Origin of the sequence: Nocardiopsis sp. NPDC050513 (assembly GCF_044457925.1) — a bacterium.
Taxonomy (GTDB): domain Bacteria; phylum Actinomycetota; class Actinomycetes; order Streptosporangiales; family Streptosporangiaceae; genus Nocardiopsis.
The window spans coordinates 114216-171072 of sequence record NZ_JBITHK010000003.1; the positions used below are offsets into that span (position 1 = coordinate 114216).

The 56857-nt window shown below is 69.6% G+C and carries 52 protein-coding genes and 2 pseudogenes (2 of these 54 only partly in view); 23 read left to right on the plus strand and 31 right to left on the minus strand.

Features of this window, described 5'->3' with window-relative positions:
* Positions 1-61: the start of a GrpB family protein gene (locus tag ACIBFB_RS05715; RefSeq protein ID WP_397226652.1), read on the minus strand. Its footprint begins 536 nt before the window's first position; the window shows 61 of its 597 coding nt (coding positions 1-61); the start codon lies at positions 59-61; its stop codon lies beyond the left edge, outside the window.
* A gap of 240 nt (positions 62-301) precedes the next feature.
* A complete protein-coding gene (locus ACIBFB_RS05720) occupies positions 302-1549 on the minus strand; it encodes a S8 family serine peptidase (protein WP_397226654.1) in 1248 nt (415 codons plus the stop codon).
* 229 nt (positions 1550-1778) lie between these two features.
* On the opposite strand from ACIBFB_RS05720, the gene ACIBFB_RS05725 reads away from it, so the two are divergent.
* Together ACIBFB_RS05725 and otsB are read left to right on the plus strand one after the other, a co-directional pair.
* On the plus strand, positions 1779-2063 hold the full coding sequence (locus tag ACIBFB_RS05725; protein ID WP_358562142.1) for a DUF3263 domain-containing protein: 285 nt from the start codon (positions 1779-1781) through the stop codon (positions 2061-2063).
* 217 nt (positions 2064-2280) lie between these two features.
* Positions 2281-3108 (plus strand): trehalose-phosphatase, encoded by an 828-nt coding sequence (gene otsB, locus ACIBFB_RS05730; RefSeq protein ID WP_397226657.1) that lies wholly within the window; start codon positions 2281-2283, stop codon positions 3106-3108.
* On the opposite strand, the gene ACIBFB_RS05735 is transcribed toward otsB, so the two are convergent.
* Positions 3077-4111 carry a serine hydrolase domain-containing protein gene (locus ACIBFB_RS05735; RefSeq protein ID WP_397226659.1) on the minus strand — a complete coding sequence of 345 codons (1035 nt, stop codon included), beginning with the start codon at positions 4109-4111 and terminating at the stop codon, positions 3077-3079. The genes otsB and ACIBFB_RS05735 overlap by 32 nt on opposite strands.
* Before the next feature lie 167 nt (positions 4112-4278).
* Here ACIBFB_RS05735 and argJ point away from each other — a divergent pair, with 167 nt between their 5' ends.
* From argJ to ACIBFB_RS05750, 3 genes are all read left to right on the plus strand, one after another.
* Positions 4279-5436 carry a bifunctional glutamate N-acetyltransferase/amino-acid acetyltransferase ArgJ gene (gene argJ / locus ACIBFB_RS05740; protein WP_397226661.1) on the plus strand — a complete coding sequence of 386 codons (1158 nt, stop codon included), beginning with the start codon at positions 4279-4281 and terminating at the stop codon, positions 5434-5436.
* 59 nt (positions 5437-5495) lie between these two features.
* Complete coding sequence (locus ACIBFB_RS05745; RefSeq protein WP_397226663.1) at positions 5496-6485, plus strand: RNA polymerase subunit sigma-70; 990 nt, start codon at positions 5496-5498, stop codon at positions 6483-6485.
* A 113-nt stretch (positions 6486-6598) separates the two neighbouring features.
* Entirely contained in the window at positions 6599-7039 is a 441-nt protein-coding gene (locus tag ACIBFB_RS05750) for a hypothetical protein (protein ID WP_397226665.1), read from the plus strand.
* 112 nt (positions 7040-7151) lie between these two features.
* Here ACIBFB_RS05750 and ACIBFB_RS05755 read toward each other — a convergent pair whose 3' ends face one another.
* The 4 genes from ACIBFB_RS05755 to ACIBFB_RS05770 all read right to left on the minus strand — a co-directional run bounded on the left by ACIBFB_RS05755 (position 7152) and on the right by ACIBFB_RS05770 (position 11171).
* On the minus strand, positions 7152-7634 hold the full coding sequence (locus tag ACIBFB_RS05755) for a nitroreductase family deazaflavin-dependent oxidoreductase (protein ID WP_397226667.1): 483 nt from the start codon (positions 7632-7634) through the stop codon (positions 7152-7154).
* 11 nt (positions 7635-7645) lie between these two features.
* On the minus strand, positions 7646-8809 hold the full coding sequence (locus ACIBFB_RS05760) for an FAD-dependent monooxygenase (protein WP_397226669.1): 1164 nt from the start codon (positions 8807-8809) through the stop codon (positions 7646-7648).
* Positions 8806-9339 (minus strand): TetR/AcrR family transcriptional regulator, encoded by a 534-nt coding sequence (locus ACIBFB_RS05765; RefSeq protein WP_397226671.1) that lies wholly within the window; start codon positions 9337-9339, stop codon positions 8806-8808. The genes ACIBFB_RS05760 and ACIBFB_RS05765 overlap by 4 nt, the downstream gene beginning before the upstream one ends.
* A gap of 227 nt (positions 9340-9566) precedes the next feature.
* Entirely contained in the window at positions 9567-11171 is a 1605-nt protein-coding gene (locus tag ACIBFB_RS05770; protein WP_397226673.1) for an MFS transporter, read from the minus strand.
* Between the two features lie 143 nt (positions 11172-11314).
* Here ACIBFB_RS05770 and ACIBFB_RS05775 point away from each other — a divergent pair, with 143 nt between their 5' ends.
* Together ACIBFB_RS05775 and ACIBFB_RS05780 are read left to right on the plus strand one after the other, a co-directional pair.
* Positions 11315-11956: a TetR/AcrR family transcriptional regulator gene (locus tag ACIBFB_RS05775; RefSeq protein ID WP_397226675.1), complete on the plus strand. Its 642-nt coding sequence runs from the start codon at positions 11315-11317 to the stop codon at positions 11954-11956.
* A gap of 133 nt (positions 11957-12089) precedes the next feature.
* Complete coding sequence (locus tag ACIBFB_RS05780; protein ID WP_397226677.1) at positions 12090-13340, plus strand: low temperature requirement protein A; 1251 nt, start codon at positions 12090-12092, stop codon at positions 13338-13340.
* Positions 13341-13472: 132 nt separating this feature from the next.
* On the opposite strand, the gene ptsP is transcribed toward ACIBFB_RS05780, so the two are convergent.
* The 6 genes from ptsP to ACIBFB_RS05810 form a co-directional block, all read right to left on the minus strand.
* Positions 13473-15131 carry a phosphoenolpyruvate--protein phosphotransferase gene (ptsP, locus tag ACIBFB_RS05785; RefSeq protein ID WP_397227504.1) on the minus strand — a complete coding sequence of 553 codons (1659 nt, stop codon included), beginning with the start codon at positions 15129-15131 and terminating at the stop codon, positions 13473-13475.
* Positions 15132-15396: 265 nt separating this feature from the next.
* The gene (locus tag ACIBFB_RS05790) at positions 15397-16437 is read right to left on the minus strand and encodes a zinc-dependent dehydrogenase (RefSeq protein ID WP_397226679.1); all 1041 of its coding nucleotides are present in this window, start codon (positions 16435-16437) and stop codon (positions 15397-15399) included.
* A gap of 148 nt (positions 16438-16585) precedes the next feature.
* Positions 16586-17029 (minus strand): PTS sugar transporter subunit IIA, encoded by a 444-nt coding sequence (locus ACIBFB_RS05795; protein ID WP_397226681.1) that lies wholly within the window; start codon positions 17027-17029, stop codon positions 16586-16588.
* Entirely contained in the window at positions 17019-17327 is a 309-nt protein-coding gene (locus tag ACIBFB_RS05800) for a PTS lactose transporter subunit IIB (protein WP_397226683.1), read from the minus strand. The genes ACIBFB_RS05795 and ACIBFB_RS05800 overlap by 11 nt, the downstream gene beginning before the upstream one ends.
* Positions 17324-18442: a mannitol-specific PTS transporter subunit IIC gene (gene mtlA / locus ACIBFB_RS05805; RefSeq protein ID WP_397226685.1), complete on the minus strand. Its 1119-nt coding sequence runs from the start codon at positions 18440-18442 to the stop codon at positions 17324-17326. Before mtlA ends, ACIBFB_RS05800 begins: the two co-directional genes overlap by 4 nt.
* Before the next feature lie 66 nt (positions 18443-18508).
* Positions 18509-19270, minus strand: a complete 762-nt coding sequence (locus tag ACIBFB_RS05810) for a DeoR/GlpR family DNA-binding transcription regulator (RefSeq protein ID WP_397226687.1) — start codon at positions 19268-19270, stop codon at positions 18509-18511.
* Positions 19271-19587: 317 nt separating this feature from the next.
* Here ACIBFB_RS05810 and pfkB point away from each other — a divergent pair, with 317 nt between their 5' ends.
* Both pfkB and ACIBFB_RS05820 read left to right on the plus strand, forming a co-directional pair.
* Positions 19588-20529 (plus strand): 1-phosphofructokinase, encoded by a 942-nt coding sequence (pfkB, locus tag ACIBFB_RS05815; protein WP_397226689.1) that lies wholly within the window; start codon positions 19588-19590, stop codon positions 20527-20529.
* A 36-nt stretch (positions 20530-20565) separates the two neighbouring features.
* The gene (locus ACIBFB_RS05820; protein ID WP_397226691.1) at positions 20566-20847 is read left to right on the plus strand and encodes an HPr family phosphocarrier protein; all 282 of its coding nucleotides are present in this window, start codon (positions 20566-20568) and stop codon (positions 20845-20847) included.
* 105 nt (positions 20848-20952) lie between these two features.
* On the opposite strand, the pseudogene ACIBFB_RS05825 reads toward ACIBFB_RS05820, so the two are convergent.
* Positions 20953-21567: pseudogene (locus tag ACIBFB_RS05825) on the minus strand (AMP-binding protein); the annotation flags it as partial.
* 90 nt (positions 21568-21657) lie between these two features.
* Here ACIBFB_RS05825 and ACIBFB_RS05830 point away from each other — a divergent pair.
* A complete protein-coding gene (locus ACIBFB_RS05830; RefSeq protein ID WP_397227506.1) occupies positions 21658-23241 on the plus strand; it encodes a recombinase family protein in 1584 nt (527 codons plus the stop codon).
* Between the two features lie 280 nt (positions 23242-23521).
* Here the strand turns inward: ACIBFB_RS05830 and ACIBFB_RS05835 are convergent.
* From ACIBFB_RS05835 to ACIBFB_RS05850, 4 genes and pseudogenes are all read right to left on the minus strand, one after another.
* Positions 23522-24061 (minus strand): annotated as a pseudogene (locus ACIBFB_RS05835) (AMP-binding protein); the annotation flags it as partial.
* A gap of 91 nt (positions 24062-24152) precedes the next feature.
* Entirely contained in the window at positions 24153-24929 is a 777-nt protein-coding gene (locus ACIBFB_RS05840) for a MerR family transcriptional regulator (protein ID WP_397226693.1), read from the minus strand.
* Positions 24930-24994: 65 nt separating this feature from the next.
* The gene (locus tag ACIBFB_RS05845; protein ID WP_397226695.1) at positions 24995-25486 is read right to left on the minus strand and encodes a VOC family protein; all 492 of its coding nucleotides are present in this window, start codon (positions 25484-25486) and stop codon (positions 24995-24997) included.
* Positions 25487-25527: 41 nt separating this feature from the next.
* Positions 25528-26283, minus strand: coding sequence for an SDR family NAD(P)-dependent oxidoreductase (locus ACIBFB_RS05850; RefSeq protein ID WP_397226697.1), 756 nt, complete (start codon positions 26281-26283; stop codon positions 25528-25530).
* A gap of 183 nt (positions 26284-26466) precedes the next feature.
* Between ACIBFB_RS05850 and ACIBFB_RS05855 the strand changes: the two genes are divergently transcribed.
* From ACIBFB_RS05855 to ACIBFB_RS05875, 5 genes are all read left to right on the plus strand, one after another.
* Positions 26467-27318: an MBL fold metallo-hydrolase gene (locus tag ACIBFB_RS05855; protein ID WP_397226699.1), complete on the plus strand. Its 852-nt coding sequence runs from the start codon at positions 26467-26469 to the stop codon at positions 27316-27318.
* Between the two features lie 310 nt (positions 27319-27628).
* Positions 27629-29122 carry an MFS transporter gene (locus ACIBFB_RS05860; protein ID WP_397226701.1) on the plus strand — a complete coding sequence of 498 codons (1494 nt, stop codon included), beginning with the start codon at positions 27629-27631 and terminating at the stop codon, positions 29120-29122.
* Positions 29119-31608, plus strand: coding sequence for a PEP/pyruvate-binding domain-containing protein (locus ACIBFB_RS05865; protein ID WP_397226703.1), 2490 nt, complete (start codon positions 29119-29121; stop codon positions 31606-31608). Before ACIBFB_RS05860 ends, ACIBFB_RS05865 begins: the two co-directional genes overlap by 4 nt.
* 10 nt (positions 31609-31618) lie before the next feature.
* On the plus strand, positions 31619-32233 hold the full coding sequence (locus ACIBFB_RS05870) for a TetR/AcrR family transcriptional regulator (RefSeq protein ID WP_397226705.1): 615 nt from the start codon (positions 31619-31621) through the stop codon (positions 32231-32233).
* Positions 32234-32305: 72 nt separating this feature from the next.
* Positions 32306-33334: an NAD(P)H-dependent flavin oxidoreductase gene (locus ACIBFB_RS05875; RefSeq protein ID WP_397226706.1), complete on the plus strand. Its 1029-nt coding sequence runs from the start codon at positions 32306-32308 to the stop codon at positions 33332-33334.
* A gap of 147 nt (positions 33335-33481) precedes the next feature.
* Here the strand turns inward: ACIBFB_RS05875 and ACIBFB_RS05880 are convergent, their stop codons facing one another.
* Together ACIBFB_RS05880 and ACIBFB_RS05885 are read right to left on the minus strand one after the other, a co-directional pair.
* Positions 33482-34492 carry a DUF4928 family protein gene (locus ACIBFB_RS05880; protein ID WP_397226708.1) on the minus strand — a complete coding sequence of 337 codons (1011 nt, stop codon included), beginning with the start codon at positions 34490-34492 and terminating at the stop codon, positions 33482-33484.
* Positions 34493-34585: 93 nt separating this feature from the next.
* A complete protein-coding gene (locus tag ACIBFB_RS05885) occupies positions 34586-35791 on the minus strand; it encodes a DNA cytosine methyltransferase (RefSeq protein WP_397226710.1) in 1206 nt (401 codons plus the stop codon).
* Positions 35792-36001: 210 nt separating this feature from the next.
* Between ACIBFB_RS05885 and ACIBFB_RS05890 the strand changes: the two genes are divergently transcribed.
* Entirely contained in the window at positions 36002-36412 is a 411-nt protein-coding gene (locus ACIBFB_RS05890; RefSeq protein ID WP_397226712.1) for a very short patch repair endonuclease, read from the plus strand.
* Positions 36413-36449: 37 nt separating this feature from the next.
* On the opposite strand, the gene ACIBFB_RS05895 is transcribed toward ACIBFB_RS05890, so the two are convergent.
* From ACIBFB_RS05895 to ACIBFB_RS05920, 6 genes are all read right to left on the minus strand, one after another.
* Complete coding sequence (locus ACIBFB_RS05895) at positions 36450-37355, minus strand: DUF3883 domain-containing protein (protein ID WP_397226714.1); 906 nt, start codon at positions 37353-37355, stop codon at positions 36450-36452.
* Positions 37352-39238, minus strand: a complete 1887-nt coding sequence (locus ACIBFB_RS05900; protein WP_397226716.1) for a DEAD/DEAH box helicase — start codon at positions 39236-39238, stop codon at positions 37352-37354. Before ACIBFB_RS05900 ends, ACIBFB_RS05895 begins: the two co-directional genes overlap by 4 nt.
* Entirely contained in the window at positions 39235-40554 is a 1320-nt protein-coding gene (locus tag ACIBFB_RS05905) for a ParB N-terminal domain-containing protein (protein ID WP_397226718.1), read from the minus strand. The genes ACIBFB_RS05900 and ACIBFB_RS05905 overlap by 4 nt, the downstream gene beginning before the upstream one ends.
* Positions 40555-40557: 3 nt before the next feature.
* On the minus strand, positions 40558-41403 hold the full coding sequence (locus tag ACIBFB_RS05910) for a hypothetical protein (protein ID WP_397226720.1): 846 nt from the start codon (positions 41401-41403) through the stop codon (positions 40558-40560).
* 666 nt (positions 41404-42069) lie between these two features.
* A complete protein-coding gene (locus ACIBFB_RS05915) occupies positions 42070-43257 on the minus strand; it encodes a damage-control phosphatase ARMT1 family protein (protein ID WP_397226723.1) in 1188 nt (395 codons plus the stop codon).
* A 34-nt stretch (positions 43258-43291) separates the two neighbouring features.
* On the minus strand, positions 43292-46819 hold the full coding sequence (locus ACIBFB_RS05920; RefSeq protein ID WP_397226725.1) for an NB-ARC domain-containing protein: 3528 nt from the start codon (positions 46817-46819) through the stop codon (positions 43292-43294).
* A gap of 267 nt (positions 46820-47086) precedes the next feature.
* Between ACIBFB_RS05920 and ACIBFB_RS05925 the strand changes: the two genes are divergently transcribed.
* The 4 genes from ACIBFB_RS05925 to ACIBFB_RS05940 are packed head-to-tail and all read left to right on the plus strand — an operon-like array spanning position 47087 to position 50407.
* Positions 47087-47443 (plus strand): hypothetical protein, encoded by a 357-nt coding sequence (locus tag ACIBFB_RS05925; protein WP_397226727.1) that lies wholly within the window; start codon positions 47087-47089, stop codon positions 47441-47443.
* Between the two features lie 4 nt (positions 47444-47447).
* Positions 47448-48749, plus strand: a complete 1302-nt coding sequence (locus ACIBFB_RS05930; protein ID WP_397226729.1) for a radical SAM protein — start codon at positions 47448-47450, stop codon at positions 48747-48749.
* Complete coding sequence (locus ACIBFB_RS05935) at positions 48746-49603, plus strand: radical SAM protein (RefSeq protein WP_397226731.1); 858 nt, start codon at positions 48746-48748, stop codon at positions 49601-49603. Before ACIBFB_RS05930 ends, ACIBFB_RS05935 begins: the two co-directional genes overlap by 4 nt.
* Positions 49604-49621: 18 nt before the next feature.
* Positions 49622-50407, plus strand: a complete 786-nt coding sequence (locus ACIBFB_RS05940) for a hypothetical protein (RefSeq protein ID WP_397226733.1) — start codon at positions 49622-49624, stop codon at positions 50405-50407.
* Between the two features lie 53 nt (positions 50408-50460).
* On the opposite strand, the gene aspS is transcribed toward ACIBFB_RS05940, so the two are convergent.
* Complete coding sequence (aspS, locus tag ACIBFB_RS05945; protein ID WP_397226735.1) at positions 50461-51783, minus strand: aspartate--tRNA(Asn) ligase; 1323 nt, start codon at positions 51781-51783, stop codon at positions 50461-50463.
* A gap of 738 nt (positions 51784-52521) precedes the next feature.
* On the opposite strand from aspS, the gene ACIBFB_RS05950 reads away from it, so the two are divergent.
* Positions 52522-53115 (plus strand): class IV adenylate cyclase, encoded by a 594-nt coding sequence (locus tag ACIBFB_RS05950; protein ID WP_397226737.1) that lies wholly within the window; start codon positions 52522-52524, stop codon positions 53113-53115.
* 290 nt (positions 53116-53405) lie between these two features.
* Here ACIBFB_RS05950 and ACIBFB_RS05955 read toward each other — a convergent pair whose 3' ends face one another.
* Positions 53406-53597 carry a DUF397 domain-containing protein gene (locus tag ACIBFB_RS05955; RefSeq protein WP_397226739.1) on the minus strand — a complete coding sequence of 64 codons (192 nt, stop codon included), beginning with the start codon at positions 53595-53597 and terminating at the stop codon, positions 53406-53408.
* 26 nt (positions 53598-53623) lie between these two features.
* Positions 53624-54466, minus strand: a complete 843-nt coding sequence (locus tag ACIBFB_RS05960; RefSeq protein ID WP_397226741.1) for a helix-turn-helix domain-containing protein — start codon at positions 54464-54466, stop codon at positions 53624-53626.
* A gap of 215 nt (positions 54467-54681) precedes the next feature.
* On the opposite strand from ACIBFB_RS05960, the gene ACIBFB_RS05965 reads away from it, so the two are divergent.
* Both ACIBFB_RS05965 and ACIBFB_RS05970 read left to right on the plus strand, forming a co-directional pair.
* Complete coding sequence (locus ACIBFB_RS05965; RefSeq protein ID WP_397226743.1) at positions 54682-55197, plus strand: ATP-binding protein; 516 nt, start codon at positions 54682-54684, stop codon at positions 55195-55197.
* Positions 55198-55353: 156 nt separating this feature from the next.
* Entirely contained in the window at positions 55354-55791 is a 438-nt protein-coding gene (locus tag ACIBFB_RS05970; RefSeq protein ID WP_397226745.1) for a hypothetical protein, read from the plus strand.
* A gap of 90 nt (positions 55792-55881) precedes the next feature.
* Here the strand turns inward: ACIBFB_RS05970 and ACIBFB_RS05975 are convergent, their stop codons facing one another.
* Together ACIBFB_RS05975 and ACIBFB_RS05980 are read right to left on the minus strand one after the other, a co-directional pair.
* Entirely contained in the window at positions 55882-56277 is a 396-nt protein-coding gene (locus ACIBFB_RS05975) for a RidA family protein (protein ID WP_397226747.1), read from the minus strand.
* Position 56278: 1 nt separating this feature from the next.
* Positions 56279-56857, minus strand: partial view of an MFS transporter gene (locus ACIBFB_RS05980; protein ID WP_397226750.1) — the end only. It continues 633 nt past the right edge of the window; only the last 579 of its 1212 coding nucleotides appear in the window; its start codon lies beyond the right edge, outside the window; its stop codon occupies positions 56279-56281.

Below are 56857 nucleotides of genomic sequence, written 5' to 3' on the forward strand. Positions count from 1 at the left end.
GACGGAGCCCGGCCACCGAATCGCCTCGCGAAGGCAACGGTGACGCTTCGAGGGGTGACATTCCACAAAGCCTTGTCCCCTCCGGTGCCCACGTCAAGACGGCCGAGCGTGCTTACATATGCACGCGCACGGAAGCCCACCCACGGTGTTCGACCTGGAACGATGGGCGATCACGTGGTGGTCGGTGGCGTTACGCCGAGGTCTCGCGCGGGCGCCGGGGAGGGCCGCCCCGGGGCGGTCGGAGCGATGTGCGGGCAGCACGAGGCGGCCGGGCCTCCCGATCGACCCGGCGGCCGACCGACTACCTCCCGCGCGGCTTGCGGCGGCGCCCGCCCCTGCGCCCGCGCCGAACGGGCTCCTCGGTCCGGTCCGCGCTCCGTTCGGCGGCGATCCCCTCTTCCTCCTCGCGGCGCCCCTCACGCACGCCGTAGGGGTCCGCGGTGGAACGGCGCACCCACACCACGGCCAGCAGGACGCCCAGCACCAGCACGGCGCCGACGCTGGCGAACCACGCCCAGACCGGCACGCGCGGGCCCTCGTCGGCCCGGTCGAGCAGGTCCTGGTCGATCAGCGGGTTCTCCTCGGCGACCCCCGCCGCCTGGGCGTTGGCCGTGGGCAGGTGGAGTGCGGGCAGTCCGTCCGGCCCCTCCTGGGAGCCGTCGACCAGGGCCTGGCGGAGCTGCTCGGCGTCCAGCTGCGGGTACTCCGAGCTCAGCAACGCGGCGGCCCCGGCGACCATGGCGGCGGCGTAGGGCGTTCCGGTCACCTGAGCCTCCCCGCCGTCGGGCGCGGTGGCGTCGAGGTCCGCGCCGGGCGCGGTGAGCTCGATCGCGTCGGGGGCGGGCGAGCCGGGGATCAGGGCGCCCTCGGCGTCGACGCCGCCGACGGAGAGCACGTTGGGGTCGTCGCCCCCGGCCGGACCCACGACCAGCACCCCGGCCTCGGCCGCCGCCGCGGTGGCTGCGCTCAGCTCGTCGTCCGCCGCGCCGGGGGTGCCGTTCCCACCGTTCGCGCCGTTCCCGTCGGTCGGCGCGGCCCCGTTCTGCGCGGGGGCCCCAGCGGCCCCGGAGACCCCGGGCAACAGGATGACCTGGACGCCCTCGTCGACCGCGCGGCGGACGGCGTCGGGCAGGGCGTCGTCGGTGGGCAGGACGAGGAGACCGGCCTCGGGCGCCACACCGAGGATGCCGCCCTCGGCGTCGCGCCCGTGTCCGTGGCTCGCGACCAGGGCCGCCAGGGCTGTTCCCTCGTCGAAGTCCCCTTCGTTGGCGCCGAACTCGGTGTCGACGCCGACGTTGTCGACGAGGTCGGGGTGGTCCTCGGGGACGGTGACGCCCGGGAGCGCGACGGTGGTGCTCATTCCCCGGGTGAGTTCCCACACCTCCTGGGCCCCGATGGAGACCAGTCCCCACTGTTCGGGGCGAAGGTCGGGCAGGCCGTCGGCCGCCGCCGGGACCGGCGCCAGCGCGAGCACGCCGACGACCGCGCAGACCCCCACGGTGCCGCAGCGACGCTTGCGTGTCCTGTTACGGTTGTTACCCCCGAGCACGACAGGCTCCCTCGAACGTTGCGGTCGGCGTTCCACGGCCCTCCCCAGGACCACCGCAATTCTGTCACGAGCACAGGATTCAGACGCGGACAAGTGGCCTGAGGGTGAGGAAACGCAACTGTATCTCCGGTGCCACTCCTCGCTTCCGCGCTCCTCAACCGGCATGTCGAGTCGCTAGCATGAGTCGCGCCGATCAGGACCATCCAATTTCCCGTCCAGGGGGTGTCCCATGCCGAATATCGGTCCGACCGAGGACGGCCAGTCGGCCCTCGCCGAACGCGAACAACGCATCCTCGCCTTCGAACGCCAGTGGTGGAAGTTCGAGGGCTCCAAGGAACAGGCGATCCGTGACGAGTTCGGGTTCTCCGCCACCCGCTACTACCAACTGCTCAACGGGCTGGTGGAACGACCCGAGGCACTCGCCTTCGACCCCATGACCGTCAAACGCCTGCGCCGGCTCCGTGCCGACCGCAGACGCCAACGCAACGCACGTCTCCTCGGCATCCAGCTCTGACCCCGCTCACGCCACCCGGTCACCCCGGCCCACCCTCCGCCGCGGGTGACCGTCTCCCCGACCGGCCGACGGTCCCGGGCGTGTCGCACGGGCGACCCCCTGGCGGCACCGCCCGCGGCCGGACGCCCTCCGGCGAGGGCACTGCCGGGCGGCGAGCGCCCCCCGGATACCCTGACGGCGCGAACGGTCCGCCCACCGCGACCCGAAAGGCACCCGCATGTCCCTGCCCCGACCGAGCACGGACGCCGGACGCGCCGCGCTCGCCTCCCTCCTCGCCGAGCCCGCCGAGGCCCTGGCCGCCTTCGACTTCGACGGCACCCTCGCCCCCATCGTCGACGACCCGCGCGCCTCCGCCCCCTTCCCCGGGATCGTGGAGCGGCTGGCCGAGCTCGCCGAGCGGATCGGCCGCGTCGCCGTGGTGACGGGACGACCCGCCGCCACCGCCGTTCGCCTGGGGAGACTCGACCGGGTGCCCGGCATCGCCGTCCTCGGTCACTACGGGGCCGAGCGCTGGACGGACGGCCGCGTGCTGTCCGCCGACCCGCCGCCCGGGGTGGAGCTGGTGCGGCGCGAACTCGCCGACCTGCTCGACCGCCTCGGCGCGCCCGAGGGCACGTGGATCGAGGACAAGGGCCGCTCCCTGGCCGTCCACACCCGCCGCGCCGCCGACCCCGACGGAGCGCTCGCCCTGCTGGCCCGACCGTTGGCGGCCCTGGCCGAGCGGGCGGAGCTGCGGGTGGAGCCCGGGCGGATGGTGCTCGAACTGCGTCCACAGGGTGTGGACAAGGGCGCGGCGCTGACCGACCTCGTCCGGTCGACGCGGGCGCGCACCGTGCTCTACGCCGGCGACGACCTGGGCGACCTGCCCGCGTTCGACGCGGTGGCCGACCTGCGCGCGCACGGCGTCGCCGGGCTGACCGTGTGCTCGTCTTCCGACGAGGTCACGGCCGTGGCCGACGCCGCCGACCTCGTGGTCCCCGGCCCCGCCGGACTGTGCGGCCTGCTCGCCGACCTCATGGCGTCGATCCGTGCGCCTGGGGCGTGAGCGCCGCCCGCGCCGCCGCCCGCAGCTCCCCCAGCCCCGTCCGGTCGCGCCCGAAGTGCACGGCGTTGGTGAGCACGCCGACGTAGCGTCCGCTGGCGGGGTGCATGAACAGGCTCGTCCCGGTGTAGCCGTTGTGGTAGACGACGCCCTCCGGGGTGATCAGCCACCCCAGCCCCCTCCACCGCCGCTGTCCGGCGTCCACGTGCGGCTGCCAGCTCTCGCGCACGAACGACGACGGCACCGGGCCGCCGCTGCCCTCCCCGAGCCGCAGGATCTCGCGGGCGAAGGCGCCCAGGTCGATCGCGGTCGTGAACGCCCCGGCGTGCCCGGCCACCCCTCCCATGAGGGCCGCCGCCTCGTCGTGCACGACCCCCCAGGTCGGGGCGGCCCCGGCGAGGCGGCACTCGGTCGGCGCCACGGAGGGCGAGCGCGGGAGCGGGCCGAAGGCCGTGGAGCGCATCCCCAGCTCGTCCCACAGGTCGTCCGCCAGGACGTCCAGGCGCACGCCGTAGCGGCGTTCCAGGAGCAGCCCGAGCAGGACGAACCCGCGGTCGATGTAGCGGTGGCGGCCGCGGTCCTCCAGCGGGTCGGCCAGGACCGCCTCCGCCAGGTCCTGTTCGGTGCCGACGTAGCGTTCCAACCAGGTCACCGGGTTGAGTCCGCTCGTGTGCGTGAGGATCTCGCGGGTGGTCACGACCCCGCCGGGGAGGTCGTCGGCGGGCAGGTATTCGGACATCGGGGCGTCGAGGTCGAGTACCCCCTCGGCGACCGCCTGACCCACCAGCGGCCAGGTGGCCATGACCTTCGTCAGGCTCGCGACGTCGTAGGACACGTCCGGCGCGGTCTCGGTCTCGCCGTCGATCCGCCCGACGGCCACGAACTCCCACATCCCCCCGGTACCGATGACCGCGGAGCCCCCCGGCAGCCACCCGGCGTCCACCATCACCTTCAGGACTCCGCGGATCCGCCCCCCGGTCTCCGTGAGCCAGTCACCGTCACGCACGACACGCCTCCCCCGTGGTGGTCACACTCTCGGCGGATACCCCGCCACCCGCGCATTGTCACACCAGACTCCGGTGACGCGCGGTACGAAACCCCCACGGGCGACGCCCGTAATGCCTCCTGGTCAGAGCACGAAGTAAGGTGTCGCCACGAGCTCGGAGGAGGACGATGAGCAGCCATACCCCCGTACCCGCCGGATTCCGTGGCGTCGCGGGCAACATCGGGATCAAGGACCCCAAGGACGACTTCTTCGCCGTGGTGTCCGAGGTCCCCGCGCACGTGTCGGCCGTGTTCACCAGATCCCGGTTCGCCGGGTCGAGCGTGGTGATCAGCCGCGAGGCGGCGGCGGACGGCCGGGCGCGCGGCGTCACGGTGATCGCCCGCAACGCCAACGTGGCCACGATGACCGGCGAGGCCAACGCCCGCGAGGTGCGCGAGCGCGTGGCGCGCGCGGCGGGCGTGGAGCCCGACGACGTCCTCATCGCCTCCACCGGAGTGATCGGCCAGCCCTACCCGATGGACAGGGTCCGGTCGTACCTGGACACGCTGCCCGCGGAGTTCCCCCCGGCCGACCTGGACCGCGCGGCGGCGGCGATGATGACCACCGACACCCACCCGAAGGCCGCCTCGGCCCGTGTCGGCGCGGCCACGCTGACCGGCATCGCCAAGGGCGTCGGCATGATCGAGCCGAACATGGCGACCATGCTGGCCTGGTTCTTCACCGACGCCGACATCGACCAGCCGGTCCTGGACGCGGTGTTCCGCCGGGTCGTGGACCGCACGTTCAACGCCCTGAGCATCGACACGGACACCTCCACCAGCGACTCGGCGGCGATCCTCGCCAACGGGCTCGCCGGTCCGGTGGACGTCGCCGGGTTCGAGGAGGCGCTGAACGGGGTGGCCCTCGAACTCGTGCGGATGATCGCCTCCGACGGCGAGGGGGCCAGCAAGCTGATCGAGGTGCGCGTCACCGGCGCGCGCGACGGCGCCCAGGCCAAGCGGATCGGCAAGGCGGTCGTGAACTCGCCGCTCGTGAAGACGGCGGTGCACGGCGCCGACCCGAACTGGGGCCGGGTGGCGATGGCGGTCGGCAAGTGCGAGGACGAGACCGACGTCGAGCCGGACCGCGTGCGGATCCTCTTCGGCGACGTGGAGACGTTCCCGACCGAGGCCACCGACGAGGTCCTGGCGCGCGCCGCCGAGCACATGAAGGGCGACGAGGTGGTGATCTCCGTGGACCTGGGGATCGCCGACGGGGCCTTCACCGTGTACGGCTGCGACCTGACCGAGGGCTACATCCGGATCAACGCCGACTACACGACCTGACCCGACACGACCGGGAGCCCTCCCCGCCGGGCGGGCTCCCGCCCAGGAGCGGAGCGAACGTGCCCGACGTCCACCTCATCGACGACGAGGCCGCCTTCGCCGACGCCGCCGAACGCCACCGCCACGAGCTGCGCGTGCACTGCTACCGCATGACGGGCTCCTTCGCCGAGGCCGAGGACATGGTGCAGGAGGCGCTGCTCCGCGCCTGGCGCAACCGCGCCACCTTCGAGGGACGGTCCACGTTCCGGGCCTGGCTGTACAAGATCGCGACCAACGTGTGCCTGGACGCCCTGAGCCGTCGGCGCCGGCACCCGGAACCCGACGCCGCGACGCCGCACGGCTCGCCCTTCCGCGAGGTCACCTGGCTCCAGCCCTACCCCGACGATCTGCTGGACCGGGCCGCCTCCGAGGAGGAGGGGCCGGAGGCGCGGGCGATCTCCCGTGAGACCGTCGAACTCGCCTTCCTCGCGACCCTCCAACACCTGCCGCCGCGCCAGCGCGCCGTGCTCGTCCTGCGCGACGTCGTCGGCTGGCCCGCCGAACAGACGGCCGCCGCGCTGGAGATGACCGTCCCCTCGGTCAAGAGCGCGCTCCAACGGGCCCGGGTCTCCCTCAGACAGGTCCTGCCGCCGCGCCGGTCGGACTGGGGCCCGGCCACCGCGCCCACCGAGGACGAGCGGCGCGTCCTGCGCCGGTTCGTGGAGGCGTCGCAGAACGCCGACCTGGACGCGTTGGCCGAACTGCTGCGCCAGGACGCGCGGCAGACCATGCCTCCGGCGTCGCTCGTCTACGACGGGCGCGAGGCGATCCTCGACCTGTGGCGTCCGGTGCTCACCGGGGACCGGGCGTGGGGCGCGTGGATCTCGGTCCCCCTGGCCGCCAACCGCCAGCCGGCCGTCGCCAACTACACGCGCGCCCCCGGCGAACGCGCGTACACGGCGGTCAACGTCGACGTGCTGCGGATCGAGGACGGCCTGGTCGCGGAGATCACCACGTTCGGCCCGGAGATCCTGCCCGCCTTCGGTCTGCCGCCGACCCGCGAGCGGTAGGGGATTTCCCGTCCGGGACCGATTCCTTTTCCCGGGACCTCCGGTCATACGGGTGACAGCGCGGCGGCGGCACCGGGCCGACGCGCGCGGAGGACCCAGGAGAGGCGACAGCCATGACCGAGTACACGACGACCGCGACCCCCGACCCCGCCCTGAGCGCCCTGGACCGCCTGGTGGGCACCTGGCGGGTCAGCGGAGGCGCCGAGGGCACCGTCACGTTCCGGTGGATGCCCGGCCGGCACTTCCTCCTCCAGGACATCAGCCTGGTCCAGTACGGCACCGACATCGTCGGGATGGAGGTCATCGGCCGGGAGAAGCCGTTCGGCGCCGAGGAGCCGAGCGCCGACGTCAGGTCGCGCTTCTACGACGACCAGGGGAACACCTTCGACTACGTCTACGAACTGGAGGGCGACACACTCACCATCTGGGCCGGGGAGAAGGGGTCGCCCGCGTTCTACAGGGGCGTGTTCAGCGCGGACGGCGACACCGTGAGCGGCCCGTGGACCTACCCGGGCGGGGGCGGCTACGAGTCCTCCATGACCCGGATCGGCTGAGGACGGCCGCGCCACGTGCCGGGCCCGCCGGGGCCCGGCACGTGCGGGGCGAGGGGCCCGTCGGCCGGGACCGCGTCAGCGGACGTGGGCGCCCCGGTCGGACGGCGGTCGTTCACGACGGGCGGGGGCTGAGTCGGACGAAGGGCAACCGTCGCCCGACCTCGCGGTAGTCCTCCTGGCTGCCGTCGACGGAGAAGCCCATGAAGCGCACGAGCCTGCGTGCCGCCGTGGGGTGGCGGGGCGCGTAGCGGGCCATGAACGCGCCGCCCTCCTCCGCCCCGAGGGGGTGGGCGGTGACGGGGACGGTGCGCAGCCCGACCCGGATGCTGCTCTCGGGTGTGGCCAGGAGGTTCTGGTACCAGGCGGCCTTCGGGCCGAATCCTGAGCAGACCACATAGCTGCCGTCCGTCCGGTCGTGTTCGACGACTTCGATGACGGCCTGGCGCCGCTTGCCCGACACGCGGCCGGTGTGGTTCAGCAGGAGGAGCCGGCCGCCGAAGAGCCAGCCCAGCCGCAGTCGGTAGAGGTGGATGGGGGCCCGGAACAGCAGGCGGCGGATGCCGGTCGGCGGTGCCGGGCGCTGGACGATCTCCATGGCGGTGCCCTTCAGACGCGGGTGAGGATGCTGGTGGTGTCGCCGTAGCCGCGGCGTAGCAGGCCGGTGAAGGCGTCGCGCAGCATGAGCCGGGTGACGGTGCTCTGGGCGGCGAGGCCGATACCGGTCTCCGGGACGAGGGAGCGGGCGAAGGCGCGGGCGCGCCGCTGGCGCCGGCGCACGGCGGGCCGCAACCGCGCTTCGTAGCTGCGCAGAGCGGCCCGGTGGTCGTCGTGCTGGTGCAGTGCCCGGGCCAGCAGGTAGCCGCCGGCCATGGCCATGGACGCGCCCTGCGCGGAAGCCAGGGTCATCGCTCCGCAGGCGTCGCCGACCAGGGCGATGCGGCCGTTGTGCCAGGACGGCATGGCGATCTGGGTGAGGCCGTCCATGAACAGGTCGTCCCGCGGCGCCTCGGCGAGCAGTCGGGACGTGAGCCAACCCATGTCCGCGAAGGCGCTGCGCAGTGCGCCGGGCCGCTCGGATCGCCGCGGGACGGACGGGTCGGCCGTGCGGTGGAGGAAGAGCGCGATCAGCTCGCCGGGCCTGCCGGTGGGATACAGGACCGTCTGACGGCCGGGCTCGCCGTAGTGGACGCGCCGGGGCCCGAGCCCGTAGACGTCCGGCACGGGATAGCAGGCCATCGCGTACCCCAGGTGCCGCGCGAACCGTTCCTCCGGTCCGAAGGCGAGCCCGCGGGTCGCCGAGTGCACCCCGTCCGCACCGACGAGCAGGTCGAAGCTCTCGTCACCGCCGTCGGCGAAGGTGACGTCGACGCCGTCGGCCCGCTGCCCGACGGCGGCGACGCGGTGTCCGTACCGGATCTCGACCTCGTCGCGCACGGCCTCGCCCAACGCCTCTTCCAGCGTGGTGTGCATCAAGGCGAGATACGGTCCGCGGATCACCTTCTCCAGCAGCCGCCGCTCGAGCCGGGCGGTGACCCGTCCCTCCCCGTCCACGTAGCAGATGCTGTCGGCCGGGAGCTGGTGCTCGGCGAGCCGATCGGCGATGCCCATACGCGCGGCCACGTCGTAGCCGGTGCCGAAGAAGTCGATGCCGTAACCGCCGAGCCGCCCGTGCGGCGCGCGCTCGACCACGACGGGGGTATGGCCCCAGTGGTGCAACCAGTAGGCCAGGGTGAGACCGGCGATCCCGCCGCCCGAGATCAGGACCTTCACGAGTCGACCCCGATCAGCTCGCCCAGCGCCGCCAGCGCGGGCTCGACGGACAGCTCCGCGTCCAGCAGGTGGTGCAGCACCATCCCGTCCAGCAACGCCGCCACCAGCATCGCCGCCCCCGCCCTTCGCTCGGCGGGCCAGTGGGGGTGCAGTGTCCCGAGCCAGTCGGCGACCTGGCCGCGCGCCTCCCGCAGCCCCTCCCGCAGCGCGTCGCCGAGCTCCGGCTGGCGTATCGCCCCCGCTATGAGCTCCACGGACAGCCGCACCACCCGCTCGTCGCCCGTGACCCGGGGCACCACGCCGCGCATCGCGTCGAGCGCGGACCGTGCGTCCGGTGCGGCCAGCAGAGCCTCGACGACGGGCGTCATCACCGTGTCGCCCGCACGCCGTGCGATCTCCAGGCGCAGGGCGGGCAGGCCGCCGAAGTGGTAGTGGATGAGCCCCACGTTGGCGCCGCCGCGCGCGGCCACGGCGCGGGTGGTGACGGCCGGCCAACCGCCCTCCGCCAGCAGGGCGAGCCCGGCTTCCACGAGTTCCTCGCGGCGGCGCCGACCACGAGCGGAATTTGCTCGATCGACTAAGTTAGTCATGTGACCAATTAACCACGCCGCACCGTGCGCGCGCAAGCGACACCGCGCCAGGAACAGCGGCGAGCGCGGCGTCATCGACGGCGTCCCCCGCCGACGGCCCGCACACGCGAGGGGCCCACCGGAGCGCGGACACCGTGTCGCGTCCCCGGTGGGCCCCTCGGCCAGCCCTACACGTGAACGGCCGGCGCCCCTCCGGCGGGCTCGCCCTCACCGGACGCGTCGCCGGTCGGACGGCCGGCCCGCATGAACAGCGCCAGCACGGCCGACGCCAGCATCAGCGCCGCGGCGATCCCGAACGCCAGGTGCAGCCCGTCCATGAACGCCAGGTGGCTGGCCTCGGTGACCGCGCGCACGGTCTCCGCCGACGCGCCCTCGGGCGGCACGGCGCCGCCCTGCGCCACAGCGCTCTGCATGCTCGTCAGCTCGGCCTCGGCCGGTTCGGCCAGCCCGGCGGCGGCGAAGTGCCCGGGCAGGGTCGCCATGATGCTCAACGACATCACCGCGCCCAGCACCGCCGTGCCCAGCGAACCGCCCAGCTGCATCGCGGCCTGCTGCACCGCCGATGCCACACCCGCGAAGCGCAGCGGCGCGTTGCCGATGATCGCGGCCGTGGCACCGGTCATGACCAGGCTCAGCCCCATGCCGACCAGGACGAACGCGACCGAGATGTAGGGGACCCCCGTCTCCCCGTCCAGCCGGGACAGCATGAACATCCCGGTCCCGGCCATCAGCAGACCGGCCGTCGTCGGCGGACGAGAGCCCACCCGGTCCAGCACCCGCCCGGCGATCGGCGAGGTCAGGCCCATGGTGGCCGTCATCGGCAGCAGCTGGAGCCCGGTCTCGGCCGGGGACATACCGCGCACGCCTTGGAGGTAGAAGGTCACGAAGAACAGCCCGCCCATGAGGCTGACCGCCATGCACGCGGTGAGCACCGCGCCGATGGCGATCGAGGGGTGGGCGAAGAGTCCCAGGGGGATGAGCGGGTCCCGGGGTCTGCGCTCCCACAGGACGAAGGCCGCGCCCACGACGAGGGCGACGGCGAGCGATCCCAGGGTGACCGGGGAGGCCCACCCCGCGGTCGGCGCCTCCACGAGGGCCCACACCAGCGCGAACATCGCCACGCTGAGCAGTGCGATGCCCGGGACGTCCATGCGGGCGCCGGGGTCGGTGGGCTGGTTCGGGCCGAGCAGCCACAGCGCCAGGACGACGGTCACCACGCCGACCGGCAGGTTGATGAAGAACACCGCCTGCCACCCGAAGACGCCCACCAGGATCCCGCCGACGATGGGGCCGCCCGCGGTCGCGGCGCCGATGAGGCTGCCGAAGACGCCGAACGCCCGGCCGAGCTTGTCCGGCGGGAAGGTGGCGCGCAGCAGGCCCATCGTGGCGGGCAGCAGCAGGGCCCCGAAGATCCCCTGGAGCATGCGGAAGGCGATGAGCATGACCACGCCGACCGACAGTCCGATCGCCACCGAGGAGAGCACGAACCCGACCACGCCCACCAGGAAGGTGCGGCGGTAGCCGAAGCGGTCGCCGAGCTTGCCCGCGGTGATGAGGAAGACCGCCAGGCCCAGCAGGTACCCGTGGGTCACCCACTGGAGTTCGGCCAGGGACGCCCCCAGGCTCTCGCCGATGGCGGGGTTGGCGACGGCGACGATCGTGCCGTCCAGGGCCACCATCATCACGCCGAACGCGATGGCGACCAGTGTCGACCACGGACTCTCCCGTAGTCGGGCCGCCCTCGACGCGGGCGGAGCATCCCCGAGTGTCATGTCTTCCCCCAGAATCTCGATCAATCGCGAGAGAGTCTGTCAGCGGCTGACAGTTTGCATCAACTGCTTTTCGACTGTGACTGACGTAATATCGCCCGTGCGGAACGCCGCGGGAGGGAGGAGCACCGGCAGTGGGAGGCGCCATGACGGACACGCACACGTCCGAGGCGGTGGGGCTGCGCGAGCGCAAGAAGGCACGGCTGCGCGAGAACCTGGTCGAGTCGGGGCTCCGCCTGTTCCTCGAACAGGGGTACCACGGGACCACGACAGAGGAGATCGCCGCCAGCGTCGGCGTCTCCCAGCGGACCTTCTTCCGCTACTTCGCCACCAAGGAGGAGCTCATCCTGGAGGCGGTGCGGGGCACCGACGCACTCCTGCTGACCGCGCTGCGCGCCCGCCCGGCCGACGAGCCCCCTCTCGTCGCGCTGCGCAACGCCGTACAGGACCACTGGTCCCTCATCGATCCGCGGACGCGCGACTTCCTGGGCCGCGCCGCCACCGTCCTCAAGGAGGATCCCGCGGTCGTCGACGCGATGATGGGCTACTGCCGCGGCCGCCAGGAGCGGCTCGCACTCGCCGTCGCCGAGCGCGCCGGGGTCGACCGCGCGACCGACCCGCGTCCGGACGTCCTCACCGCGGCCTTCCTCGCGGTGGTCGGGACCGCCCATGAGGCCTGGAGCGCGTCCGGCTCCACCGACCCCGGCGACCTGCTCGCGGCCATCCGCGACCGGCTCGACCTCGTTCCCGAGGCCGTCGGCGGCGACTGGGGCGCGCGGAGGGCCTGATCCGCACCGGGCAGGCCGCCGCCCGCGTGCCCCCGGCGGATCCTCGCCAAGGCCTGCCCAGCGGCGGGGAAAGTTCCGGCCAGGACGAACGCCGCCGCCGTTCCCCCCGGCGGGTGCGTGCCACCGTGAACGCGTGGCCGACGGAGACGACACGCACCGCCCGACCGGACCGCACCGGGCCGGAACCGGCCACGGCCGGTTCGTGGTCCCGCTGGTCGGCATGCGCCCCCGCGGCAGGGACGAGCCGCACCGCGCGGCCACGCCGCTGGAGCTGTTCTTCGACCTGTGCTTCGTGGTGGCGGTCGCCCAGGCGGGGGCCCGCCTGGTGCACGCGCTGGCCGAGGGCCATCCCGCCCTCGGCGTCGGCGGATACCTGGCCGTCTTCTTCGCGATCTGGTGGGCGTGGGTGAACTTCACCTGGTTCGCCTCCGCCTACGACTGCGACGACGTCCCCTACCGCCTGGCGACGTTCACCCAGATGGTCGGGGTGCTCGTGCTGGCCGCGGGGATCGACCGCGCCTTCGACGAGGGCGACTTCGGCGTGGTGGTGACCGGGTACATCATCATGCGGCTGGCCCTGACCTGCCAGTGGCTCCGCGCGGCCCGGGGCGAGTCCGGCGCGGGCCGCCGGACGGCGCTGCGCTACGCGGGCGGGCTGGCGGCGGTGCAGGCGGGGTGGGTGGCGCTGGTCCTCCTGCCCGACGAGGCGTGGGCGTGGGGCTTCCTGCCGCTGGTCGCCGCCGAGCTCGCGGTCCCGGCGATCGCCGAGCACCGGCAGCCCACCGGCTGGCACCCGCACCACATCGCCGAACGGTACGGCCTGTTCACCATCATCATGCTGGGCGAGTCCATCGCGGCGGCGACCGTCGGGGTGAAGTCGGGGCTGGAGGGGGAGGCCGGGTTCCCGACGCTCCTGCCGATCGTCGCGGGCGGCCTGCTCATCGTCTTCTCGGCGTTCTGGATCTACTTCGCCGTCCCCATCCACACCTACCTGGTCTCCGACCGGCAGGCGTTCGGATGGGCCTACGGGCACTACGTGATCCTCGGGGCGGCGGCGACCGTCGGCGCGGGCATCGAGGTGGCGGTCGAGCACACGACCGGGCACGCCGGCATTCCGGACTGGTGGGCGGGCGCGGCGGTGACCGTGCCCGCGGCCCTGTTCCTGGCGGCGGTGTGGCTGCTGCACGCCCGCCACTTCAAACGCGGGCCCGCCCAGCAACTGGTCCTGCCGGTCTCGGCCGTGCTCGTGCTGGCGTGCGCTCCGGCGGGCCGGTGGGGCGTCCTCCTGGCGGGCGTGGTGATGGCGTGCGCCGTGGCCCTCGGCGTGGTCCTGGCGTCGCGCCGACCGGACCCGTCGGCTCCCGGTCCCCCGGGAGGGCCCTGACCCGGGAAGGACGGGGACCGGAGACGACCGGGGGCGGCGGGTCCCTGGGCCCGCCGCCCCCGTCACCGCCCCATCGGTGGCACGCGCCTCTCCGGCTTCCTCACGGACGCCCGCCCACCGGGGGGCGGCCGGCTACCAGAGTTGGGCCTCCGTGTTCGCGGTGGCGCGCACCGCCTCCCTGGCGCGCTCGGCGCTCGACGCGGTCAGCGCGAGGTCGGCCAGAAGACGGCACTCCTCACGCGTGTGGTCGGCCAGCGCGTGGCGGACGGCCGGCAGCGCGGGCCCCGACATGGACAGGCTGCTCACACCCGCCCCCACCAGCACCAGCGCGAGCAGCGGGTCGGCGGCGGCCTCACCGCACACGCCCACCGGGCGTCCCAGCCGCTCCCCCGACCGGCCCACGGACGCCACGAGCGACAGAAGCGCCGGCTGCCACGGGTCGAGCAGGTCCGGCAGGGAGCCGAGCGTCCGGTCGGTGGCCATCGTGTACTGGGCCAGGTCGTTGGTGCCGATCGACACGAAGTCCACGTGCGGCAGCAGCCGGTCGGCCAGCAGCGCGGCGCCGGGGACCTCGATCATCACGCCCACCTCGCCGATGTCCGCCTCCCGGGCCAGCGCGGCGAAGTCCGCCGCCTCCCCGGGGGTGGACACCATGGGCGCCATCACCCGCGTCCGCGTACCCGTCGCGCGGATGGCGCGGGAGATCGCGGTGAGCTGGTCGGTCAGCAGACCGGGCTGGTCGCGCGCGGTCCGGTACCCGCGCACGCCCAGGGCGGGGTTGTCCTCGGGTCCGGTCTCCACGAACGGCAACGGCTTGTCGGACCCGGCGTCCAGGGTACGGACGGTGACCGTGCGGCCGGAGAAGGCGTTGAGCAACCGCGTGTAGACGGCGGTCTGCTCGTCGACCGTCGGCGGCTCGGCCCGGTCCAGGAACAGGAACTCGGTCCGCAGCAGCCCCACGCCCTCGCTGTCGAGCGCCGCCGCCTCGTCGGGGTCGCCCTCGCCCACGTTGAGCAGCAGAGCCACGGGAAACCCGTCGCGGGTGCGGCCCGGCCCCGTCGACTCCGCGAGCAGGGCGCGGCGGTGCTCGGCCCGGCGGCGGATCCGCTCGACCGACTCCGCGTCGGGTTCGACGTCGACGGTTCCCTTGTCCCCGTCCACGGCGACGCTGGTTCCGTCCCGGAGGCCGTCGGCTTCCCGGCACCCCACGACGGCGGGGATGCCGAGCGCGCGGGCCAGGATCACCGTGTGGCTGGTGGGGCCGCCGCGCCGGGTGACGATCGCCAGGACGCGGTCGGCGTCGAGCTGGACGGTGTCGGCGGGCGCGAGGTCGTCGGCGACCAGGACGTGGTCGCGGCCCGGGTCGGGAAGCCCCGGCATCGGCTCGTCGAGCAGGAGCGCGACGGCACGGTCGCGGATGTCGGCGAGGTCGGCGGCGCGCTCGGCCAGGTAGCCCCCGGCAGCGAGCAGCAGCTCCTGGTAGGCGCCGACGGCCGCGTGGACCGCCCAGGCCGCGGCCTCGCCCGCCTCCGCCCGCTCCCCGATCCGGCGGGCGAGTTCGGGGTCGCGGGCCATGAGCGCCTGCGCGGTGAGCACCGCCGCCCCGTCGCCGGTCAGTCCGGCGGCGCGGGCGTCGAGCCACTGGGCCACGCTCTCCAGCGCGGCGCGCGCCCGGTCCGCCTCGGCGGCGGGGTCCTCGACGGCGGGGGCGCGGTCCGGCAGCGTCGGCCGGTCGGCCATACGCGCCACGGGACCGACGGCCGCGCCGGGGCTGGCGGGGACGCCCGCCAGGCGGGAGGCGCCCGTGGGCGCGGTCCCCCCCGCGGTGGCGGCCTCCCCCGAGTCAGCCCCCGCGCGGGCCGCTTCCCGCGGGGTCGGTGTGTCTGGGGTCGGGTGGCCGGTCTTCGGCATCATCGCTCCTGGATCGGTTCGTCGATCGGTCTCGGCTCACCCCGGCCCTGCCTTCGGGCCGACGGGCGTGTGCGAATGCCTCGTACACAGCCAACCGCGAGCGGCGCCGGAACGCCAGTGGGGTGGGCCAGGGGAAGGATCCTCCTCACGGCTCGATGGTCACCTTGATCGCGGTGCCCGAGGCCACCGTCTCGATGGCCTTGTGCACGTCGGACAGCCCCATCCGCTCGGTGATGAGGTCGGAGACCGGCACGGCGCCGGTGGAGATCAGCTCCAGGGCGCGGCGGTTGTGGTCGGGGCTGGACCCGTTCGCGCCGAAGATCGAGATCTCCCGGTAGTGCACGAGGTTGGAGTCCAGCCGGATGATCGGGTTGTCCTTGGGCAGCCCGCCGAAGAAGCTGATCCGACCGCCGCGCGCGACCATGCGCAGGCCGTCCTCCTGGGCGCGGCCCGAGGCGGCGGCGGTGATGACGACGTCCGCGCCCCGCCCCTCGGTCAGCCGCAGCACCTCGGCGACGGCGTCGGTCTCCTCGCCGCAGATGGCGGCGTCCGGCTGGACGATGTCGGCGGACATGTCGAGGCGTCCCCGGTTGATGTCCACCAGGTACACGCTGGAGGCGCCGCGGGCGCGGGCCAGCCGGACGTGCAGGCAGCCGATCGGACCGGCGCCCATGACGACGACCGTGTCGCCCTCGCCGACCCCGGCGATCTCCTGGCCGTTGAGCACGCAGGCGAGCGGTTCGGCCACGGACGCCTCGGCCATGCTCACGTTCTCGGGGACGCGGTTGACGCCGTCGACGGCCAGCACGGCCTCGGGGATGACCATCTGCTCGGCGAAGCCGCCGTCGAAGTGGTAGCCCATCGACTTCTGGCGGGAGCACACCGGCATCCGGCCGGAGGCGCACTCGTGGCAGTCGCCGCAGGGAATGGCCGCGATCACCTGGACCCGGTCGCCCACGGACCAGCCGGAGACGCCCTCGCCCACCTCGTTGACCACGCCGCTGATCTCGTGGCCGATGACGCGCGGCGGGTCGATGTGGTGGTGGCCGTGGCGCGAGATCTTCACGTCCGTGCCGCAGGTCGAACAGTTGGCGACGTCGATCCTGAGCTGGCCCGGACCGGCGGTCGGCTCCGGGGCCTCCTCCAGGCGGATGTCACCGGGAGCGTAGAAACGTGCGACGAGCATGCGAGGGCCTTTCTGGTGGTGTCGGGCCGCGCGCCGAGGACGGCGGCGCGCGACGCCGGGGTGCGTGCGGCGGGGCGGCGGCCCCGCGGTGCCTCGGACCGGGGCGGACCAGATCTGCTGGTCCGCCCCAGGCGGGTCGGGCGGTGCCTCATCCGTCCCGTTCGGGGCTCAGCAGCGCGAGCACCTCGGACGGGTCGGTGACCGAACGGAGCCGGGCGGCCCGCTCGGGGTCGGTGAGCACCGACGCCAGGGAGGAGAGCACGCCCAGGTGCTCGTCACCGGAGGCGGCGATGCCGATGGCGACGTACGCGGTGGACCCGCCCCAGTCGACCCCGTCGGGGAACTGGACGAAGGCCAGCGCGGTCTCCTTGACCAGCGAGCGCGAGGCGTCGGTGCCGTGCGGGATGGCGATGCCCTCGCCCACGAAGGTGGAGATGGAGGCCTCGCGCTCGTGCATGGCGGGCACGTAGCCGGGTTCGACCGCGCCCAGCTCGACCAGCAGCGCCCCGCACTGGTCGACGGCGTCGGCCCGGTCGGCGGCGGTGCGGCCCAGCCGTACGGCGTCGGCGGTCAGGGCCAGTTCAGTCGGCAAGGGTCCCACCGTCCCGGATGGCCTGCTCGACCTGGGCGAAAACCGGGTCGCCCAGGTACATCTGGAAGGCGATGACGACCTTGCCGGGCACCCGGGTGCGGGCGCGGTCGGCCAGCCCGGTGTGGCACAGGACCAGGTCGGCGTCGTCGGGCACCCGGTCCACCGGCGAGTGCGCGACGGACACGCCGTACGGCTTGAGCGTCCGCTTGAGCTGGGAGGTCAGCAGGACGCTGCTGCCCATCCCGGCGTCGCAGGCGACGATGACCTTCTTGACGTCCGAGCCTTCGATGCTGCTCATGATGCGCTCTCCTTGTTCGTTTCCGTCTCGGCCGCCGCGGCCCGCGCCTTCTGGGCCTTCTCCGCCTTGCGCTCGGACCGGCCGAAGCCGAGCAGAACGGAGGCGATGGCGAAGGAGACGACGGTGGCGACCGCGACGCCCGCCAGGACGGAGACGTGGTCACCGCGCGGGGTGACGGCCATCAGGGCGATGATGCTTCCCGGCGAGGGGGTGGCGATCAGACCGGCGTCCATGATCAGGAAGGTGAACAGACCGGACATGCCGCCGCCGATCGCGGCGAGGATCAGCTTCGGCTGGGCGAGGATGTACGGGAAGTAGATCTCGTGGATCCCGCCGAAGAAGTGGATGAGGATCGCGCCGGGCGCGGTGGCGCGGCTGATCTTCGGCCCGAAGAACATGCAGGCCAGGAGGATGCCGAGACCGGGACCGGGGTTGGTCTCGATGAGGAACTCGATCGCCTTGCCGCTCTCGGCCACCCGGGCGACGCCCAGCGGCGCCAGCACACCGTGGTTGAGGGCGTTGTTGAGGAAGAGGACCTTGGCGGGTTCGACGATGATCGACACCAGCGGCAGCAGGCTCATGTCGATGAGGAACTGCACCCCCGCGCCGAGCGCCCGGGTGACGGCGCCGATGACGGGGCCGACCGCGTAGATCCCGGACACCGCGAGCAGGCCCGCGAGGATGCCCGCGCTGAAGTTGTTGACCAGCATCTCGAAGCCCGTCGGGATGCGCGGCTGGACCACCTGGTCGAACTTCTTCATCAGGTAGGCCGCGAGCGGTCCCATGACCATGGCGCCGAGGAACATCGGCATGTCCACGGCGACGATGACGCCCATGGCCGCGACCGCGCCGACGACACCGCCCCGCTTGTCGTAGACCAGGTGCCCGCCCGTGTACGCGATCAGCAGAGGAAGGAGGAAGGTGATCATCGGCCCGACGAGCGCGGCCAGGGTCTCGTTGGGCACCCAGCCGGTCTCGATGAACATGGCCGTGATCAGGCCCCAGGCGATGAAGGCGCCGATGTTGGGCATCACCATGCTCGACAGGAATCCGCCGAACCGCTGGACGCCTGAGCGTACCGACGCCATTTTCGTTGTGCTCTGCTGTGATGACATGGGGGACCTCCTGGGAGGTGGGCCGGCGGGGTGTCCGCGCCGGGTCGAATCTGTGGCTGGTCGGGTTCAGACCGTGAGAACGGTGGGGCCGGCGGATTCCAACTCGTCCGCGAGCCCCTCGGCGAGACCGGTGTCGGTGATGATCCGGTCCAGGTCCTCGACGCCCGCGAAACGGGCGAAGTGGTCGTTGCCGACCTTGGTGTGGTCCGCGAGGAGGACGGCGCGCCGGGACGACGCGATCATGCTCCTCTTGACCTCCGCCTCCGCCGCGTCGGGCGTGGTCAGCCCGCGTTCGACGGAGATTCCGTTGGTGGCCATGAACGCCACGTCGACGAAGGACTCGGCCAGCGAGCGCAGGGCCCAGGTGTCGACGGTGGCCTGTGTGCGGGTCCTCAGCCGACCGCCGAGCAGCATCAGGGTGATGTTGGTCCGCGGTGTGAGCGTGAGGGCGATGGAGAGGGAGTTGGTGACCACGGTCAGTTCGCGGTCGTCCGGCAGCTGTTCGGCCAGACGCCCGGTGGTGGACCCGGCGTCGAGCAGGATGGCGCCCTCGGCCGGAAGTTCCGCCAGGGCGGCTTTGGCGATCCGCTCCTTCTCCTCGGTGAGCACGGAGTCACGCACGTTGAGCGTGGGCTCGAAGCCCAGCCGCTCGACGGGGATCGCGCCGCCGTGGACCCTCCGCAGGACCCCGTGGCGTTCGAGTGCCGTGAGGTCGCGCCGGATGGTCTCGTAGGTGACGTCGAACTCAGAGGCGAGCCCCGTCACGTCGACCCGGCCTTCTCGGCGGGCGCGTTCGAGGATCACCTTCTGGCGCTCTTCCGCGTACATGTGGGATCACCTGTGTTTCGGTGTGGTTTTCAGTGAGTTTAGCTGTGTTGCCCAGGACACACAAGGGGCATCTCCTTCAAATATCCCAACAACCGCAACGCGAGGGAAGGTCCGCCGCGACCGCCGGCCACGGCACCAGCCCTGCGAAGATGACCTGGAGCGATGACGACGTCAGGACGCGTTCACCCGCCGGACGCACCGCGCGCCAGCCCGCGTGATCCCCGGGTGACACTCTTGACATACGCAACCAAACACACATACTCAAAGGTATACCCACAAGCCACACTGGGCCGGGCACAGACACCGGAGAGAGAGCCATGATCCTGACCCTCACGCCGAACCCGAGCGTGGACCACACCCTGGAGGTGGACGGCCTCGTTCGCGGCGAGGTCCTGCGGGTGAGCGCGACCCACGCGCAGCCCGGGGGCAAGGGCGTGAACGTCGCGCGGGCGCTGCTCGAAGCGGGTGTCCCCGCCCGCGCGGTCCTCCCCGTCGGTGGAGGCGGCGGCGCCGAACTCACCGCCCTCCTCGGCGACCTCCCCCGGGTCACCGTCCCCATCGCGGGCGAGACGCGCGCCAACATCGCCGTCACCGAGGCCGACGGCACCACCACCAAGTTCAACGCTCCCGGCCCGGTCCTGTCGGCGGCCGAGACCGACGCCCTCCTCGACGTCCTGGAACAGGAACTGTCCCAGGACCCGGACTGGATCGTGGCCTGCGGCAGCCTCCCCTCCGGCGTCCCCACCGACCTGTACGTCCGCGTCGCCGAACTCGCCTCCTCCTACGGGGTCCCGCTCGCCCTGGACACCTCCGGAGAACCGCTCGCGAAGGCGGCGCACGCGGGCAGGGTGACCCTGCTCAAGCCCAACCTGGAGGAACTCGCCGAGCTGACCGGCCGCGACCTGCCCACCGTCGGCGCGGTCGTCGAGGCCGCCCGCGAGGTCCTCTCCTGGGGGAACGAGACGGCCCTCGTGACATTGGGCGGCCACGGGGCCATACTCGTGGACGCCGAGCGAACCTGGTGGGCGCGCGGTCCCCGGGTACGCACCCGCAGCACGGTGGGTGCGGGCGACTGCGCTCTCGCCGGCTACCTCAGCGAGAACGGCCTGCCCGACAAGGGGCTGGGCCGCGCCGTGGCCTGGGGGACGGCCGCCGTCTCCCTCCCCGGCACGAGCATCCCGACACCCGACGTCGTGGCCGCGCACGAGGCCACTGTCGTGGCCGATCCCGATCGACGGCGGCGGATCGACGAACTGTGAACCGCTCCGCCACCCAACGACCAGAGAAGGACTGACATGCCTCAGCGCACCGTGACCGTCGGCTCCCACCTCGGACTGCACGCCCGGCCCGCGGCCCTCTTCGTGCAGGCCGTCAACGAGACGGGCCTGCCCGTCACCATCGCCCGCGACGGCAAGGACCCCGTGGACGCGCGCAGCGTCCTGGCGGTCATGGCCATGGGCGCGGGCCACAACGAGTCCGTCACCCTGTCCTGCGACGACGCCGACACCGCCGAGTCCGCCCTGGACACGCTGGCGGAGCTGCTGGCCTCCGACATGGACACCGCGCCCTCCGCCTGACCTCGCGGCCAGGTTCCTCCGACCCGGGGCCTCCCCGATCCGCACGGCGTGTCACCGTGGGGGAGGCCCCGACCCGGGGGTTCCGGACGGCGTCGGGGGCCGCGCTCAGCCCAGCAGCCGGAGCGCCTGCTCGCGCATCTCGACCTTGCGGACCTTGCCGGTGACGGTCATCGGGAACTCCTCGACGACGTGGACGTAGCGCGGGATCTTGAAGTGCGCGATCCTGCCCTCGCAGAAGGCGCGCAGACCGTCGACGCCGATGGGGTCGGCACCGTCGCGCATGTGCACCCACGCCATGAGCTCTTCGCCGTACCTCTCGTCCGGCACCCCGATGACCTGCGCGTCCAGGATGTCGGGGTGGGTGTGCAGGAGCTCCTCGACCTCGCGCGGGTAGACGTTCTCACCGCCGCGGATCACCATGTCCTTGATCCGGCCGGTGATGCCGACGTAGCCCGCGTCGTCCATGACCGCGAGGTCGCCGGTGTGCATCCAGCGGCCCGCGTCGATCGCCTCGGCCGTCCGGTCCGGCATGTCCCAGTAGCCGAGCATGACCGAGTAGCCGCGGGTGCACAGCTCGCCGGGGGTCCCGCGCGGCACGGTGGTCCCGGTGTCCGGATCGACCACCTTGACCTCCAGGTGCGGCCCGACCCGCCCGACGGTCGAGACCCGCAGCTCCACCGAGTCTTCCCGGCGGGTCTGGGTGGAGACCGGCGATGTCTCCCTCGTGAGATTCTCACCTAGATCCTCCAAGGTTCCCCAGACCCCCGGGGAGCCTCTGAGTCCCGATCTAGTGAGGCTGGATACATGTCGATGCTGCAAGCGACATTCACGCTTCCCCCCGGATATGACGCGGTCACGTATTCGCGTATCTCCGCAGACGACACACACCAGGGACTTGGTACCTCACACCAGGACCGAACCAACGAAGCGAACGCTTCTCGGATCCTTCCCGGAGTTCCCCTGGTGAAGTTCCAGGATGACGAGATCTCCGCGTTCAACGTCACCAAGAAGCGACGCGACGCTTACCAAGACATGCTGCGTCACCTCAGGAAGGGGAGGACTGCCGCTGTCTTCTCCCGTGCTCCCGACAGGTTGCACAGGAACACCGAAGAACTCGAAGAGTTCATTCGTATCGGCACGCGGTTCGGAATCAACGTCTTCACGGAGACACACGGACGCTTCGACCTGTCCACCCCCGAAGGTGTCATTGCTATCAAGCGGGAAACGGTGAACGCCGAGGGCGAGTCGCTGGTCAAGTCTCACCGCATGAAGTCCGCGCGGAAGCGAGCCGCTGAGAACGGGACGATCCACGGTGGTACCCGTTCGTTCGGGTGGGGTGCGGAGACCGGTGAGACCCGACGCAAATGGTCCAAGAAAAACTCCGGTGAATACGAGATCGCTCCGAAGCTGGACTTCGACCGACACAACCCGGGGGAAGCGGAGACTATCCGCTACTGGGCTGATCAGATTCTCAAGAACAATGCGTCTCTGCACTCGCTGGAGAAGTGGTCGCGCGAGAACGGTGTAAAGACCGTGTTCGGGAACGACTTCGACAGCGGCCGTATCAAGAACGTGCTGATCTCTCCCCGGGCCTCCGGTCACACGGTGTTGAACGGGGAGATCGTGTCCCACGGTGCCTTGGAGCCGATTATCTCGGAAGCTGACCGGACAATGCTGGTCGCTAAACTCACGTCTCCGAATCGTCCGGGTTGGTCGGGGGGTGTCGAAGCCAAGAACCTCGCTTCGGGGATCGTTTGGTGTGGCAAGTGCGGCACCTCGAAGGTGACTATCGGTTCGGGGAACTCGAAGCCCGGAGGGGCGACCTACGTCTACTACCGGTGTGATGTGTTCAAGCACATGTCCGCGAACAAAGACATCAACGACGAAGTGTTGTTGGAACTGATCGACGAGCGGCTAGCGGTCCTTGACCGGTACACCACCAAACACGGTGGTGACGACGAAGCCGAGACGAAGCGGGATCGGCTGTCCGCTGAGCTTAGTGAGTTGGAAGCTGAGCACATGGAGACTGAGCGACTCGCGGAAGCGGGTGACATCACGCCTGGATTGGCCGCTAAGTTCTCGAAGAGGTACACCACGCGCAAGTCCGAAATTGAAGCTGAGCTTTCAGCTTTGACTACGATGGGCGGGATCCGATTCGAGGGGATCGACTCCGCTCACTCCATGAGCCTGGACCAGCAAAGGGTGTTGCTGAGGACCTTGTTCCAGAGGGTGACGTTCCTTCCCTCGAAGAACGGTGGTCGCATGCGGAAGGTTGATCAGCTTGAGCTTGAGCGGACGCGTGTCGAGCGAATCGAACGTCTCGCGCGCGAGGGTGGGGAAGACGAGTTGTTGCGGCTGAGGGTGGACGTAGACACGTCGAAGAACGTGCTGTGACTGACTGAACCCCGGGTTAGAACACCCGGGGTTCTCTCATGCGAGCCGATGTCACTCTTCGCGCATGAGAAGGAACTCTGTGCACACCCCTTGCTCTCACACTCTCTTCTGGTAAGTATCAAGGTCAACGAGTTTTGAGGGTTCTCCCCGTGAGAGGAGTGAGAGCCCAGAACCTCATCCCACATGGAGAAAAGAACTTTTCTGGGGTTGCGATTATTTTTCTGCTCATAGGCGGCGCGCTGCCTGGGACTCATCTCTCTCACGCGTCGGACTCTCACAACTCGATCTCCGCCAGCCGCGCCGGGTCCCCCTCCTCGCCCGCCGCGAGCAGGCCGGCCCACGCGGGGCCGTCGAACAGGACCACCTCGAGCAGGTCGGGGCAGCGGCCGCGGACCTCCTCGATCATCGCCGCGTAGTCGGAGGTCCTGAACGAGGGCGCGGACACCAGGACCGAGATGCCCGCCTGGTTGAGCACGTACTCCAGCTCGTGGGTCCGGTAGGCCGGGTTGACGTTCACCATGATCGCGCCGAGGCGGGCGGTCGCGTACTGCGTGTAGACCCACTCGGCGCGGTTGGGCGACCACACGCCGACCCGGTCGCCCTTGGCGACGCCGAGGGCGAGCAGGCCGAGCGCGACGCGGTCGACCACGGCGTCGAACTCGCGGTAGGTGAGGCGGACGCCGCCCGCGCGGTCGACGAGGGCGTCGCGGTCGGGATGGGCGGCGGCCGTGCGGGCGAGGCCGGCGCCGATGGTGTCGCCGAGGAGCGGGGTGTCGGAGGTGCCTGAGGAGTAGCTGCTCAGAAGGGCGGGAGGACGCAATCCGGGCTCCTTGCCGTGCCGGGACACGGGCGGGGATCCGGGGGGTGCGCGGGTGCGCGCGGGGCGGCCCGTGTCGGACGGTTCACACGTATCACGCGCGGTCCGCGGCTGTGAAGGCGTCGCGGGCGTGCGCGTGGAGCGCGTCGCGGACGAACGCGGCGCCCTCCGGTCCCCCGTAGGTCTCGGCGAAGCTCGGGTCCTCGGCGTACATGTCGCCCAGACAGCGCAGGAGGTCGACCGAACGCTCGCGGTCCCCGTCGGCCGCCGGGGTTCCCGGGATCCGGCCGAGCCACTCCGCGTGCCGGGCGACCAGCCGCCGCGCGCGGTCCGAGGCCGGGTCCACGCCGTCCCGCCAGGCCGCCGTCCACGCGGCGACGAGCGCGTCCGTCTCCAGCTTCCACTCGATCCGCTGCCTCGTGGACTTCCCGTGCCACCAGGCGTTGCTCTTCCGGAAGGCCTCCTCGCCCCACCGGGCGACGACCTCCTCCTCGTACGGGTCGTTGAACCCCTCCGACATCATCCGCATCGAGGGGTCCCGTCCCGACCGGCGCGCGTCCAGCGTGTGCCGGACCGCCTCCATCCGCCGGTCGAGGCGGTCGCGCTCGTCCTCCAGGAGCGCGATGTGCTCGGCCAGGGCCGCCTCCTCGCCCTCCTCCCGGTCCAGGACGTCCGCGATCACGGACAGGTTCAGCCCGAGATCGCGCAGGAGGAGGACGCGCTGGAGGCGGGCCAGCGCGGCCCCGTCGTAGTACCGGTAGCCGTTGTCCCCCACGCGGGAGGGCGGCAGGAGTCCGATTGCGTCGTAGTGGCGCAAGGTCCTGCTGGTGACGCCCGCGTGCACGGCGACCTGGTGGATGGTCCATTCCATGGAGGCCAGGGTAGAGCGGGAGGCGGGGCCGACGGCGCGGGCGGGGCCGAGGGGCCCGGGTGGCGCTATTCCCCCCCGGTGACGAAGTCCCCCTCGAAGGTCCTCGCCCATGCCTCGGCCTGCTCCCTCTCCCCGTCGCGCCGCGCGGTGAGGACCACCCGGTTGCCGTCGGGGTCGTCGACGGTCACGTCGGAGGTGAACCAGGCGGTGTCCGCGGGACCCTCGATCCGCGCGCCCTCGGGCGCGGCGGCGCGGAGCTTGTCCGCCCGTGCGGCGAGGTCCTCCCCCGCGGCCTGGAACGTGACGGTCGTGCTGCCGCGCTCCGGCTCTCCGGGGACGAGCAGGATGTCCTGGTACCGCGTGCGCCGCAGGTGTACGAGTACGGGGGTCCCGTCCGGGCCCGGGATGGTGGCCAGGGAGATGAAGCCGACGGCGTGGTAGAAGGCCTCGGCCGCCGCGAGGTCCGTCACCTGGAAGGTGGCGAACATCGGCATGGGGTAGATGGTGCGGTCGATCTCGGGAGTGGCGCCGGTACCGGCGACGGTGTTCTCGCTCATGCCCCCGACGCTAGGAGTTGACGTAGCGTCAGGGTCAAGCGCTATTCCTCAATCCGGTGGACGCGGTGCTGGGCGGCCTGGGCGCGCGGGCGCACGACCAGCAGGTCGACGTTGACGTGCGGGGGCCGGGTGACCGCCCAGACGATGGTGTCCGCGACGTCCTCCGCGGACAGCGGGTCGGGCACCCCCGCGTAGACGGCCTCGGCCGCGTCGGCGTTCCCGCGCAGGCGGTTGAGGGTGAACTCCTCGGTCTTGACCATGCCCGGGGCGACCTCCAGGACGCGCACCGGCTGGCCGACGAGTTCGAGCCTCAGGGTGGCCGCGAGCGTGTGCGCGCCGTGCTTGGCGGCCACGTAGCCGCCCCCGCCCTCGTAGACGACGTGCCCGGCGACGGAGGAGACCACCAGGACGGTGCCGTCGCCGCCGGCCACGAGCTTGGGCAGCAGGGCCTGGGTCATGTTGAGCACGCCCAGGACGTTCACCTCGTACATGGCGCGCCAGTCGGCGGGGTCGGCGGTGGCGACGCTCTCGGTCCCGATCGCGCCGCCCGCGTTGTTGACCAGGACCGCGCAGGCGGGCAGGGCCTCGGCGAAGGCGTCGACGGCGGCGCGGTCGGTGACGTCCAGGACCTGGGCGCGGGCGCTGTGCCCGGCCTCGGCCAGCTCCTCGGCGAGGGCTTCGATCCGTTCGGCGCGGCGGGCGACGAGGACCACGTCGTAGCCCTCGGCCGCGAGCCCGCGCGCGGTGGCCGCGCCGATCCCGCTGCTGGCTCCGGTGACGACGGCGGTCGCTGGCATGGTGGGCTCCTCCTGGTCAGACGCTTCTCGGGCCGAGCGTACCGGTGGGGGGTCGGCGGCGCGGGAGCCGCCCCGGTCGGAGGGGTGTTCCGGGAAGGGGTGGGGCGGACAGTAGAAATATGTAGACCAGTCGGTCTATTCTTGGCCCGCCGCCCATCCGGCCACACCTGGAAGGAATCTCGCATGACCCTCCACCACCTCAACTGCGGATCCATGCGCGAGCTCGGCTCGCCCGCGCCGCCGTTCGGCCCGCTGGAGCCGCTGCCGGCCGTCAACCACTGCCTGCTGGTCGAGACCGGCGACGGGCTGGTGCTCGTCGACACCGGGTTCGGCGTGAACGACGTCCTGCGGGAGGGGCGGACACTGGGTTCGGACTTCGTCGCGTTGGCCGCGCCCCGCCTGGCCCCGGAGGAGACCGCCGTCCGCCAGGTCGAGCGGTTGGGGTTCGCCGCCGAGGACGTGCGGCACATCGTCCTGACCCACCTGGACGTGGACCACGCCGGGGGCCTCGCGGACTTCCCGCACGCCCGGGTGCACGTCCACGCGGAGGAGCTGGCGGCGGCCTCCGGAGGTGACCCCCTGCCGCCGGGCACCGAGCGGTACCGCGCCGCCCACTGGGAGCACGGGCCGCGGTGGTCCGCCTACCCGGCCAGCCGCGCGGCGGGCGGGGAGCGGTGGTTCGGCTTCGACGCGGTCCGGGCACTCGACGGGGTGTCCGCCGACGTCCTGCTCGTTCCGCTGGGCGGCCACACGCGCGGGCACAGCGGTGTGGCCGTGCGGGACGGCGACCGGTGGGTGCTGCACGCCGGGGACGCCTACTACTTCCACGGGGAGATGGACGCGGCGTCCCCGACCGGGCACCCGGAGATGGACCTGGTCCAGGAGTCGGCGCAGGTGGACCGGGAGCTGCGGTTGGGCAACCAGGCCCGGCTGCGGGAGCTGGTGCGGCTGCACGGGGACGAGGTGACCGTGTTCTGCGCGCACGACCCGTGGGAGCTGCGGCGGTTCGCCGGTGGGACGACGACGGTCGCCTGAGGGGCCCTTCCCGGCGTGCGGTCGCCGCGGGGGCACGCGTGCCTCTCCGACCTCGCGGGCCCCGTCCGTGTCGGGCGGGGACGGGCTCGACCCGCCGTGCGGCCCCTCCATCCGGCCGGTCCCGTCCACCACGGCGCCGCTCCCCCACGGGCGGCGCCGTCGGCGTTCCCGCTCCGCGCCGCCGACGTTCGCGGTGTCCCACGTGGTTCACCGGGAATCCCCCTGAAAGAAACGTTGCGTTCCCTAACGGCGAGAGCTACTCTTCTTAGAGAACGAACCGTTTCCTATCGGTGGCGAGGGGGCGAGCACCGTGCCGCGTCGTCCGACCTCCGTGGCCCTGGCCCTGCCCGGGCTGCTGATGGCGATGCTGCTCGCGGCGCTCGACCAGACCGCCATGGCGCCCGCGCTCCCCGAGATCGCGGGCGACCTCGGCGGGCTGGACCAGATGCCCACCGTCGTCACCGCCTACCTGGTCGCCGCCACCGCCGTCATGCCGGTCTTCGGCCGCCTCGGCGACCGCTACGGGCGCGCCCCGCTCATCCTCGCGGCCGTCGTGCTGTTCTCCGTCGGGGCGCTGATCGCCGCGCTGTCCACCACCCTGGCCGTGTTCACCACGGCCCGGGTCGTGCAGGGACTGGGCGGAGGCGGGCTGATGATCGGAGCGCAGGCGATCGTCGGCGAGATCGTCAGCCCGCGCGAACGCGGCCACTACCTCGGCCTGTTCGGCGCGGTCTACGTCCTGGCTGCGGTCGGCGGGCCCCTGGTCGGCGGCCTGCTGGTCGACCACCTGTCCTGGCGCTGGATCTTCGCCGTCCACCCGCCGCTCGGCCTGGCCACCCTCGTCGTGCTCGGCCTGACCCTGCGTCTCCCCCGCCCCCGGGGACGCCCGCCGATCGACTACGCGGGCGCCGCCGCCCTGGCCGCCACCGTCGTCGGAACCGTCCTGCTCTGCGACGCGCTCGCCCGTCCCGGCGCCTACCCCGGCTGGGTGGTCCCCGCGCTGGGCCTCGGCACCGTGGCCGCGTTCGGCCTGTGGGCGGTCACCGCGCGCGTGGCCCGCGACCCCGTCCTGCCCCCGCGCCTGCTCCGCGACCGGGCGTTCGCCCTCCCCGTGGCGATCGGCTTCCTCGTGGGGTTCGGGCTCTTCGGCCTGCTCACCTACGTTCCGGCGTTCGCGCAGATCGCGCTGGGCACGAGCGCGACACAGGCGGGTCTGCTGGTCACGGCCCTCATGGCGGGGACCCTCGTCACCACCGTGGTGTCGGGGCGGCTCATCACCCGCACCGGCCGCTACCGCGGCTACCCGGTCGCGGGCACGGCGATCGCGACGGTCGGACTCGTCCTCATCGGCCTGCTCGGCCCGGACCTGAACACCCGGGGACTCGTGGGACTGTTGGTCTTCCTCGGGCTCGGGCTCGGTCTGGTGATGCAGGTGGTCATGCTCGCCGCGCAGAACGCCGTCGGCCGCTCCGACCTCGGCGCCGCCACCTCGGCCGTGCTCTTCCTGCGCCAGGTCGGCGCCAGCGCGGGCGTCGCGGTCGTGGGAGCGCTGGTCACCCGGTCGTTCGGCGAGCGCGTCCCGGCCGGGGTCGCCGACCCGCGCACCCTCACCCCCGAGGCCATCGCCGCCCTCCCGGAGCCGACGCGCGCGCTCGTGGAGAGCGCGTTCGGGGCCGCGGTGCCGTCGGCGCTGCTGGCCACGGCCCCGCTCCTGGGGCTGGCGTTCCTCCTCGCCCTCGCCCTTCCCCACCGCCCCCTGCGCACCACGGCGCACGCGGACACAGACAGGGAGACTCCCCGATGACCCACCCACGTTCCGTCGCACCCCTGGACGTCTTCGGCGCCGACGACCTCGCGGCCGTCGGCGGCAAGGGCGCCAACCTCGGAGAGCTCCTGCGGGCCGGACTCCCGGTGCCGCCCGGGTTCGTCGTCACCACCGACGCCTACGCGAAGGCCGCGGCGGACACCAGGCTCCTCGACCGGCTCACCGCCGAGTCGCCGGAACCCGCCGGGCTCCGCGCCGCCCTGGAGTCCGCGCCCGTCCCGGACGGCCTGCGCGCGGCGATCGTCCACGCCTACGCCGCCCTCGGCGCGGACGTCCCGGTCGCCGTCCGCTCCAGCGCCACCGCCGAGGACCTGCCCGGGGCGACGTTCGCCGGACAGCAGGACACCTACCTCAACGTGGTCGGCGCCGACGCGGTGGTCGACGCGGTCCGGCGGTGCTGGGCCTCCCTGTGGACCGACCGGGCGGTGGCCTACCGCGCGGAGAGGTCCGTGAGCGCCGCCGAGGTGCGCATCGCCGTGGTCGTGCAGCGGATGGTCGACTCCGACGTCGCCGGGGTGATGTTCACCGCCGACCCGGTGAGCGGGGCGCGCGACCGCGTCATCGTCGACGCGGGCGCCGGGCTCGGCGAGGCCGTGGTGTCCGGCCTGGTCACCCCCGACCACTACGTCCTCGACCACGGCGGCCGGCTCCTGGAGTGGCTGCCGGGCCGCGGCGAGGTGGTGATCCGGTCCGGGGCCGGGGGCGGGGTCGTGCGGGAGGACGGGACGGGGACCCGGGACGGCGCCGCCGAACGGCTGCTGACCGACGACCAGCTGTCGGTCCTGGTGGCGCACGCGCGCACGGTCGCCGGGCACTTCGGCCGCCCCCAGGACATCGAGTGGTGTCTGGCCGGCGGACGCGCGTACATCGTCCAGTCGCGCCCGATGACGGCGCTCCCTCCGTACACCGGTCCGCTCAACCGGCGCCAACGGCTGCTCGCGTCGGTCCTCACCGAGTACACGCCCGTGCGTCCGTACCCGATGGACGTGAGCACGTGGTTCGGGCACGGCCCGGCGCGCATGATGCAGGAGATCGTCGAGGAGTACGGGATCAAGGGCGGGTTCGAGGACTTCTACGCGGAGGAGGACGGGGTGGTCACGCGGCTCACCCCGCGGGCGCCGCGCCCCACCCCGCGCGCCCTGGGCACACCGTTCCGTCTGGCCCGCAAGGCGCGGACGATGGACGTCCGCACGTGGCGGGAGGATCCCCGGTTCGTCGACTTCCTGCGCCGCGCCGACGAACTCGACGCCCTCGATCCGGCCTCGTCGCCCTGGCCGGAGCTGGTGGCGGTGCCCGAACGGGTGCTCGCGCTGCTCGACCACTGCCGGGACCTGCGTCTGGACTACCTGCCGAGCACCGGGCTGTCGGTGGCGCGGCTGGTCGCTGCCACCGCGCTGCTCGGCCGGCGGTCCCTGCTCGGCGACCTGCTCGGGGGAGCCCGGACCCGGACCGAGGACGCCAACCAGGCGCTCCAGGACCTGGCGGACCGGGTCCGGGCCGTGCCGGAGCTGCGCGCGCTCGTCGAGTCCGCCGGCCCGGACGACGTCCTCACCGCGCTGCGCGACGGGCGGGGCCCGCTGCGGGAGTTCGCCGACGCCCTCGACGCCTTCCAGCGCGAGTTCGGCCGCCGCGAGACCACCAGTCCCCTGCTGGTCAGCCCGCCCACCCTCGCCGAGTCCCCGGAGAGCGTGATCGGACTGGTCCGGGTGCTGGTCGGTCGGGAGCGCGAGGACGACCCCGGGTCCCGGTCCGAACGCGCGCTGGGCGCGCTCCTCGACCACCCGCTGCTGCGCGGCGGGCGCGCGCGGTCGGCCGTGACCCGGTGGGTGCGCGCGGCGCAGAACGGGATGGCGTTCCGGGAGGACTCGCACTTCTACTTCACCGCCGGGCTCCCCGCGATGCGTCGGGCACTGCTGGAGATCGGCGCCCGACTCCGCGACGCGGGCGTCGTCGACGAGCCGTTCGACGTGTTCCACCTGCGGATCGAGGAGGTCCGGGAGATCACGGACGTGACCGCCATGCCCGCCGACCAGGCCGCGCGCCTGCGCTCCCTGGTCCGCGCGCGGGCCGCCAAGCGCGCCGAACTGACCGGGGTGCGGATGATCGACCCGGCGCGGGTGTTCCCCTCCAGGGACCGGGGCGACGCGCTGGTCTCCGGCACCCCGGCCAGCGCCGGAACCGCGACGGGACCCGTGCGGGTGATCCGCGGGCCCGCCGAGTTCCACCGGTTGGAGACCGGGGACGTGCTGGTGTGCCCCTACACCAACCCGTCGTGGACACCGCTGTTCCAACGGGCCTCCGCCGTGGTGGTCGACACGGGAGCGACGGCGTCGCACGCCGCGATCGTCGCCCGGGAGTACGGGATCCCGGCGGTCATGGGGTCGGGCACCGGCACGACCGCCCTCGTCGACGGCGACCGGGTCACCGTCGACGGGTCGACCGGCCGGGTCACGCGGGCTTCGTAGGATGCGGGACATGGCCGCCGATCCCGAGACCACCGACCACCGCAAGCGTCCGCGCCGCCGGGGCGAGGCGCTGGTGTCCGCCATCCTCGCGGCGGCCGTCGAGGAGCTGGAGGAGCGCGGCTACGCGGCGCTGACGATGGAGGGGGTCGCCGACCGCGCCCGTGCGAGCAAGGCGTCGCTGTACCGGCGGTGGCCGACCCGCGCCGAGCTGGTGATGGACGCCGTGTACTCGGTCGTCCCGGAGCCCGGGGAGCTGCCGGACACCGGCGCGCTGCGCGGAGACCTGCTGGCGGCGCTGCGGCGGATCGCGCGGACGCTGGCGGGGCCCGCGGGCAAGGGGTTGCGGGGGTTGATGACGGAGATCCTGCCCGATCCCGAACGCGCCGCGGAGCTGCGGGCGCACTCGCAGGGGATGGGCCGCCGGATGATGGCGGAGGTGACCCGGCGGGCGGTGGAGCGCGGGGAGATCGACCCGCGCGCGGTCACGCCGACGCGGCTGGACGTGGGTCAGGCGCTGCTGCGGAACCACTTCCTGTTCCACCACGAGCCGATCGGCGACGCGATGATCGAGGAGATCGTGGACACGGTGCTGCTGCCGCTGTTCGGGACGGTGCCCGACGCGTGATCCGCGGGTCGGTGGGCCACCGCCGGGAACCCGCCTGTTAGCGTCCGTTCCGTCCGACGCGAGGGGGAGCTCATGCGGTTGGCGGAACTGCTGCGGGAACGGTGGATCGTCCAGGCGCCGATGGCGGGCGGCGGGTCGACGCCCGAGCTGGTGGCGGCGGTGTCCGGGGCGGGAGGGCTCGGGTCGCTGGCCGCGGGGTACCTGTCGGTGGAGGCCCTGGCCGAGCGGATCGCGGCCGTCCGGGCGCTGGGGACGACCGTGTTCGGGGTCAACGTGTTCGTGCCCTCGGGGACGCCCGCCGCGCCGGAGACCCTGGCGGCCTACCGCGACGAGCTGGCCGCGGAGGCCGGGCGGCACGGCGGCGCCGTGGGCGAGCCGGTCGGCGACGACGACGCGTGGGCGGCCAAGGTCGACCTTCTCTTGGCCCACCCGGTTCCGGTGGTGAGCTTCACCTTCGGGTGCCCGCCCGCCGAGGTCCTGGGGCGGTTGCGGGCGGTGGGCTCGGCGACCGTGGTCACCGTGACCAGCGTGCCGGAGGCTCGGATCGCCGTGGAGCGCGGCGCGGACGGGGTGTGCGTCCAGGGTTCGGAGGCCGGAGGGCACCGCGCGGTGTTCGACCCGGCCGGAGGGGGTGGATCGCCGCTGTTCGCGCTGCTGCCCGAGGCGGTGGCCGCGGTCGACGTGCCGGTGATCGCGACGGGCGGGCTGATGCACGGCCGCGACGCCGCCCGCGCGATGGAGACGGGAGCGGCGGCCGTCCAGCTGGGGACGGCGTTCCTGCGCTGCCCGGAGAGCGGGGCGAACCCGGTGCACAAGGCCGCGCTGGCCGACCCGGCGTTCACGGAGACCGCGCTGACCAGGGCGTTCACGGGGCGGCCAGCGCGGGGGCTGGTCAACCGGTTCATGCGGGAGCACGCCGACGCGCCGACCGCCTACCCGGAGATCCACCACATGACCAAGCCGCTGCGCGCGGCGGCGGCCCGCGCGGGCGACCCGGGAGGGATGGCGCTGTGGGCGGGCGAGGGCTTCCGGTCCGCGACCGACGCCCCGGCGGCGGAGGTCGTGGAGCGGGTGCGCGAGGGGGCGGGGGTGGGGCGGTAGGCGACCGATCCTCGACCTCTACGGATCGAGAACGCGGCCGCACGACACGTCTGACGGGGAGAGGCTCGACCGGTATCCGTGTAGAAGGAACGGGTGAGAACCAGTTCGGCAAGGACCCGGTCAGGAAATCCGTACTGGAAAAGTGAATCAGAGGTTCTCGGGAAGCTGAATCTTCAGTGACGCATCGACTTCGCTACGCTCGATTCGAGCGTTGTACTCGTCGAGCAGCTCGCGGAGACAGTCACGTATGCCGTCACGCGAGAATCCCCCCACTTCCTCGATGTTGGTGCCGACGAAATCCTCAATTGATTGAATCGCCACACGGTCTGCGATATCGCAGTTGTCTGCGAGCTGGACGGCGGCAGCCACACGGTCCTCGGGGACGAGGACGCGGGGGCGATAGCCGTGGCGGAGATTGTCGGCACAGCGTTCAGCGAAGACCTTTTCAGTAGGAGACATCGTCACATGAATCGCAGTGTCGCCGATTTGATAATCACCGGCCCTCCCAGTTTGAACATCGGCCGTGGTGTAGCTCTCGGCATTGACGTTCTCCTGAGGAAACCGGATCTTGAGTTTCGCGCCGACGAGGTGCTGGGCGATGGCGCCTGCGGTGTTTCCTCCGCGAAGGCGACCAGCCGCGATGAGAGAGGCAACGGCGACGCGAACTGGGGCATCCGGGTCAATGTCGGCCTCGATCCGTCTTCGACCGAAGTAGTCCTCCCGGACCTTTTCGACAAACCATTTCTGGAGATGTGCGGCGACCGCACCACGTTCAGCTTCTCCGCACTCGCCCAACCCCGCCAGCACACCTCGATCATTGAAGAGTCGGGCCAGGGAATCAGCGTGGTTGAGGGTCGCTCGAGATGTGCGTCCACCCTCACTGGTGAACCTTCGATTTTCACCGTGTTGAGCCAGCAGTCTTTGAGCCTGCTTCCCACTGGCAGACTTCACCTGAGATTTGGTGGTGTAGTCATTCTTTTCAAGAGGAAAGTGCACTGCAAGGAACTCCGTCATGTACAGGCCGGCGCACATGACGTTGGAGTTGACATTACCGCTTGAGTCCCGCCGCTCTTCATACCAGTCACCGAGCGCCACAGAAAGCGTTTCTACAGCTTTCTCCATCGGCGTTCCAGAGATATCCAAATGACAGGTGACCATCAACGTCTCCAAATACAGGGAAATCGAATAATTGCATATTGAATGAGTCAAGCTCGACGCATGCGTGCAACGCAGACGCGTGAGTTGATTTTGTCAGGGGAAAATGGATTGCTGCTCCGCCCTCGGCTTGCAATCGAGGGAGCCGGCCAGCAAAGGATGGAGGTAGTGCTCGGCGAGCCAGGCAACGGCGTCGACGCAGACCGCGTCTCCGAAGCCCATGATCGCTCGATTGCGATTCGTGGGCAGTGTGTAATTTGGCGCGCCCATGAGCTTCGCGTATTCGTGGGCCGTCATCCATCGCACACGCAGAGGTTCGCCCTTCTGCATCCGTACAACGGCTTGCTTGGAGGAGCCTCCGCGGGCGGTGCGCAAGCAGCCTGCGATGTCATCGTCCCGAATCTCCCACGCGGGCACACCGTTCCGGGTCCGCCGGTAAGCTGTTCGGTAGGAATACTCAGGCTCGCCGCTAAGTCGTTCCACACGCTCCCTATTGACGCCTGAGAGCTGTTCCTTAAATTTTTCGACCCGCGCCTCGTCCCACCACTCGACATTCGGGTCACTGTCATTGACCAGACGCGTCCACCCACTCGTGAGCGGGGGAGGCGGGTCAGGGATCCGGCTACGGTGAGTTTCGAGGCCCTCAGCATCAAGAGCGGTATTGAGCCAGGATGGACGCAGCTCGGTGTCTCGACCTTCATCGGCGGGCGGTTTGGGCAGTCGGCTGGCGATCACGAATAGGCGAGGGCGGGACTGCGGAACGAAACGCCGGGCATCCAACGTGACGACGTCGACCCAGTAGCCAAGTTCGTTCAGACGCCCGATGGCGGACTTCATGTCATCGCCTTGGTGACTGGTGGCAAAGCCGTTAACGTTCTCCAGAGCGATCACGGCCGGCGCCGTGTCGTCACGCAGGTCCATGGTCTTCACAATGTTGATGAAGTCCCAGAACGTGCTGGAGTGCTGGCCGGCGAGCCCTGAGCGGCCGCCAGCCAGGGAGAGGTCGGTGCAGGGAAAAGATGCCCAGGCCAGATCGACTCTGCCCGGGGCATCGCCTGGGGGAGCCCCGGCGATCTCGCGGATGTCACGGAGGACATAGTGGTCCTCTGCGTCGGCGAAATGCCTCCTGTACATGTCGTGCTTCTGGTCGTCCAGGTCGTTAGCCCACGTGACCTTGAAGCCACTGCGCTCCAACCCCAGACGGGCGAGACCGATCCCGGCGAAGAACTCGGCGACCGTGAAGACGGTCTGGCCAGTCGTCGTGCTGGCGATGTCAGAGGCGGGTGCGAGTGTTGCTGTCACCCGATAGATGGTACGTGAGAGCACCGACGCACGTCCCGAGTCCCCAGGACAAGATGCCAGGGTCCGAATCTAAGATGTGAGGGACCGAGTGTTCTGTGGTGCGGACGAGACGGACCGAGAGGGTGTAGCAAGGTGGTGAGTGATCCCGAGCGAGCCGCACGGACGCGACCTGGTGACTCTTGGGCCTCGTCCGACGCTGTGCGAGCGAGCATGCGAGCGAATCGGAGCAGGGACACAGGGCCGGAGTTGGCACTGCGACGGGCTGTGCATGCGCGTGGCCTACGCTACCGAGTGGCTGCCCGCCCCGTGAAGGAACTGCGTCGCACTGCGGATCTGGTGTTCACCAAAGCCAGAGTCGCAGTCTTCCTCGACGGCTGCTTCTGGCACGGCTGCCCGGAGCACCACACCGCAGCCGTGCGCAACGGCGCGTACTGGGCGACTAAAGTCGAGCGCAACCGGGCGCGGGATGCGGACACCAATCAGAGACTGGCCGAAGCCGGTTGGACGGTGGTGCGGGTTTGGGAGCACGAGGATCCCGGAGACGCAGCAAGCCGGGTAGAGGCAGCAGTAGCCGCGGCTCGACGAGATTCACCGCCTCGGTTCACTTCGGAGAGTGATTGATCTCCGGCCCAGCCCCCGCAGCAACCGCTTCCTCTGGCTAGCGCAATCCCGGAACGAAGAACCCCTCCTCCGGTCTCAGAGCTGTGGGTCTCCAGGCGATGGTGGGCGGCCTGAGCAGGGCAGACTGCTCCCATGTGAATGTCTCCGTGTCCGCAGGAACGATAGAGCACAGAACTTGCGAAGCCAGGCGAATCACAGCGGCAACATGCTCACCTCGCAGCACTTCGGCACTGAACGCACTGGAGTGGAAGACGACCTGGACGACGCTGTAGGTGTCTGGGTAACGCAGGGCGGTCTCGAACTCATGGCGTGTGATATGAAAGCTGCCTGATGTCTCCGGTCCTGCGCCCTTGACCTCGATGCGTTCCAACGGAGGGTTGCCGATCTCGATGTCGTAGCCGTATGAGGGGGACACGAGAGACACCTGCCGTGCCAGGCGACCCTCACGTCGCAACGCCGACAGAACCACGGCCTCTGCAGCCTCCCCCACACGCTTCCGCCAGACGTCCTCCTGGGTGCTGTGGTGCATGACCGCGACGTCGACCAGTAGAGAGTCCAGCCCGGGTTCCAGCCAAGCGAGAGCCTTGAGGTCAGCGTCCGGGATGTAATCATGCACCACAGCATTGGAGCGGACTGCTTGGGTCAGCCAAACGGGCGGTGAAGCTGCCAGCAGAACACGCGCTGCAGCCCGCATCGCGCTGGAATCCATGGCCGGCAGTGCCCTCAGCTGTGGTGCCGGACGGATTCCGTCCAAGGTTTGTTCGGCCAGATCGTGTTCAAGCAGGGCTCGGGCGACGGTGGACAGGTCGAGGGAACGGCTCCAATGTCCGGCCCGTTCGGACGCCGCCCTGACCCATGCGGCAACGTCAACGCGCGGTACCTGGGAGGCGTGTGCGAGGAGAAGGACCCCGAAGACGAGGCCATGGCGCGGAAGCAGAGTCATGACCGGTGTCGCAGAGCGCGCAGAAGCGCCGAAGCGTCGTCTTCCAGCACAGCGGGGACGCTCTCGTCAGTGTCAGGCTCGGGAAGAGCCGCAGCCACCAACCCCGGATCGTTCATCAAATGCGCCAAGACGACGATCTTGTCCCGCAGCCTGCCGTCGACTGTCTCGTCGATGCTGTCGCTGCTGACGAGCAATGTGAAGCGGGTCTCTACGTCATCACGCAAGCCCAGCCGATGGATGCGGTCCTGACTCTGTAGATAGTGACCGGCGTTGAACGTCCGGTCAAGATAGACAGCGTGGTGGCACCAGTGGTGCAGGCTGACGCCCTCGCCGCAGGCGGCAGGGTTGGCCAGGAGCACGCGGCAATGGGGGTCATTGCGGAAACGGTCGAATTCCGAGTCGCGCGTCAGCGCCCCTGGAGGAGCCCCATCGGCGGGGCGCACACCGCCGTGGACGATCGCGGGCTGGAAATCCTTCAGCGCTCCGCCGAGCAGTTTCAGGTTGCGCACGAAGGTCGACCAGACCAGCACCTTCTCGTTACGGGCTGCGGCCTGCTCGACGATCTCCCTCACCTTGCGGTACTTCCACGGGGACTCGTACTGGGCATACTGCCGCAGTAGGTCAGCCAGCGCCTCATCACCGCGTACGTCCAACGGCGGATGAGCGAATTCCGCCTGGTCGTGCTCATCGGAACCTGTAGTGAGAAGCGACGGATTGGTCGCTGCCTCCAGCAGGTACATCAGGACGCGACCCAACCTCCCGAAGTCACGGCGCTCCTTCGTCTCCAACGCGAATGCGCCCCGGTAACGCCCTTCCAGCGCCTCATAGATCGCCTGTTGAACTCGACCCATCGGCTCGCTGACGGTCTCGATCTTGACAGGCGGCAGCTCCAGCCGGGATTTCGGGGTCCGAACGAAGTAGCGGTCAATCGCAGCGCTAGTCGCTGCAACGACGTCAGGGTCTCTTCCATTGGACTCGGTGTACGCGCCCGGGGGGAGAATCTTGCGGTCTTGCCCTGGATAGAGGAACCGGATCGGCGCCACCAGATCGTTGGCGCCCTGCGGAGCCGGAGTGCCGGTGAGCACGTCGCGCCGTCGAGCAGCATAGGCCAGGTCCAGCACGGCGCGTCCGTGCACACCGGCCTCGCCTTTCTTTATCCGATGGGCCTCGTCGAGAACCACCTGAGTAGGGCGGCGAGCGATGAAAGAGCGAATGCGATCGTAGTCAGCGGCCACCCGATTGTAATTGGTGAGCAACACGGTCAAGTCATCCCGCAGCACTGTGCGGGTTCCTGTGTGGACCTCCAGCACAGGTGCAGGAGCCAGACACTCCGCGGCGTCCTCCTTCCATGCCTGGAATGCTGCGATCGGACCGATGACCAGCAACTGTTCCACATCGCCACGTGCCCGACCCAACGCGAAACCCGCCAACGCGACTGTAGTCTTGCCGGCGCCGGGCACCGAGAAGTCGGCACCGTGAGGCAGGCTCGTCAATCGGGCCAGGTTCTCCAGTTGGAACGGCCTCAGTGTGCGCCGAAAACCAGCCTCCGCGAGCTCTGAGGCCAGGGTTCCAGGCTCGATCACGGGAGCATCTTGAGAGACCCTCTCCCGCTGTTTCCGGTCCTCGGAGAGCACCCGGAGCTGTCGAGACAGCTCTTCCCCCAACACGATGCGCTGACCGAACCGCTTGCGGGCTGCTGCAACAGACTCCAACTCGGCAAAGAAAACGTCCGCGCGCGTCTCGATCTCGTCGCGGGAACCGCCCACCACACCGCGCTGCAGCGCCTCCTGCAACAGGGCCCATGCACCCGGGTTAGCCGTGCTGTCCCGCCGCAGGGCCACGACTGGACGACCCCGCCGCTGCTCGAGTTCGACGGAGATCATGAGGTCTCCCGAAGCTCCTGAAGAAGCTTCTCGATTTTGTCGAGCTCCTCTTGGAAGGCGTTTTCGTTCCATTCGGAGTGCGCGCGCGATTTGCGAAGTTGAAGCGGAATCCGATTCAGCTTGTCGAGCGCAGCACCCGTTGCCTGAAATGGAGCATCCAGCACATTCTGCTCCCGTGCGCGCTCCTTCGCTTCGGTTGCCGCTGCAGTGATGGAACCACGAATGCTGTGCAGAGTGCTCTGCATGGACACGTTGGAGCCGTCAGAAACTCTGATAACGTCTTCAGGACGCTTGGTTACCACGAACTGCAAGAGATCTTCGACGACCGTTCCTTCAGGCTCGACATCCTCCAGGAAGTCATCCAGCAAGTCGGCTTCGCCACTATCTCTGCCAGCGGATGCCGCAACGTCAAGAACCCCCTCGAGCACACGCTCTCCCCGCAGCTCCGAAGCCACAAGGTCTCCGGGATTTCCGACACCTCTGAAATGGCGCAGGTCTCGATAGTTTGCCCCGGAAATAATTCCTAGGAAGTAGGCATTCTTGATGCCTGCAGCCACGGCCGCAGGCTTGCCACGGATGTGCCCGGCTAGTTCAGTGAAAGCTGATTCATTGTCAGTGAAGTCAATAGGAAGGAAAGCCCCCTGAGACTGATCGACCAGCTGCTGCACTAGCAACAACTTCTCATACTGAGCCTTGACCTCGCTTCTAGAGCGGTGCATACGCTGCTCCACTTGACTCCAGTCGCGATCGTATTTCTCGTAGAGCTCCTCGATCATCATAGCCTCGTTGATCCAGGAGTAGTCCTCTCGGAAATCGCGCGCGACCTGTAGCTCTGCTTCCAGATCAAGGATCTCGTTAGGGGTGGCGTCGTCCGGCAGCACGAGACAGCGAACGTACTTGAACTTCAAATGCCCTTCGGCCCGCAGCGTCCGCATGGCGGCTGTCCTACGATTTCCATTGATCAGAACACCGTCAGCCGTGACTAGGGCTGGTTCCTGTTGTCCGCGTGCAAGCAAGTCTTCCTTAAGGTCACCGAACTTCTCCTGATCGGCCAAGATCGCCAATTGGGCTTCCTGAGCAAACTCACCGAGAGGGTCGGCGGAGAACAGGTCCTCCTGCTGCCGTTGGCGCGTCAATCGCTGTTGCTCCGCCTTAGTGCGGTGGTTCAGCGTTGAGAATCGAACCCAATCGATCTCGAGCTCGACCAAACGAAGGTTCTTCTCTGACCGAGGCCACGCGTGAAGATGATTGCGACCTATCTCCTGTCGGGCGGCCAAGAAGTCACGCCGGTCAGGATCGAGCATCGAGAAACTCACAGGTCAACTCCTGAATGTAGTGGTCTTGGCGTGGCCGTACCGCGAAGTGATCACCGTGCGCCTGCCCTTGTCATCTGTTCCCCGAAACCCCACATGTCCCGTGAATAGAAAAGCCTTGTCTGAGGGGATTCCAAAAGCGCTCAACAACAACTCTGGGAACCTGCGTCGCGTCGATCCGTCCCAGTTCCAAGATTTGGCGCATGGATCGGTGTCAGGCATCACATAGATGCAAGGCGGTGGAACGTTCAGATCACCGAACTCGGTGGCATGCTCCTGCTTCGGACACACCCGGCTCCCCGTCCCACACAGCTGGTTGTGGAAGATCACCCCGTCGAGCTGCCTCCGATCCTCATTGAAGAAGACCTTGCGCAGCCGACTGACTCCCTTAGCCACTTCACTTCCAGGATGGCGATTCATTCCGTCGAATACCCACCAGAGGTAGGCCTCCTCCGCCCAGTCTGGGACCTTCCACTTCACGCTGCCTTGGGCACCGTCCGGGGCACCTTTTTGAATGATTGCCACGTCCCCCAGTCCGTTGACTCTGAGTCGATAGACGGTGTCGGCTCCAGGCGTTGGCTCTTCAAGCACCGACGCGATCCCCTTGCGCACGAGTCCTTGCAGCATCGCCGTCATGAACTCTCGCCGGACACCCACGCCGGCGCTTCTACGCCCCCGGATCTGCTCGATGGCTGCCGGCAGAGCCCAGGTGAGCTCCCTCTGCGTGATTCCATGCTCGGCCAAAAGGTCTGGGTGCTCGCTCAGACCTTCGACCAGACGGACCACGGAGTCCACAACTGACGGCGGAGGAAGCTCCGCGTGACGGCACGGTGCGGCGTCATCGCTCTGCATGTACGAGGACCCCCCTCATCATTTCACTCTCGCGTTAAACCGCCTGTATGGACGAAGCGCACATTCCCAAGGCTTCCGACCTCAGGATATGCCGTGAGCAGCGTGTGTAGTACCACCCATGACCATTTGCGACACCCTATGGCTCCATGTCAGCTTTGCGGAGAAATGTTCCTAATGCCCGATTACTTGAGGCGACCAAGAGTTCCATCCGCCTGACCAGCAAGAATCTCGTGGATCCATGGCGAGACACAGTTACTGAGTCGTCTACACCGAGCACGCCAGCACTCGGTCCTGCCAGTGAAGATGCGCTGCTCGGCCGCGGGAGTCCAGGTGTCATCAACATGCGTGTCACCCGTGGCCCGACAAGGCGGGCCCTTCGATCCAGGCTCAACTGGTACACCGCGTGATGACGGCGTGGTCTCTTGAACTCACTGAAGACCGCGACCGCGTTGATCTCGTGGTCATCAGAGACGTTGACGAAACCGAGCACGATCCAACTTGCGTACCCGACGTCCTTGGGGGCACTGAGGTCTCGTACGGGCGTCGGAGGTCGCGGCCAACACATCGTCTAGCACTAGCAGCTTCGATGGTGACGTGGCCAGGCGTTCGACGGAGTCGTGGTCGAGTTCGTGCTCGCGGCCGAAGTTTGAGTGGCAAGGTGCTCAACTATCTGCGGACTTGGATGACGGCGTGGGTGCCACTGGTACGCCAATCCTGACCGCTTCCATCCAGTTCGGTCAGCGTCTTCATGCCAAGGCCGGTGATGACGTCGGATTTCAGGGTGCGCAGGGCGGCGACCGGCCCAGGGAAGCACGCCGTGGCGTCCTGGAACGAAATCGTGGGTTCCCAGAGCCGGTCGCCCACGAGGCGACGGTAGTTGAGGTCGCCCTTGAGGATGGTGAGGTCGCCGTTGGAGAGCTCCGCGCGGAGGTCGTCGGGCATGTCCCGGTACGGCAGTGGCGCGCAGAAGAAGGGGTGGGCGTCCACCGTGAGCTGGCCGGCGCTCATGGCCTCCCACAGGCGCCGACCGACCTCCCCGGCGTGGCCTGGAGCGTGGAGCAGGCGCCGGAGGCAGTCGATGACGTCTGCCGTCATGGCGTCGGAGACGTAGTAGGGGTAGGGCTTGACGTGAAGCGTGACGGCGCTGGCGTGGCGGTGTCGGAGCAGGTGGTCGATGAGGACCAGGTCCGGGATGAGTTCGCGGCCCGCGTTGTCGGCGACCACGTTGACGGTGACCGGTTCGTCGGCGGTCAGGAGTGACCAGAGCAGGTGGCTGTCGTCGGCGACCAGGTGGGAGACCGCGGCGCTATGGGCTGCGTCTCCGGCTGAGATACGGAAGCCCAGGTCGGCGCGGTTGCCCCAGAGCGAGGCGTGCAGCAGTGCTTCAGCACGTTCCTGCTCCGGCCGCGCCGCCAGGTCGCCAAGTGCAACCAGCTCCTCGGCCAATTCCTCGCTGCGTAGCTCGGCCTGTTTGAAGGGGGCGAAGGGGTCCACCCCCTGCCAGGGGCCGGGCGCGAAGTATCCGACGGCTTGGAGGAGCTTGCGGTAGAAGTAGCTCTCGGCCCACAGGAACGGGGCCTCGAACCACGAACGGCCGAAGCACTCACGACCCCAGGCGGTCCAAGTGCTGTGGTCGTGGGCGGTTTCCGGCAGCGGCTCGATGACACCTTCGGTGATCTCCTCCAGCATGACGTCGAGGGCTCGGCGCTGCTCTGGAGCGTAGGGAAAGGCGTCGCGAACCTGCTGGATCAGTGCCGGGTGGCGCTTGGCGAGGACACCCCACGCGAACGTCCCGGGGGTACCGCTCGTGATCGCCGGAGCGTCGGTCCTGCTGGTGTTGTCAGCTGCTTCCACTGCCTTCTCTTCTCAGCTCGTTTCGTACCGCTGGTCAGTTCCCGATCTTCAACGCCACGACACCCGCCGCGCTGCCGACGAGCACCTGGTCGTTCACCCCGTCGTACGCCGCGCAGTGCAGTGAGGCGTCGACGCGGACCTCGGCGATCTGCCTCTGCTCGCTGAGTGACCACAGCCGCACTGTTCCATCGGCGGCGGCCGATACCAGATGATCATCATGGCGGGCGAAGCCGAGCATGAGGATGCGGCCGGTGTGTCCGGACAGGTGGGCGGTGAACCGGTCAGCACGGAGGTCGCGTACGGAGATCTCGCCGGTGCCTGCCCCGACGGCGGCCTGCGTCCCCTTGCTGTCGAGGGTGACTGAGCGAGCCCACCCACTGGGATTGGTGAAGCGACTCCTGAATTCCCCGTCAGACGCCTGCCATACGCGGACTGAGCCGTCGCCCCCACACGCGGCTAGCGCTTCTCCGCTGTCGTCGAAAGCGATCGAGCGCAGACGGCCGGCATGGACATCCTGGGACCAGAGCAGTGTGCCGCAGGGAAGGTCCCAGCAGCGAATGTGCCCATCGCTCGTACTCGCGGCCAGTCGCGGCGTGGACTTGGCCATGGCCACCGCCCAGGAGCGGGTGACGTCCCGGTTCAGGGTGAGCTCCCAGCTCGCGTCGTCCAAGGCCCAAGCTCTGACGGCGCCGTCGCCACACGCCACCGCGATGTACTCGTCGCCCCCAGCCAGCGACCACACCCGTCCGTGGGCCGCTGAAAGCTTGCGCCGGAGTGCGCACGTCTCCGCGTCGAGGAGTTCGACAGAGCCCGCACCATCGCCGACCACAGCGATACGGCCTCCAGCAACGAACTGCGTGGACCAAACGGTATTCGAGCCCAGGCCCAGCGTCTCGGCCCCACTGCGGCCAGCGGTATTCCACAAGCTAATGCCACCGTCTTCGCATCCTGCGATCACGGTGCCGTCGTTCGCATGGGTGATCGATCGTACCCAGTCAACCCCAGGTGGCAGCCGCACATCGCCAACCGCCCCACGTGAGGTGAATGCCTGGATTCTCGGTTCCTCTGTCGCGGCGAGAACAACATCGGCCCGCTCGGAAAGAGCGACGGCACGCACCCGCGCGTTGAGGTCTGAAATCTGGCGTATGGGCGTCAGGCGGCGTTCGCTCGTGTTCCAGACGCGCACGGAGCGATCTCCGGAGCCGGATGCCAGCACAGAGGAATCCGGAGCGAACGCGACGGAGCGCACCCAGTCCCGGTGTGCGGCGCGCTCATCCAGCAGGCGTCCAGTGCCCAAGTCGTAGAGTCGGACGAACTCGTCCTCGCCCGCCGTGGCGATGGCAGGTTCAGCGCCGTTTCCGACGGCGACGGACCAGACCGGAGTTCCGACTGTCTGCATCTTTCGAACGAGCACCAGGCGGTCCACATCCCAGACGCAAACGGCTCCATCTTCGGCGCCGGAAACGAGGAAGGCACCGGAGGGTGAGAAGGCGAGACTGCGAATCCGCCTGTTGTGGCCCGTCAAGACCCCAACCGGTTCACCGGTGTCAGTGCGCCAGAGCCGAATCACCACGTCGTCTCCCGCTGACGCGACAACCAGCCCGTCCGGGGAGAGCGCGGTGGCGAAAATCCAACCGGTGTGTCCATGGTGCGTGCGAATCAGCCTCCGGGCACCGAAATCCCACAGTCTGACGACTCCGTCCTCCCCGCCCGAGGCTACGAGGCGATTGGCGGTGGAAACACTGACCACGGCCCCAACGTGCCCGTCCGACGCCTCTGGTCGCTGCTCGACTTCCGGATGGCGCAGCCACTGGGTCTGGAGGGTGGTTCCAGAGCGGGCCAGGTCATCCAACGCGCGGGAGGCGGAGGGGAGCGGCGACCGTTTCAAGGCGATAGCGAGGGTCGCGGCGATGTCAGCGGGGTTCGCGAGCCCGATCAGGAGGTAACCGGCTTCGGCCATCATGCGGGCTGTCATCCAGACATGGTGCTGGGGATGCGAGTCCTCGTGCTGGCGCGGCAGCGAATCCAGCACGGCCGCATCCGCTGTCAGCGCCTGGTGCCCGACTCGATTCACCTTGTGCACGATGTACGCAGGGGAGGCGAGCAGTCCGACTAGCTCGGTGTCCAACTCGGCTTCGTGAAGGTGGTACGGAAGGTTACGCCATAGGTAGGTGTGTACGCTGTCCAGCGTCTCCCACTGGCCATCGGTGGTCTGCCGGTAGGTGTCGATCAAGGATCGGTGACGTGCGGCCCAGTCTTCTCCGATCGTGTGCCGCAGATAGGAACGGAAGACATCGTGGAGGATGACCGCGTCACGATCGGCGAGATAGGCGCTGAGAAGCGACCTGTCGGCCAGAAGCCGACAGAACTGCCGCACGGCGTGGGGAGGCCACCCGAAGGCGTTGTGCCACCAGTGCGTGAGGACCGACACGGGAATGGGGGCCGCGGGTGGGAAGACGGCGAGCGATAGGTAACGGTCTTTGAGATCGGCGCGACCGGCGATGACGACGCTTTCGTCAAGGCTGCGCAAACTCGACGCGATCGCTTGCCCGATGGCGTTCTTCCGCTGATCCGCGTCCCAAACGTCGAATGCCTGGGGACCATGGGTGCGGAGGGTCTCGCTCGCTTCCCAGGCGATGCGGTCTACCGGTGCCCCAGCTGTGACGTCCTGCGAGATGTTGGAGCCGACGATCGAGGCCAGCAGCGGCCATCCACCGCACGCGTGGGCCAACTTCGCTGTGTCTTGCTGGTCAAGGGCTGCGACGTTACGGGTGAGCAGTTCTCTGATCTCGGTCGGAGTCATCGGCCCAAGGCGGACGACGCGGGCCGATGAAGGACACACACGGATGTTACGGGTGGTGACGAGCCGGACGCACTCCTCTCCACCCAAGAGGAACGGGCCGAGGTCGGCGGCGGACCAGACGTTGTCGATGATCAGAAGTGCTCGGCGCCCCTGCAGCAAACGGGCAAGATGGAAACCCGCCTGCTCCGGGTCGGCGAGTGCTGGTCGACTGCCGTCAAGGTGCACACAGAGATCGGAGACGAGTTCGACCACCCTGGCGGGGGTACATTCCTCGCCCGTCTCCACCCACAAGATCTCGTGAAAGAGCTCTCGAACGCGTGGATCGCGGCACACCTGGGTCGCCAGCGTGGTCTTCCCGAAGCCGCCCGGTCCGCAGACAGCTGCCGTGGCGATGCCCTCAGCCGCCGACGCCTCTCGCAGTACAGAGACGAGTCCTTCGAAGTCGGCTGACCTGTGCACCAATCCGGGCTCCGGAATGGGTATCGGGAAGTAACTGTCCGAGGTGGCCGCAGGAGCGGGCTTCGGATCACCGACAGTGCTCCAGAACCGCTGCTGGACCTCTGTGCCGCTGCGCTCCAGGGCTGTATCCAACAACGCTTGAGAGTCCGGTACGAGTTCGATCGCCTCACCCCTGGACTCCCAATTGGACACCGTCCGATCGCTGACGCCGAGGTAGGAGGCGAAACCACGCACACTCTTGCGCATAGCCCGCCGCAGTGCGCGCGCCTCCCTTCCGGTCCAGCGCTGCACTGAGCCCACCGAAACTCCTTCGACCGACACCGACGACGCTAACAGCGTAGAGCTCCTTGAGCGGTGCTGAATGCCGGTCGCTGCGACGGAAATTCAGCGCGACTTCAACGCTTGCGGCAGCGAATCGTGCGATGGCCGCATTCCCGCTCACGGCACGCGTGAGCGACGACGATTCCGCGGGGGTGCAGCGGCGTGACAGCCCGCTTGACGCTGGTGACAGGCAGTCTGCTTCACACGGAGCGCAACGCCTCCGTACCGATCGAAGAGAGGCAGGACATGCCGACTGCTCGTCGCAGCAAGACCGACCACCTCATCTACGCCGACGTCGTGGACTCCAAGAGCAAGGCCGGGGTCTGGATGGGAGAGCGCGAGTCCTTCCAGGAGCGGCAGGGCAGGATTCTCGAAGCCGTCAAGGACAAGGTCGACTGGGTGCCCGTCGAGGGCGCCATCATGGCGATCAGCACCAAGCCTGCCGGAATCGCCGTCATCGCTCCGAACCCCACCCTGCCCGGCGTGATCGTCCTGGCGGACGGCGGTTCGCCCGCCGCCTCGGCCGAACTCCAGGCCACGTACGAGAAGGCCACCCGCGAGGCCATGGCCGAACTGGGCATCAGCGAAGAGGAAACGGCCTGACACCATGACCTCTTCCCACCTCCTGTGGGGGAAGTACGTCCAGTACGACCGGGACGGGGAGTCCGTGCTCCTCGACCCGGTCGGCCTGGACAGCGTGTACCTCGACCGCGGGGAGGTCGCTGACCTGTCCGCGGTTCCCCCGACCGCGACCCATCACGCCCTCGACGGGCTTGGCTTCACCTCGGACGGACCGCCGACCGACCGGCGTGAAGCTCTCCGTGCCCGCCTCCACGACCTGGGCCTCGACCCGACTCCCAACCGGATCAGCGGGCTGCGCGTCGTGCTCACCGACCGCTGCAACATGGCCTGCACGTACTGCTTCGTCGACACCAACACCGGCGAGCCCGACATGACACACGAGGAGCTCGTGGAGGGGCTGGCGTATCTCTTCGAACGGAACGCCGGACAGCGGGAAGTCTCGATCCAGTGGTTCGGAGGTGAGCCGACGATCCGGTTCGATCTCATGCGCTACGGCGACGCGCTGGCCGACGAGCTCGCGTCCCGGCACGATGTCGGACGCATCCGCCGCACCGTCGTCACCAACGGAGCCCGCCTCACGGACGAGATGCTTGAGCACTTCGTCCGGTACCAGTACGGCATCGGCATCTCGGTCGACGGCCCACCGGCCATCAACGCCGTCAACCGCAGGCTCCTCGGCGGTCAATCCGCCGACGGCCGCATCGGCGCCAACGTACGGCGCCTGCTGGAGGCCGACGGCCTCTACGTGGGATGCAATCTCACACCGACGGCGGCCAACATCGGTCAGCTCGGCGAGACGGTCTCGTGGATCATCGAGGAGCTCGGGCTGAAGTTCATCTACGTCAACACCCCGATTCCCTCCGGAGGGCGCTGGCGCGTCAAGGGACGCGACCTCGCACGCGAACTCTATGAGGCCCGGCTCACCGCGCTCAGCAAGGGCGGCATGCTCTTCTCCGTCCTCGACCGGGCCTTCCAGGCTCTCGACACCCGGCGCCCGATGCTCTTCGACCACATGCAGGGAGACCGAAGCCTCAACGCGGCGCTCCTGTCCGGGAGCAGGATCAGCCTGTGCGACATCAACTTCACCGAGCCCAGCTTCATCCACACGCTCGATGAGTTGCGCGCTGCCCCGGAGCTGTTGGGCGGCGTGGCCAAGGAGGTCGCCCCGTACGAGAAGTGCGGCGACTGTCCTGCGCTGGCCGTCTGCGGCGGGCCGTCACGGAATGAGCAGGCCCTGGTGGGCGCGGGCGCGCCTGATGAGGAGATGTGCGCCTTCTACACCGGGACGGTCGAGATCGCGGTCTGGGACGACACGGGGGTGCAATGAGCACCCCGTGGTTCCGGACCGTGCTCGTCTCCACCGCCGGGCACTGCGCCGTCGCGTGCGGATTCTGTTTCCGGGCCGATCGGGCCAACGGTTTCCTGGACGTCGCGACGTACACCCGGTCCCTGTCCCGCCTCAGGGAGATCGGCGTCGAGAGTATCTGCCTCACGGGTGGTGAGCCGACGCATCACCCCGAGCTCCGGCAACTGGTTCGTCTCGCTCACCAGTTCGGCCTGCCCGTCTCCGTGGTGACCTCGGCCCGTGCTGAGGCCGAGGTCACCGCCCTCGCCGAAGTCGCGCACCTCGTGGAGAACGTGACCGTCTCCGCGGACTCGCGTGGCGCGATGAAGCTGGGTCGGACCAGGCGTTCCGTGGAGTCGGGAATCCGTACGCTGCTGGAAATCGACGCCCCCGCAGGCGTCCTGCACGTCAGCTACTGGGACCTCGCCGACGACGAATGCGGTGAGCTGGCGCGGCTCGTGGCGGAGGCGGGAACCGAACTCCAGTTCAGTCCGGTCTTGCTCGACGAGCTCGCGATCCAGCGTGCCCGGATGACCGTGGCTGACTACGAGGAGCGACAGCGACTCGACGCGGCCGTGCTCGAGCGTCACTTCGCACTCGGGGATGGCCTTCGCGACTACCTCGCCCATCTGCGGTCCATGCGGCGCTCTCCAGGATGTCGGCACCTCTGCCGGTCGCGAGCGCTGTACGTCTCCGCTGAGGGCCGACTGAGGCGCTGCCCGTACAGCGAGGTCGGCGTGAGCACCCACCGACCCCGGTCTGAGGTCAGGGAGTTCCTCGCCCGACCGACCACTGACCGGGTCACCGCAGACTGCGCTGCCATCTGTCGTCCCTGACACCCTGCGAGGTCATTCGTGCGGACACCCGTCACGACATCCGAAGAGTTCGTCGCTCGCTGGCGGACGCCACCGAACTTCCCTGTCGCGGCCCCTCTCATCCCCTTCGGCTTCCAACTCCCGAAGGCAGTCGACGTCCTCGACCACATCAGACGCGACAACGAGGTGCGCTACACCGTCCTCGATCCGGACGACTGGCAGGTCCGCCTGGACCGCACCGCGGCCTTCCGGAGCGCACCGCTGGAGGAGCTTCTGACCTGGCGCTTTCGGCTGGTGCACTTCAACCTAAGCCGCTTCTACACAGGCTTTCTGGAGGGCTTCCAGGAGGCCGTCATGACCCCGTGGCGCACGCTTCTCTCAGCGCAGGGTTTCACCTGGCAGCGGTGCGCTCCGCTGCTGTTCATCTCCAGCCAGGGCACCGCCTCGACCTACCACAACGACAACTCCCATGGACTGGTGTGGCAGGTCGAGGGCGTCAAGACGTTCCACAGCTACGTCGACCCTGACCGCGTCCTCACGGCGGAGGACGCCGTCATCGGCAAGACCACAGCCGAAGAACCGCCCGCCAACATCGACGCCGAGCGTCTCTCCATCCGTATGGAGCCGGGAGACATGCTGTGGAGCCACGCCCTCACCCCGCACTGGGTCACCAGTGAGACACCGCTCAGCATGAGCATCAACCTCTCCCACGGTGCCCTGTGCCACCACGGCGTCTACGCCGAACGGGAAGTGGCCCTCCGCCGCTACTGGGATGACCATCCCGCCGAAGCCTGGCTGCACGACCTGCGCAACACCCGCTACTGACGGGAACTGGGGTGGTCCTGCCGCGACGGGCAGGACCACCCTCAGGCGCGTCTCTACGGCGTCAGCCGGTTGGGGCCGCGGAAGAGGAAGCTGGCCTCGCGGATGGAGTCCAGACCGAGCAGCACCATCAGGACACGGCTGAGGCCCATGCCGAGACCGCCGTGCGGCGGGCAGCCGTACCGGAAGGTGTTCAGGTAGTCCTGCATGGGCCCGGTGTTCATGTCCTTCTCGGCGGCCTGCTTGAGCAGGACGTCGTACCGGTGCTCGCGCTGGGCGCCGGTGGTGATCTCCAGCCCCTTCCACAGCAGGTCGAAGCTGCACGTGAGGTCAGGCCGCCCGGCCGGACGCATGTGGTAGAAGGGCCGGATACTGGCCGGATAGTCAGTCACGAAGACGAACTCGTGCCCGGTCTCTCGCCGGATGTGGGCGGCGATCCCGCGCTCCCCCTCCGGGTCCAGGTCCTCCTTGCCGCCTTCGGGGTCCCAACCCTCGGCGCGGAGGATGTCCTGGGCTTCGGCCATGGTGATCCGGGGGAACGGCGCCGACGGAACCGTCACTTCGACGCCGAAGGCTTCCCGGATCGCCTCACCGTGGACGTCGGCGACCTTGGCCAGCGCGTGCGCGAGCATCCGCTCCTCGAAGGCCATGACGTCTTCGACGTCCGAGATCCAGGCCAGCTCGACATCCACACCGGTGAACTCGGTGGCGTGCCGGGAGGTGAAGGAAGGTTCGGCCCGGAACACGGGGCCGACCTCGAAGACCTTGTCGATGCCGGCCGCGATCGCCATCTGTTTGAAGAACTGCGGTGACTGGGCCAGATAGGCGTCTCGGTCGAAGTAGCCGAGCTTGAACACCTCTGCGCCGGACTCCGAGGCGGTGCCCATCAGCTTGGGGGTGTGCATCTCGGTGCACCCCTGCGCGTAGGCGTACTCGCGCATGCCCTGTTCGAGAGTGGTCTGCACGGCGAAGAGCACCTGGGCGGGGAAGCGGCGACGCACGTCCAGGAAGCGCCAGTCCAGGCGTTGTTCGAGCCCGGTGTGCTCGTCGATGGGCAGGGGCGTCTCGGCCAGGTTCAGGATCTCGACGGACTCGGGAACGATCTCCAGCCCACCGAGTTTGACGATGGGGTTGTCGACCACGCGGCCGGTGATGCGGACGGCTGACTCCGTGGTCAGACGCTCCAGTTCCGCCTCGACAACGTCACCAGCGCCACCTCGCTTGTGCGCGACCTGGGCCATGCCGGTGTGGTCCCTCACGACCACGAACTGGATCTTGCTCTGCAGGCGAAGGGTGTTCGCCCATCCTGAGATCGAGACAGACTCTCCGACGTGTTCTCGCAGGTCAGCGACCAGTACACGGCTCGTCGGGTGGATCACAGCAGTCCTCCAAAGGACCTCGTCATGATCCCTTGGGAGTGCGGGCGAGAAGGGCAACTCGCGGTGCCACCGCACTTTCGTCGCTCAGGCAGCGACCTCGTTCGGGCCCTGTGACGGGGGCCGTCCGGCGGGGCATGGGGCCGCAGAGGGCCGTTCCTCCCCGCGCTCGGGAGGGTCTTCGCCGTGGGGCGCGAGACTGCCTTCCCAGCTACCGGCAGTTCTCTCGGCTCACGCGATCCCGCGGCTACTCGTCTCCGTCAACGCGTTGCGGAAAAGGATAGGAGGCCAGAAGCGACCCACGCAACGGGGAAGGCGATAACTGCCGAGAACTGTCGTCCTGGTCCGGGCGAGCGGCCATCGTGAGAACGACGAATGAGCCCCGCCCATCCCCAACGTCGCCTATGTTGGTGGCCGGACGTGACAACGCCGCCATCCAGAGATCCGATGACTCATCCTGTGGCCACCTCCCCCGCCCAGGGTGTCCGGCAGGCGACCAAGACGTCTCTCCTTGTTCATCAAACCGATCGAGGCACACGGCGCGGCTGGTGTGCGGTCGACACGTTCGACGGCGATTACGCGCTCCTCTCCCGCTTGACCGGCGAGCCGCACCGCTACTGCATCGCCTGGGAGGCGTACACGCCCACCCTCGTCGCGCCCCCACGTCGGGCGAGCACGCCCGCACATCCACCCCATGGGGCTGTCGATCGCCTCACGACCGACCAAGGAGCCGATCGCCACATGACCCCCGAATTCGAAGCCCGCTTCCTGGCCGTCGACACCGAGGCCATCACCACCCGGCTCCGCGACCGTGGCGCCACCCGCGCGATGCCGCGCACCCTCATGCGGCGTGTGGTTCTGAAGAACCAGGACATCAGCGACCGTGGGGGATGGTTGCGCCTGCGCGAACAAGGCGACAAGACAATGCTGACCTACAAGCAGGCCAACGACACCGATGGCGACTCGGCAATCGATAGCATCCTGGAGGCCGAGGTCGAGGTCACCGACTTCCACGCCGCCCAGCACCTGCTGGAGGCCATGGGGTTCACGGCGCTGCACTACCAGGAGAACTACCGCGAGGAATGGCAGCTTGACGGCGTCACGTACGACATCGACACCTGGCCGGACCTGCCCACCTACCTCGAGGTCGAAGGTCCGGACGAGAAGGCGGTTCGCGCCGCCGTCGCGATGCTCGACCTCGACTACGACACCGCGACCTTCGGCAGCGTCGCCGAGGTCTACCTCAAGGTGCTAGACCGGGACATTCTCGCTGAGCCCCGCCTCGTGTTCTCATCTCCAACCCCATACGGCAACGCGGAAGAGCCCACTCGATAGCGGCACAGGTCTGTGCTGGCCGACAGCGATGACGCGGACCGGGTCCGGCATCGGGATCCGGTCCGCGCACGGCTTCAGCCACTGATCAAGCCCGCGCACGCGGCCCCGGTACGAGTCGGTGAGCGTGAAGCCCGCCTTCGGCGTTCGTCGTGCCACCCGGTCATACCCGCGCGAGGCCCGACCCTGAAGGCACTTCGCTCCGGTACTGCTGAAGCTCGACTTCGTCCATCTCATCGGGGCGTTTCGGGCGAGCAGGAAATGCCCGGCTGAGCCCGGGATACCCGGGAGAACTACTGGCTCAGCGTCTTGAGGGCTGCGACCAGGCTGGACCATTCGGCGCTGGGGTACGCGAGGTGCCCGAGGCCCCTGTTCTTGGTGTCGCGAACCGCTGTCACACCCGGCAGATCGGCGACCTCGACGCACTGGGGGCCGTCGGGGTTGCTGTAGCTGCTCTTACGCCACTGCGTGATCGTCGTGTCCATGGAAGGCCTCAATTCTGGTCGACGCGTCACCCGATCAGGGACTCCAGGAAGTCCGCGGCTTCGGCTACGGACAGGGCGCTGCCCTGAGTCCGGCTGAAGATCAGCCTATGGCGGTGAATCTCTTCCTGGGACTCCAAGTAGAAGCCATCGCCCCGGGACTCCAGGAAGACGACGCTGTCGGCGCTGTTGCGGTCACTGAAGCTGAGGATCGTGAACGGTAGTCCTCCTGCGGCGTGTGCGCCGGAAGTGAACGGCAGGATCTGGATCTCCACGTTCGGACGGCACCCCATCTCCAGCAGGTGTTCGATCTGGCCGCGCATCACATCGGGTCCGCCGATCTGACGGCGGACCGCGGCCTCGTCGATGACGGCGAACAGCAGAGCCGGTTCGCTCCGTCCCAGCACCTTGTTCTGACGTTCGAGTCGGCTCTCCAGGCGGAGGTCGGCTTGTTCTTCGGAGTTTCCGATGGAGGAGGCGAGCAGCGCGCGGATGTAGGGCTCCGTCTGGAGCAGGCCCGGCACCAGGCCGATGCTGAACTCCTGGATCATCGTCGCCTCGGCTTCGAGTCCGACGAAGGCTCCAGGCAGGACGTCCTGGTACTGAAGCCACCACGGCTTGTCGGTCCGAGACTCCCGAGCGATCTGAACGAGCTCCTCGGCGACCGGCTCAGGGGCGTCGTAGAGCTGGCACAAGGCCATGATGTCGCCGGCCTTGACGCGTTGGAACTCCCCCGCTTCGAGCCGTTGGATCTTGGCTCGGCCCCAGCCCAGCGCCTTCCACACCTCGTCCTGAGTCATCTTCGCGGCGTTGCGAAGACGCCTGAGCTGGATGACGAGGTACCGCCTGCGCACAGGCATTCCGGTCGTCACGAGACCCTCCTTTGCCGTGACTGTCACCACAGGGCCTCCAGTGTCGCAGAAGCGAAGCGAACAAATACGACTTCGATGCACAATATATACGAGGCTCTTGCGAAATGAGGCTGCCTCATTTAGTTTCTCTCTCAACCGCACGGCGTCTCGTAGCACGCTGGGCCCGGTGTTCAAGCCATGTGCGGAGTGAAGCGCGAGAGCATGGAGGAGTTGCGATGCCCGGATTCGACGTCCCGAGGCCGCGATGCGGCCACAGCCAGGACCGGCGGGTGGTGGGTGGGTTGCCGGTCCGCGTCAAGAGCCGTCGGGCGGGGGTGTTCGCCGCGTACTTCGACGGGACCCCGGAGCAAGTCGGCCGCATCCGGACCTGGTGCGCGCGGGCCACCGGGTTGGACCAGGAGGCGGCTGACCTGGTCGAACTCGCGGTCAGCGAGCTCGTCACGAATGCCGTCGTGCACACCGCCTCGGGCGGCCGGTACGGCCGGGTCAAGGTGACCGTGGAGGTCATGCCCGGACAGATCGTCCTGGTCGGCGTGACCGACGACGGCCCCCGGGCGCTGCGCCCGATCACCGTTCCGACGCTCCCCGACCACGTCGACGACACGACCCCGTCCGGACGCGGCCTGCGCCTGGTGGCCGCGCTGTCGGAGAAGTGGTGGTGGACCGGATTCCGAGGCGGCCCGCTCACCGTCTGGGCGCTGATCGACCCTCACCGCGACCTGGCCGTCTGACTGAACCAGAAGCACAGCACCGCGACGTCGGGAAGCGCAGCCCCACGGGGCCGTTGACACCCGCCAGAGCGGCACAAGCAAAAGATGCCCCGAATCGGTGCTTAGGACCACCGAGCCGGGGCGCGATCAACCCCTGAATACAGCAGGAGGACGACCGTGCACCACCCTAACGGCCGCCACCGCAGGCGGCACCGAACCCTGGCTGGCCAGCTCTGGTCCCTCGCGGCGACGGCGCTGGCGGCGGCACTGACCCTCGTGTTCGTGCCCAATACGCCAACGCCAACCGCGATCGGGCCCGCTCCGCGCCGACGCGAACTCCCCACCGGCTCCCCCGAGGAGCCCCGGCCGCTGCCGCTCCCCGCGACCCCGGCGCCTCCGCCCGAGGACCCCGACGAGACCGGCGGCGCGCTCGTCCGCCCGTACATGCGCCCCCGCCCCCGCCCCCAGCGTCGAACATGCCTCCCCCGGCCACGGGTCCCGGTCGGTGACCTCCTCGCACCGAAGCCGCCACCGCCCTCACAGCGGGGCGAGTTCGACGAACTCGCCAGCCTGGTCCGCGTCTACCTCGCGGCCGGCGCCCCCTCACCCAGCTGACCCGGACACCGCGACCGCTCTGGCGGCGGCCCTCCCGGCCACCGCCAGAGCCGAACCACCGCCAGAGCGAAGTCACGGGCAGCGGGGGCCTCAGCCCCGGACGGCCAGGGCATCGACCTCGAACAGCATCCCCGGCAACGCCAGCCCCGCCACCCCCAGCAGCGTCTGGGCGGGCGGCCTCCCCTCCCAGAGCGCGTTCACGCGCTCCCCGAGGATCGCCAGCTTCTCCGTGTCGTGGTCGACGATGTACGTCCCCAACCGGACCACGTGCCGGTACTCCAGCCCCGCGGCTCGCAGCGCCCTGCCCAGGTGGGCGAAGGCCAACTCCACCTGCGCGGCGAAGTCCTCGACCGCCACCCCTCCCTCCTCGTCGGAGGCGTACTGCCCCGCGACGACCACCAGCTCGCCGGAGGTCTCGGCCAGGTGCGAGTACCCGAACGGCACGGGGTCGTGCAGGCCCTCGGGGTTGCTCAGCGTGTGCGACATGTCAGCTCCTCTGTGGATTCGATGTACGGAACTCGGCGAGCACCGCGCCCGCCAGGAGGATGAGAGCGCCCGCGACCCACGGGATCGCGGCGACGGCGACGGTGTCCGCCACCAGGCCGCCGACCAGGGCACCGAGAGCGATGGACAGGTTGAAGGCGCAGACCAGCAGCGCCGTCGCGGCCTCGGGGACGTCCGATGCGTGGCGCAGCATCCACGTCTGCAGACCCACGGACACCCCGCCGTAGGCCAGGCCCCACACCACGAGCGCCGCGACGGCCGCGATCGGGACCCCGCCGGCGAGCCCGAATACGCCGAGCGCGGCGGTCAGGCCCACGGTGGCGGTGAACAGCGTGCGGCGGACGTCACGGCCGCTTCCGGCGACGAAGTTCCCGACGATCCCGGCGACCCCGTAGACCAGCAGCAGCCCGCCCGTCAGCGTCGCGTCGATCCCGGCGACGTCGGTCAGCAGCGGACGGACGAAGGTGTAGGCGGTGAACTGGCCGGTGACCAGCAGCAGGGCCAGCAGCACACCGGTGCGCACGCCCCGGTGCCCGACCAGCAGCGAGGGGAGGTCCGCCAG

Coding starts and splice junctions, on each gene's coding strand:
- ACIBFB_RS05725 (WP_358562142.1), top strand. CDS start 1,779: ATGCCGAATATCGGTCCGACCGAGGACGGCCAGTCGGCCCTCGCCGAA.
- otsB (WP_397226657.1), top strand. CDS start 2,281: ATGTCCCTGCCCCGACCGAGCACGGACGCCGGACGCGCCGCGCTCGCC.
- argJ (WP_397226661.1), top strand. CDS start 4,279: ATGAGCAGCCATACCCCCGTACCCGCCGGATTCCGTGGCGTCGCGGGC.
- ACIBFB_RS05750 (WP_397226665.1), top strand. CDS start 6,599: ATGACCGAGTACACGACGACCGCGACCCCCGACCCCGCCCTGAGCGCC.
- ACIBFB_RS05755 (WP_397226667.1), bottom strand. CDS start 7,634: ATGGAGATCGTCCAGCGCCCGGCACCGCCGACCGGCATCCGCCGCCTG.
- ACIBFB_RS05770 (WP_397226673.1), bottom strand. CDS start 11,171: ATGACACTCGGGGATGCTCCGCCCGCGTCGAGGGCGGCCCGACTACGG.
- ACIBFB_RS05775 (WP_397226675.1), top strand. CDS start 11,315: ATGACGGACACGCACACGTCCGAGGCGGTGGGGCTGCGCGAGCGCAAG.
- ACIBFB_RS05790 (WP_397226679.1), bottom strand. CDS start 16,437: ATGCTCGTCGCACGTTTCTACGCTCCCGGTGACATCCGCCTGGAGGAG.
- ACIBFB_RS05800 (WP_397226683.1), bottom strand. CDS start 17,327: ATGAGCAGCATCGAAGGCTCGGACGTCAAGAAGGTCATCGTCGCCTGC.
- mtlA (WP_397226685.1), bottom strand. CDS start 18,442: ATGTCATCACAGCAGAGCACAACGAAAATGGCGTCGGTACGCTCAGGC.
- ACIBFB_RS05810 (WP_397226687.1), bottom strand. CDS start 19,270: ATGTACGCGGAAGAGCGCCAGAAGGTGATCCTCGAACGCGCCCGCCGA.
- pfkB (WP_397226689.1), top strand. CDS start 19,588: ATGATCCTGACCCTCACGCCGAACCCGAGCGTGGACCACACCCTGGAG.
- ACIBFB_RS05820 (WP_397226691.1), top strand. CDS start 20,566: ATGCCTCAGCGCACCGTGACCGTCGGCTCCCACCTCGGACTGCACGCC.
- ACIBFB_RS05830 (WP_397227506.1), top strand. CDS start 21,658: ATGCTGCAAGCGACATTCACGCTTCCCCCCGGATATGACGCGGTCACG.
- ACIBFB_RS05840 (WP_397226693.1), bottom strand. CDS start 24,929: ATGGAATGGACCATCCACCAGGTCGCCGTGCACGCGGGCGTCACCAGC.
- ACIBFB_RS05845 (WP_397226695.1), bottom strand. CDS start 25,486: ATGAGCGAGAACACCGTCGCCGGTACCGGCGCCACTCCCGAGATCGAC.
- ACIBFB_RS05850 (WP_397226697.1), bottom strand. CDS start 26,283: ATGCCAGCGACCGCCGTCGTCACCGGAGCCAGCAGCGGGATCGGCGCG.
- ACIBFB_RS05855 (WP_397226699.1), top strand. CDS start 26,467: ATGACCCTCCACCACCTCAACTGCGGATCCATGCGCGAGCTCGGCTCG.
- ACIBFB_RS05865 (WP_397226703.1), top strand. CDS start 29,119: ATGACCCACCCACGTTCCGTCGCACCCCTGGACGTCTTCGGCGCCGAC.
- ACIBFB_RS05870 (WP_397226705.1), top strand. CDS start 31,619: ATGGCCGCCGATCCCGAGACCACCGACCACCGCAAGCGTCCGCGCCGC.
- ACIBFB_RS05875 (WP_397226706.1), top strand. CDS start 32,306: ATGCGGTTGGCGGAACTGCTGCGGGAACGGTGGATCGTCCAGGCGCCG.
- ACIBFB_RS05880 (WP_397226708.1), bottom strand. CDS start 34,492: ATGGTCACCTGTCATTTGGATATCTCTGGAACGCCGATGGAGAAAGCT.
- ACIBFB_RS05890 (WP_397226712.1), top strand. CDS start 36,002: ATGCGAGCGAATCGGAGCAGGGACACAGGGCCGGAGTTGGCACTGCGA.
- ACIBFB_RS05895 (WP_397226714.1), bottom strand. CDS start 37,355: ATGACTCTGCTTCCGCGCCATGGCCTCGTCTTCGGGGTCCTTCTCCTC.
- ACIBFB_RS05900 (WP_397226716.1), bottom strand. CDS start 39,238: ATGATCTCCGTCGAACTCGAGCAGCGGCGGGGTCGTCCAGTCGTGGCC.
- ACIBFB_RS05910 (WP_397226720.1), bottom strand. CDS start 41,403: ATGCAGAGCGATGACGCCGCACCGTGCCGTCACGCGGAGCTTCCTCCG.
- ACIBFB_RS05925 (WP_397226727.1), top strand. CDS start 47,087: ATGCCGACTGCTCGTCGCAGCAAGACCGACCACCTCATCTACGCCGAC.
- ACIBFB_RS05930 (WP_397226729.1), top strand. CDS start 47,448: ATGACCTCTTCCCACCTCCTGTGGGGGAAGTACGTCCAGTACGACCGG.
- ACIBFB_RS05935 (WP_397226731.1), top strand. CDS start 48,746: ATGAGCACCCCGTGGTTCCGGACCGTGCTCGTCTCCACCGCCGGGCAC.
- ACIBFB_RS05950 (WP_397226737.1), top strand. CDS start 52,522: ATGACCCCCGAATTCGAAGCCCGCTTCCTGGCCGTCGACACCGAGGCC.
- ACIBFB_RS05955 (WP_397226739.1), bottom strand. CDS start 53,597: ATGGACACGACGATCACGCAGTGGCGTAAGAGCAGCTACAGCAACCCC.
- ACIBFB_RS05965 (WP_397226743.1), top strand. CDS start 54,682: ATGCCCGGATTCGACGTCCCGAGGCCGCGATGCGGCCACAGCCAGGAC.
- ACIBFB_RS05975 (WP_397226747.1), bottom strand. CDS start 56,277: ATGTCGCACACGCTGAGCAACCCCGAGGGCCTGCACGACCCCGTGCCG.